Below are 57,671 nucleotides of genomic sequence, written 5' to 3' on the forward strand. Positions count from 1 at the left end.
GTGAAGACTTAGAAGAATATGCCAAAACAAACAAAGAGATTTTAGATAGTAACTTGACTGTCGGCATTGATATTCTGCCAGAATCCATGTTTTCAAAAATCAAAAATATATTCAAATAGCGATAAAAGACCCCATCAACTTATCAGTTTTGGTGGGGTTATATCATTATCAAAAATAATCACTAAAGTATGCTTCTTGATCAGGAATAATTCTCTCTAACGTTCTAAGTGTTTCTTTATCCGTTTTTAATCGCTCAATACGGTAAAGGTAAGATGGCCGTTTGTAGCTCATAAGTAATGCTGTCAGTGTTTGGATATCAATAAACACTGGATTGCCAATGGCTTCATTGGTTACCGTCAACTCATTGTCCTCATCCCACATTAAACTAAAGGTATTATTATTCCATTCAGCAATAGGATCTGTGACAACAAAATGGAAAGGTTTACCAGTTGTGATAAACGGATACTGCTTGATAAATTGTGCCACATCGACAATTCGTGCCATAAAATAAGGCTCAATCGATTCTTTGATTTCACTATCTTCAAATAAAAAAGCGATAGGTTCGTTTTTGTAGGTCGTACCATCGACATAATCAATCATCGAAAAATGGGCCGACACAAAATTCCAAAGACCTTTTCTAGCTTCTTGGTTTAAATAGAACATCTCTTTGATATGAAACACTTCTTCAGCTATCCAGTAAAAACACACCCCGCAAGGCTCACCATCTGCACTGTAATAGATTGCTGCTGTTCGTTCTTCTTCATTTTCCCAACGCCAATATTCTTCCCAGTTTAAGTCTGAGCGAATCATTGCCCCATGATTTTGCGCGGCAAAGGCTTCATAAACTTTAAACACATCTTCATGATCGATGTCTTCACGTTCGACATAGCCTGGTACATCAGCAGGTTTTGGTAATTGTGTATCTTTGATTTGAAACGAAATTTTATCAGACATAATCTCCCAACCCTTGCGACGATAGTAGGGAATATTATAGGGATAAAGGTAAGAAATCCATTGCTTGTTCTCACGCATTTTGTTTAAACCTAGTTTGATTAAGTCACTCATCAATCCCATATTAGTGTATTCTGGATACGTCCCAACACCCGTCAATCCAGCCATATCATACACTGTATCATGGATGTTAACTTCACAGGGATAGATGGCAAGTTGGCTGATCAGTTCGTCATCATCCGTAAACCACCCATAAACGTCAGCTTCCCTTAAAACAGGACGTTTCGCACGGATAATTTCTGACTCGTCTTCGTAACCACTTTCCTCAATATCCGAGTCAGTGACTTGAAACACATAGCGAAGAAGTTCATTAAATTGTTTCAGGTATTTTAGTTCCACTTTCTTTAATGTTAAATTCTTATGTGCATCTTTTGATTCCATATATCTTTCTCCTAATGTTTAATAATTTTTATTATATCAAACATATTTTGAAAATACTTTAAAAACACTCAAAAGATTGGTATAATTGAAAATGCTGATTAATAGAAAGTAGGAGATAACGATGAATTTTGATGAAATGAAAAAGAGACAAGAATCCATTCGAAATTTCTCCATCATAGCACATATTGACCATGGAAAATCAACACTGGCTGACCGAATTTTACAACAAACAGAAACCGTTTCTGATCGTGAGATGCAAGAGCAGTTACTTGATTCAATGGACTTAGAAAGAGAACGCGGTATTACCATTAAACTAAATGCCGTTGAGTTAACTTATAATGCGAAAGATGGAAAAGAATATATTTTTCACCTAATTGATACACCAGGACACGTCGATTTTACTTATGAGGTGTCACGTAGTTTAGCCGCTTGTGAGGGGGCTGTACTTGTGGTGGATGCTGCGCAAGGTATCGAAGCTCAAACGTTAGCAAACGTGTATTTAGCGGTTGATAATGATTTAGAAATTTTACCAGTTATTAATAAAATAGATTTACCAGCAGCCGATCCAGAACGTGTGAGAAACGAAATCGAAGACGTGATTGGGATTGACGCAAGTGAAGCCGTTTTAGCAAGTGCAAAAGCTGGAATTGGGATTGAAGATATTCTAGAACAAATCGTTGAATATGTTCCAGCGCCAGATGGTGATTTGAATGCACCACTAAAAGCACTGATTTTTGACTCCGTTTATGATTCATATCGTGGGGTTGTATTAAATATTCGTGTCTTTGATGGGGTCGTAAAACCTGGAGATACGATTCAATTAATGAATAACGGCGTACAATACGAAGTAAGTGAAGTGGGAATTTTCTCTCCAAAAGCTGTTCCAAGAGATTTCTTGATGGTAGGGGACGTTGGTTACTTAACGGCAAGTATCAAAAATATCCAAGACACACAAGTTGGGGATACGATTACGTTAGCGGATAATCCAGCGAGCGAGCCATTAGATGGTTACCGTAAAATGAATCCAATGGTTTATTGTGGGTTGTATCCAATTGATACATCAAAATATAATGACTTACGTGAAGCACTTGAACGTCTGCAATTAAATGACTCTGCTCTTGATTTTGAGCCAGAAACGTCTCAAGCATTAGGATTTGGTTTCCGTTGTGGGTTCTTAGGACTACTACATATGGACGTTATCCAAGAGCGTTTAGAACGTGAATTTAATTTAGACTTGATTACAACGGCACCGTCAGTTATTTATCATGTGAATATGACAGATGGCTCACAAATTATCGTCGACAACCCGGCAGAATTCCCAGAGCCAGGCGTGATTGATAGCGTGGAAGAGCCTTATGTTAAAGCACAAATCATGGTACCAAATGATTACGTTGGAGCGGTAATGGATATTTCTCAACGTAAACGTGGTGAATTTGTGACGATGGATTACTTGGATGATTATCGTGTGAACATTGTTTATAATATCCCACTATCTGAGATTGTTTTTGACTTCTTTGATAAATTAAAATCAGGGACAAAAGGCTATGCGTCACTTGATTACGAGTTAATTGGCTACCGCACAAGTAACCTAGTTAAAATGGATATCTTACTTAATGCTGAAAAAGTCGATGCATTGAGCTTTATCGTGCATAAAGACTTTGCGTACGAACGTGGGAAAGCCATCGTTGAAAAACTACGTAAATTAATTCCAAGACAACAATTTGAGGTGCCTATCCAAGCTGCAATTGGTGCGAAGATTGTTTCTCGTACCGATATTAAAGCTTTACGTAAAAACGTATTGGCAAAATGTTACGGTGGGGACGTCTCTCGTAAACGTAAATTACTGGAAAAACAAAAAGAAGGTAAGAAACGTATGAAACAAATCGGATCAGTCGAAGTACCACAAGAAGCCTTCATGGCCGTTCTTAAAATGGACGATGATGAGCCGAAGAAGAAATAGTAAACTTAAAAAAACCAGAAAGATATAAATTCTTTTTGGTTTTTTTTATATATAAACTCTTTTCCATTGATAAAATATCTCTATAGTGATATATTTGTATCATTAAGAGATAAATATATCACATTAGGAGGAGAAAGAAATGAAGAAAGAACTAACAAATAAAAGTTGGTTAATTGGTTTTTTAGGCTGTATAGGTGTATTAGGGGTTAAGGGAGAACCAAATTTTTTACTGTTCTTTTCATTTTTTGCAGGGTTTCAATATATTTGGCTATACAAATTAGGGACAATTTATGATGAAAGACTGATTGAGAATAAAAACAAAGCAGCAGTGATTGCTCTAAAAATAGCTTTAATCTTTGGATTAATTTCGAATTTAGCGATTAGTTTTTTATTTACTGAATACGAAATTCTATATAGATGGACTCTTGGAATCTTTTCATTAACCGTTGCTATTGGTCTAAATAGCTGGGCTTATCTCACTTATAAGTATGATAAGGAGGACTAATGATGGCATCTTTTAAGTCACATGTGAAAAAATACCGCTTATTAAAAGACATGACACAAGATGAGTTAGCAACGGCTGTAGGTATACGCCGAGAAACAATTGGTAGGCTAGAGAAAGCAAAGTACAATCCATCTCTTGAACTGGCTGTTAAAATTTCCAGAGTATTAGACGTCCCGATAGAGGAATTATTTGTATTTGATTTATAAATTAAAAAAGCATCTCTTTCGTAATTATTATGAAAGAGATGCTTTATTTTAACTCACATATATATAATCAGTTGGTGGTGTCCCATCATTGTAATCAATGATAATATGTTCCTTCGTGATGATATGTATTTGTGCTGCTTCACCATCAATTGAAACGTAAAGTGTATCGGTCATCGCATTGTATGAATCAACTTTAACATCCATAACCCTGACATCCCCAGGTCCAACTGGTAACGTGGACCAAGTGCCATCCTCATGTATAGTGAACATACTACCTGATTGTGGCACTCCCCATTTACCTTGCAAAGAAACCATTTTATTAAATGCGATTTCTTCCTGACTTAATGATGGTTCAGTCCTTTGTGATTCTTTCGTTGATTCCTTGATACTTGTTTGAGTTGAGCTTTCTAGTTGTTTCGTTGTAGAAGATACACTCGTTTTCATACTAGAAGTAGTTGAACTAACGTGTGGTGAGGCGTTTTTTGCTTTATTTTGTGTTCCTAAAAAGTAACCACCACCTGCAAAAATTACCACAATTAAAATAACAATTATAATATCTCGTTTGTCTCTCATATAATCCCCCAATAACTCGTCTTAGAACTTCATTATATCATGAAAGTAAATTAGTGTTATTTTATTTATTTGGGTAAGCAACCTTATAAAGGGTTCGTTGAATAAAAAAGTGGCAGTTTTTGTTATGACTACGTTCAGGTTTATTTTGCTAAAAAATGTTTTGATTCATTTTAGCTAGTTTAATTCCTATTAGCTTAAATAAAATAAACTATAGTATTTTATTTTTTTATGATACTATATAAAAAAAGGAGGTTATCAATAAATCAGTGTAAAGATTATTGTTGAACAATTTAATATTTTTAATAATCCTGATTTTGATAATTTCGAACTTATGCTAGATTCAAAAGTAAATCATAACTCACCAAAATTTCAACTAAAATTTTATGTAAAAGATACCTATGTTGCTGAAACTGTCGATGGTGACTTACAATTCATTCGAAAGTATCGTAGAAAATTCAATGAAGTTAAAGCTCTATTTTGTAAGGAATATGGGAAAGTCTATAATTATCCTGATACTATAGAGAATGATGATTCATTAGATTTAATGATAACTACTGTGAAGGCATTGCAATCACGACTTGAAAAATCTTTTTTAATACCTGGTAGTATTGAGTTGCATACTATAGAGTTGATAGGTAATTGGGAAGTATTTAACGGAAAAAATGATAGTGCCCTAGTCAAAGAATATGAGGAACAATTATTTAACAATTTCAAAAAATTTGGGCTTACTTAGCTACACATAAAAATGTTTGTGAAAGAAGGAGAAGTATCATGAAAAAGAGTGTCTATTTTATTTTACAGTTAATTGTCGGTGGTACCCTAGCTCTAACTTTCTTTAAACAATCACTAAATGTCCATCCTGATAAATTTAACTATCAATTAATATTGTATCTAGCTGGTATGTTTCTAATTTTAATTAGTTTACTCCTCATTACTAAACAACTAGCTAATGTTATTATTAAAAAAAATAAATCATCATACTCCTCTACTCTATGTTTTTTTCTTCTAGGTGTTATTATGATGGGCTTAACGTTTAATGGTATGATCCATGTGGAACGGTTAAACTTTTTAATTGAACCATATTTTATATTATTTGAATTTGGATTTTTTGTTTTTCTGATATCTGGCTGTCGATTAGTTATTCAGTTCATTTCATCATTTGCAAAACGCTAGACAAAAAGTTAAATTAATTAAAAATAATGGAGAGAGTCTTATTTAGTCAAATAGGAAATAACCTTTTATCAAAAGTCGAAGACAAGTGATTGTTTTCGACTTTTTATGATGGAATGACATAAACGATTTATCTTCTAAAAAATAAATTTTTTAGAATGTTCCATTATTAATTGTTTCCACCGAAGATTCTAATGATCTAACTTTTCAAATTGGCTGCCTTTTTAGACTCATGTGCTAAAAAAACATAATATTATACAAAAAAGTTTTTTTAGTTTTTTTGACAAAACAAATTGAAAAGAAAACGCTTACGTGATATTGTTATAATGCATAATATTTATGTTAAAAGGAGGAGTCTAGTTTGAAAAAGGTTCAAACGTTGGTAAATAAATTAGTAACACTGACATTAGTGAGTAGTTATCTAATTGGGGGAGTGGCAACTGTTGCCACAGCACAAGAATCGACAGTCAACTCAAATACTAGTGAGGTGGTTGAAAAAACCGAGACAACAACTAGTTCACAAGAGAGTACAATAGACAGTCAAAAAACAACTGAAGGGGAAAAGGCACCAACAGACAGTCAGACTCTTAAACAAACGCAAGGATCAAGTGAGCGTTCTGTCAACAAAGAAACAAAAGAAACACCGGAGACTAAAAAAACTGTTCCTGTCCAAATTTTAGGATTTAATGATTTTCATGGAGCCATTAATACAACAGGTTCAGCCTATCTTGATTCTAAAATTTCAAACGTTGGGAAAGCTGCTTTCCTATCAGCTGAATTAGATCAAGCAGAACAACAATTTAAACAAACGAATAAAAATGGGCAGTCTATTCGTGTACAAGCTGGAGATTTAGTTGGTGCTAGTCCGTCTAACTCTGCACTTCTACAAGATGAGCCGACGATAAAGATTATGAACCGACTTAATATCAAACTTGGTATTTTAGGAAACCATGAATTTGATGAAGGGTTACCAGAGTTTAATCGTATCATTGAAGGACAAGCACCAATTAAAGGAAGTGTCCAAGACACTGAAATCATCAATAACTACGCTCGCGAAAAATCAAACATGCAAATTTTATCGGCAAATGTGATTGATAAAAAAACACAAAAAAGTCCGTTTGGTTATGCACCATATGCAATCGAAACATTTGGTGATGTAAAAGTTGGGTTTATTGGGGTCGTGACAGATGAAATTCCAAACCTAGTTTTAGCACAGCACGTCAAAGATTATTCATTCATTGACCCAGCACAAGCTATTGTAGACAACGCTAAAGAGTTGAGAAATCAAGGTGTTAATGCAATTGTTGTCATTGGCCATACTGGGGCGTCTGGCGTGGATAGCTCACTTGGCGGGGAGACTACCGAAATCATTACTAAAATGAATCAGTTGGATCCTGAAAACAGTGTCGATGCTTTTTTTGCAGGACACAGCCATACGTATGCGAATGGTGTGTACAAAAATGTGCGTGTGATTCAAGGAACATCACAAGGTAAAGCTTTTTCCAATGTTTTGGGAGACATTGATGTTGAAACACAAGACTTTGTTGACACACCAAAAGGAGAAGTTTTACCAGTCTTAACAGATAAGTCTACTCCTACGTCAACACTGACACCAAACGCTGAGGTTCAAGCAATCGTTGCAGACGCTGATAAACGCATTTCAACGTTAGTTAATGAAGTGATTGGAAAAACAAGTGATGGAAAACTAATTTCACGTGATGTTAACAATGCCAACGAACAAGAATCAGCTTTAGGTAACTTGATTACTGATGGTCAGTTACAAATTGCTAGAGAAACCTTTAAAGATGACAATATCCCAATAGATTTTGCCATCACAAATAATGGTGGTATTCGAGCAGACTTACAAGTAACGGATAATGGCGATATAACTTGGGGAGCAGCTCAAGCAGTTCAACCATTTGGTAATGTCATGCAAGTGGTGTCAATTAAAGGCGCTGACTTGATTGAAGCGCTAAATCAACAATTCATTCAACATTATTTCTTACAAGTAGCTGGGATGGCTTATACCTTTACAGGTGAGGTATCAAAAAATGCTGATGGAACGAATCACGACACGAGAAAAATAAAAGACGTGACAGTTATTTCTGAAAAAGGGGATAAAACACCTCTTAAAGCAGATAAAACATATAACGTTGTTATCAATGATTTCTTATTTGGTGGTGGAGATGGGTTTTCAGCCTTTACAAAAGGGACACTGATTGGTGCACTTGACCCTGATACAAACATTTTTGTCAATTACATCAAATCACAAAAAACTGTGTCAGCCAAAGTAGAAGGACGCAAAAAACAAGCAGCCGCATCAAATGAAAAAGAAAAAAATCTAACTATTCTAGGGACAACAGATGTGCACGGAAACATTTGGAACTACTCTTATGAAGATAACAAAGAAGCAGGTAATGGTTTAGCAAAAGTATCAACTTACGCTAATACAGTTAGAGAAGAAAAAGGAAAAGACAACGTTGTTTTGGTTGATAACGGTGACATTATTCAAGGAACGATTTTAACTGACGACTTATATAATGTGAACCCTGACTTACTTAAATTAGAGCACCCAATCATTAAAGCAATGAATGTGATTGGCTATGATTCCATGACTTTAGGTAATCACGAATTCAATTTTGGACAAGACGTGATTAAAAAACTAGTCAAAGAAGCGACATTCCCAATCCTTTCAGCTAATACTTATATTAAAAAAGATGGCAAACATTTAGTTGAGCCATACACAGTGGTAGAAAAAAATGGCTTGAAAGTGGCTATTTTAGGAATGACTATTCCGGATATTCCATTATGGGATGGCCCAAGAGTTGAAAATCTAGAGTTTAAAGGCTTAGAAGAAGAAGCGAAGAAACAAGTGAAACTCATTGAAGAAAAAGAAAAACCAGACGTGATTATTGCGTCAATTCATGCAGGATTAGATAATTCACGTGCCGAAAGTGCCGCAATTAATGTGGTGAAACATGTGACGGAGATTGACGCGTTTATCGTAGGTCATGACCATAAAACAATCGCAACCAAAATTAAAGACGTTAACGGTGTAGAAAAACCTGTTGCTGGATCAAAAGATACTGGGTCAGAGATGAGCCGTATTGAGTTAGACATGGCTTATAATGATAAAACAAAAAAATGGGAAGTAAAAACGTCAACTGTCGCTGATGTTAATTTAACAAAAGTTGAAGCTGACAACGCGGTAAAAGAAGCAACGAAAGAAGCACATGAGGCAACCGCAAAATACATTCAAGAAGAAATCGGAAAAGCATCTGATAATTTCTTACCAGAGCAACAAGTACCTGGCATTCCTGAAGCACAAATGGGACCAACTGCTTTGATTTCACTGATTAATCATGTGCAATTAAAAGCAACCAAAGCAGATGTTGCAGCAGCATCATTATTTAAAGCAGATAGCCAGTTAAATAAAGGGCCAATTACGTATTCTAATATTTTTGATATTTACAAATACGCTAATACATTAGTTGGTGTCAACATCACTGGTAAGAACTTAAAAGAATACATGGAAGACAGTGCCAAATATTATAACCAATACAAAGACGGAGACTTAACTGTTAGCTTTGGTGGTAGTGGTGATTTAGATAGTAAAATCCGTGTGTATAATTATGACATGTTCGCTGGTGTTGACTATCAAATTGATGTGTCAAAACCTGTTGGAAAACGTATCATCAACCCAACAATCAATGGTAAACCTATTGATGATAATAAAGAATACAAATTAGCAGTAAATAACTATCGCTATGGCAATCTACAAAAAAATGGTTGGGTAACAAAAGAACCATACGTTGATACAGACCCAGATACATTGCGAGGATTAATTGCAAGCTACATTAAAGAAATGAAAGTGATCACACCTAAAGATGAATTAGTAACAAATTGGAAGATTGTCGGAGCAGACGGCTTAACTCACTTCTTACGTCCGGTGATGATTGACGCAGTGAAAAATGGTACATTAGCCATTGAAAGCACGCCGAATAATCGTACGCCAAACATCAATACGATTACGATTAGTGATTTAATTGAAAAAGATTTAGTCGGTAGAGTATCTGTTTCAACTCTTGAAAAAACCATTCAAACTGCTGAAAAATCAACTGACAAAAACTTAAAAGAGATGACTAAAAAAGCGAAAAAAGTCTTAGCTGAAGCAACTTCTTTGAACTCACAACTAGGTAGTGCAAGAGATGATAATGGCCAAGCTCAGGCTATTATTGATCAATACAACAAAGAGTTAGAAGACGCGATCAAAAAAGCTGATAATGGGACTCAACCAGAAGAGAGTAAGCCAGAAAAACCAGTTATTAAACTGGAAATAAACAAATTAGAAACGATTCTGAACACTGCAAGTAAAAAAGACCCAGCTCGCTATGACAAACAAGCATGGGATCAGTTTGCTAAACTAGTGAAAGAAGCAAATGACCTGTTAGAACAAGTGAAAAAAGGGCAAGCATCAAGTAACATTACGCAAAAACAAATTGATGAAATGACAAAACGAGTGACAGACCAACTGGCTGCACTTGAAAAACATTTGGTTAAAGATGAGCCAACAACTGAATCTACTGAAGAATCAAATGGTGCATCAAGTAAAGGTAACACACCATACATTGGTAGTCAGTCAAAACAAACCTCAACGAAAAACTTACCAAAAACAGGTGAGAAGAAACAAACATATCATTTGGTTGGTTTGACTCTGATAATGGGTGTTTCAACTATTGTTTATATCAAGAAAACGAAAAAAGCAGCATAATCCACTGAAACAAACTCTCCATTAACTTTGGAGGGTTTGTTTTTGACTTTAATCACAAAACATACTAGGATAGTACTATTACGTTTAAATAAACGCCGTATTAATAAAAAAGAAGCATTCTCACAGAAAAATGACGTTTGTGAAATAAAAATATCACACAATTAACATGGTTTCATAGAATATTTTGATATGATTTAGGAGTTAACATTACTAGGAGGGATATGCATGTGTACAAGTATCACATTTCAATCAGAAAATAAATTAAATTTCTTTGCTCGCACTATGGACTTTGGTTTTGAGCTCAATGGAATGCCCATTGCAATACCAAGAAACTATGAATCAACCTTTCATTTTGAAGGAACATTAAAAACAACTTATGCATTTGTAGGAACAGGACAAAAAATGGGAGAGTATATGTTTGCTGATGGAGTTAACGAAAAAGGTCTATCAATTGCAGAATTATATTATCTCAATGAAGCAAGCTATAAAAGTGAACCAGTTGATGGGAAAATCAATTTAACACAAGATGAGTTTCTAACATGGGTATTAGGTCATGTGGCCAGTATTGATGAGTTGAAAGAACTAAGTAAAAATATCGAATTAGTCGGTGTGAAAAATGACTTGGTGTCAGCAGTAACACCACTTCATTTCATCGTGTCTGATAAAACAGGGCGGTGTGTGGTCGTTGAAACAAATGATGCCACACTTACAGTAAAAGATAACCCAGTTGGTGTCATGACAAACAGCCCAAATCTTGAATGGCACTTAACAAACTTGAATAACTATTTGTCTATTCAACCAACAAACTTTGCGTCAAAAGAGCTTGATGGATATACATTAAAGCCATTTGGACAAGGTTCTGGAACTTATGGTTTACCAGGTGGTTTAACCTCTCCTGAGCGTTTTGTTCGTGCGACTTATATGAAGGCATATACTGAAAAAGGCCAAACAGAACTAGAAGCAGTGAATAGTATTTATCACATTTTAAATACTGTCACCATTCCTAAGGGTGTAAATGTTAAAGACGATGGGCACAATGATTATACACAATATCGTGCCGTATTTAATTTAACCGACTTAACTTACTATTTTAATCCTTACTACACACAAGAAGTGTACTCAGTAAAATTAACAGAAGAGTTATGTTCAAAAGATGATGTGACAGTTTTTGACGTACCACATACCTTTGAAATCAACAAATTAAATTAAAAACCAAAGAGCGTTGTTAAAAATAACGCTCTTTTTGTGTTATGATATAAGCAAAGAATCAGGAGGCGATAGGATGCAATTAGAACACGCGGCAATTTATGTAAACGATTTAGAAGGAATGAGAGTTTTTTACGAAACATATTTTGATTGTACAGCAAACGATAAATACGTTAACCCTAAAACAGGATTAGAAACATACTTTTTAACCTTTGAAACAGGAGCCAGACTTGAGCTGATGACTAGACCAGAAATAGTCGATGAAGACAAACCGTTATATCAGACTGGTTTCACTCATTTAGCTTTTAAAACAAATTCCAATGAGAAAGTCGATATGTTAACATCTCAATTAAAACAAGATGGCTTTGCTGTGTTAAGCGGGCCGCGAACAACAGGGGATGGTTATTACGAAAGTGTCATTTTAGATCCAGAAAATAATCAAATTGAAATTACATGTTAAAAGCCAACCATATAACGTTGGCTTTTTTATATTCCTAATCTGAAATCAGCCAACGTGTTCCCAATCTCATCTGTGGTGATCCCGATATATCGTTTCGTTACTTTTTCTGAACTATGATTAAAAATCTCCATTAGTGTGGCGATGTCTCGTGTTTTACGATAATAATGATAGCCAAATGTTTTTCTGAGTGAGTGAGTCCCAATATCTTTTCGCCCAAGATTATCGGCGATTTTTTGGTATTGCTTATAAACGGTATTCACTTTTATATGGCCATCTTGCTGACGACTAGGGAATAACCACTCATCATCCTCTTTTCCCTCGATGTATTCGGCAATAACATCTTGCAAATTATCTAAATACAATACTTTTCGTTTGCCAGTTTTCCGCTCAATGATAATCGGTCGTTTCTCATATTTTATATCTCGAACTTTTAATTTTACAATATCTGACATCCTCAGCCCATTGTTAATTCCAAAAATAAATAAAAAGGTATCGCGTTCTGGATAGTTTGTTCTTCTTAACCAGAATAAAAAATCATCTATCTCTGTTTGACTGCGTAACGGTTGAACATTGTACGACATATTATCCCTCTTTTCCGTAAATTTTACAGTTCACTATTTTTATTATATAATAACATAATAATGAACTTAATAATATAGAATTTTAAACCCTTGATAAATCAACTTTTAAGTTCATGATTTTACATAATATAGTGAACTCAATATTGGTGAAAAGAAAAAGATAATTTTTCTTAGGACGATTTTAAGCACTTTAAAATTATTTAAGAAGGTAATTATCCATTAAACGCCTTTAAATCACTTTAAAGAAAAATAGGGGATACAACTATGAGATTAATCAATTTAGAGGATGTTAGTATCGAAACGATCAAATCATTTAAAGATGCTTTTAAATACGAAAAAGAAACCATTCATGGATCGCATCAACTTCAACGGGCGAATAATTTGCATAAATGGATGAAGGAAATCAAACGATTAAAAGAAAAAGATTATCAGCAAGCAGTTCAAACTAGTCACTTTGCCTTAATGACAGATGATAATGTAATGATTGGCATATCTGATGTTAAGCATCATTTAACGCCTTACCTTCAAAAAGAGGGAGGACATATAAGCTATACCATTTTACCGAATTTCCAGGGACAGGGATTTGGCACAGTTCTTTTAAAAGAAACGCTAAAAGAAGCTCAAAAGATTGGACTAAACACCATTCATCTAACAGTCAAAGAAACAAATGAGGCTTCTCAAAAAATTATCGAAAAGAATAATGGAATAAAGATTAGGCAAATTAGAGTAAACCAGTATAATGTGTGGCATTATCAAATCAATATAGATTACAGTAATAATGTTATGTAAACCATATATTAAACAAGAGCTGACCCTAAAAAAATAATCCCACGATATTTTAATTATTTTATTGACATATTCTCATTTAGCGACTATACTTAATTCAATCTTACATCAGTTTGGAGCGGAAATCTTATGAACATAAAACATATTATTAAAAACCCACAACTGAATAATTACTACTTTAGCTATTTTAGATAGGTTTGTGTTCATCAATGTATGGATACAAACAACCCAAGTTTGTATCTATGATGGCTAAGGAAATTTAGATTGATTTCAAAACCCACATAGATCTTAAAAAATCTATAGTGGTGTTTTACATATACTGTATATTAAGTATAAGGATGTTCACTGTAGAGATTTTTAAGTCTACGTGAACATCTTTTTTATTTAGTTAGGAGGAATATGAACAAATGGAAATAAATGGTTATACACAGCTAGCAGGATTTTTTGCTAGCCCGGCTAAACATAGCTTATCTCCCACATTACATACGGCTTCTTTCCAAGCAGCAGGTATTAATGCCGTTTATCTAGCATTTGATATTGCACCGGATAAGTTAAAAGACGCTATCATATCTATTCGAACGTTTAATATGATGGGAGTTAACTTATCCATGCCACATAAGGTTAATGCTCTCCCGTTTATGGATGATTTGTCAGAATCAGCAACATTAATTGGTGCTATTAATACCATTGTTCAGGTAGATGGAAAACTAATTGGGCATAATACGGATGGATATGGTTTTATCGAAAGTTTACGTGTTAACCATATATCTATTAAAGGACAAACTATGACTCTACTAGGAGCAGGTGGCGCTGCAACTGCTATTTTAGTACAAGCAGCCCTTGATGGATTTAGTACCATTCATGTATTCAGTCGTCGTGGTAAACGATATGACGAGATGAAAAAAAAGATTGAGAAACTATCTGATAGTGTTTCTTGTAAGATAACTTTAACCGATTTATATCATACAGATGCTTTAAAAGAAGCAATTAATAAATCACACTTACTCGTTAACTCAACCAGTGTTGGCATGATTAATGATGAGTCCTTAATTGAGGATGAGTCACTATTACGAAAAGACTTGGTTGTCTATGACGTGATTTATAACCCAAGAAAAACCAAACTCTTAAAACAAGCAGAGAAAAAAGGATGTCAAATCATTAATGGGCTTGATATGTTATTGTATCAAGGAGCAAAGGCGTTTAATCTATGGACAAACCAAGATATGCCTATTGAAAAAGTAAAACACATAATAGAAAAAGCGTAAAGAAAGAAGGAAATCTCATGATCGTTATTATGAAATTAGGTGCAACAAGTGAACAAATTAATCAAGTCGTAAAAAGAATTGAAGAAAGTGATTTAGAAGTTCAAGTAAACACTGGTGAAGAACAAGTCGTTTTAGGAATTAAAGGTGATACACGAAATATTCAAGATATCGCGTTCAATAGTTATGAAGGGGTAGATAAAGCTGTTCGTATTACGAACACATATAAACTAAGTTCCCGTGAATTTCATCCGGATAACACAGTTGTAGACGTTGATGGGTTAAAAATTGGGGATGGTAGTTTCATCACAATGGCTGGTCCATGTTCAATCGAAGGATTAGACCAAATTCGTGAAACTGCTCGTATGGCAAAAGCTGGTGGAGCAAGTGTCTTACGTGGTGGAGCGTTCAAACCTCGTACTTCTCCATACGCTTTCCAAGGTTTGGAAGAAGAAGGATTAAAATACATTAGACAAGCAGCTGATGAGTTTGATATGAAAGTTATTACAGAAGTGATGGATGAAGCTCATATTGATATGGTCGCTGAATACTCTGATATTTTACAAATCGGTGCTAGAAACATGCAAAACTATAAATTACTTAGCGCTGTGGGACAAACTGGTAAACCAATCGGCTTGAAACGTGGGATTGCTGGAACGATTGATGAGTGGTTAAATGCTGCGGAGTACATCGCCGTTTCTGGAAAAAGTGATGTTATCTTTATCGAACGCGGCATTCGTACTTACGAAACAGCCACAAGGAACACATTTGATTTAAGTGCCATTCCTCTTATTAAAAAATTAAGCCACTTCCCTATTATTGCTGACCCTAGTCATGGTACTGGTGTATGGGACTTAGTCACACCAATGGCAAGAGCTAGTGTCGCTGCAGGAGCTGATGGCATGATCGTTGAAATTCATCCAGATCCAGCCAACGCTTGGTCAGACGGACAACAATCATTAAATGAAAAAACTTACTTACGAATGATGGACGAAGTAAATGTGTTAGTTAAAGCAATGGAAGAAATTAAATCACTATAAACTAAAGGAGTCTTTTGCATGATTGAAGTAAATTTACCAAATCACCATTATAAAATTGAGGTTCAACGAGGTCTTTTGAAGTCTTGTGGGCAATGGGTGGCGAATATATGGCGACCACAACGAGTAGCGATTATCACAGATGAAACTGTCGCAGAACTTTATGGTGATGATGTGGCTGATAATTTAGTTGATCACGGCTTTGACATTACCATGCTTGTTGTCCCACCAGGGGAAGAAAGTAAATCACTAGAAAAAGCAACATATTTATATGATGCGCTAGCTGATAACGGCTTTACACGTAGTGATGGAGTTATTGCCTTAGGTGGAGGTGTCATTGGAGATTTAGCAGGGTTTGTGGCCTCGACTTATATGAGAGGACTGCATTTTCTACAAATCCCAACCACTCTTTTAGCTCAAGTTGATTCTAGTATTGGTGGCAAGACTGCTGTTAATACTAAAAAAGCGAAAAACCTTGTCGGAACGTTCGCTCAACCTGATGGTGTCTTAATCGACCCAAATGTTTTAAAGACGTTGGAAATGAGACGTGTCAGAGAAGGTATCGCGGAAATAATCAAATCAGCTGCTATTGCAGATAAAGAGCTTTGGGATTACTTAGGAACACTAAAAAATGAAGAAGATTTACTCAATCATGCAGAAGAAGTCATTCATGCGTCACTAAATGTCAAACGTCGTGTCGTTGAAGAAGATGAATTTGATCATGGTAGTCGGCTAACACTTAACTTTGGTCATACAATTGGTCATGCGATTGAAAAAACATCTGGTTATGGTGTGATTAGTCATGGTGAAGGGGTTAGCTTAGGTATGGTCATGATTTCGACTCGTGCGGAAGCCTTTAACCAATCACCTAGAGGAATCACTGAAGAATTAATTACCATGTTGAAAAAATTTAATTTACCAACAAGTATTGCGTTAAATCGTGAGACGATTTTTGAAGCGATTACGCATGATAAAAAAGCACGTGGGAACACACTAAAAATAATATTATTAAAACAAATTGGCCAAGCCAAAATCGTAGATATACCGATTGAACAAATGAAAGATTACATTATTGAGGAGGAAGTATAGTGAGATATATTACAGCCGGTGAATCACATGGTCCTGAACTAACAGCAATCATTGAAGGACTTCCTGCAGGATTACCTTTAACTGCAGATGACATAAACAAAGAATTAATTAGACGTCAAACAGGATACGGTCGTGGTGGGCGTATGCTTATTGAAACAGACCGTGTTAGAATCACGTCAGGTTTACGTCACGGAAAAACATTAGGTTCTCCTATTACACTAGTCGTTGAAAACAAAGACTGGAAGAACTGGACAAAAGTTATGGGGATTGAAGACGTGCCTGAAAAACAAAAGAAAATCCGTCGTGTCGCTAGACCTAGACCAGGACATGCTGACTTAGTTGGTGGCATGAAATACCACTTCAATGATTTAAGAAACGTGTTAGAACGCTCGTCGGCACGAGAAACAACAATGCGAGTGGCAATCGGTGCAATCGCTAAAAAAATCCTTTCAGAATTAGACATTGACGTTGCTGGTCATGTTACCATGCTTGGTGGGATTAAAGCAACAGTGCCTGATGGCTTAACTGTCTCAGAAATTCGTGATATTTCAGAACAATCAGATGTGCGTGTGGTAGATGCCACGGTTGAACAAGAGATTCGTGACTTAATTGATGAAACAAAGAAAAAAGGTGACACAATTGGTGGCGTCGTTGAAGTATTAGTTGGTGGCGTTCCTGCAGGATTAGGAAGTTATGTCCAATGGGATCGAAAACTAGATGCCAAAATCGCACAAGCTGTCGTTAGTATTAACGCGTTTAAAGGTGCAGAGTTTGGCGTAGGCTTTGAAGCTGGTGTATTACCTGGTTCTCAAGTCATGGATGAAATTCTTTGGGATGAAAAAAATGGCTATACAAGACGTAGCAATAATTTAGGTGGTTTTGAAGGCGGTATGACAAACGGTGAGCCAATTGTTGTCCGTGGGGTGATGAAACCTATTCCGACTTTATACAAACCTCTGCAAAGTGTTGATATCGACACAAAAGAGCCATACAAAGCAAGTATCGAACGCTCTGATAGTACAGCAGTTCCGGCTGCAAGTGTGGTAGCTGAAAATGTCGTAGCAACTGTTGTAGCAAATGAAATTCTTGAAAAATTTGAGAGTGATTCATTTGAAGAACTTGTTCAATCAGTAAAAGAATACAGAGAGTACACTAAAAACTTTTAGTTGCTAGGAGGATGTGTATGACTGGGAAAACAATCATGATTGTTGGTCTAGGATTAATCGGTGCTTCCTTGGCTAAATGTATAAAAATTGACCATCCTGAAGCTAATGTTATTGGTTGGGATTATTCTGATAGCACAAAACTAATTGCTAAAAAAATTGGCATTGTAGACGAGATTCCTCATTCATTTGAAGAGGGTGCCAAAATGTCAGATGTCATTATTTTAGCCACACCTGTGTCAATTTCAATTGACTATTTAAATCAACTAGCATCACTTCAATTAAAAGAAAACCTCTTAGTGAGTGACACAGCTAGTACCAAAAAAGACATTATGCAACAAGCCAAAGAGATGCCGTTTGACTTTATTGGTGCTCACCCAATGGCAGGTTCACACAAGTCTGGTGTCACAGCCGCTGATGAGAACTTATTTGAAAATGCTTATTTTATTATAACGAACGATCGACACATAAACCGTGTGGAGGAGTTAACACAACTATACAGCGGAACTCATGCCAAATATGTGGAACTAACATCTGATGAGCACGATGAAATCACAGCGATGTTATCCCATTTGCCACATATTATCGCATCAGGTTTAGTCAATCAAGCCGATGACTTTAATCAAGAGCACCCACGAGCCAAACAATTAGCCGCTGGAGGATTTCGTGATATTACTAGGATTGCCTCATCAGACCCGAAAATGTGGACGGATATCTTAATGAGTAATCGCACCACACTTGTACAAGAGCTTGATGATTGGCAAAAGCAAATGAGTCAAGTGAAACAGTGGTTATTAAGTAAAGACTCTGATGCCATTTATGATTTTTTTGAACGGGCAAAAGAAACCCGTGATCAACTTCCAATCCACCAAAAAGGGTCAATCCCGGCATTTTACGATTTATTTGTGGACGTGCCGGATAAACCTGGGATTATTGCTGAAGTAACGGGGATTTTAGGAGAAGCCAATATCTCAATCATCAACTTAAAAATATTAGAAACACGAGAAGACATTATCGGTGTGCTGCAGGTTAGTTTTAAAAATGACCATGACTTATTGCAAGCAAAAGAATGCATTGAAACACACACAGATTATGTCTGTCGAACACAATAGGAGGAAATGACATTATGAAATTAATCTCAGCTAGTCCATTAAATGGAACCATTCACGTTCCTGCTGATAAATCTATTTCACATCGAAGCATTATGTTTGGTGCGATTTCAGAAGGTACCACAACCATCAAAAACTTCTTACGAGGAGAAGATTGTTTAAGTACACTTAACGCATTTAAAAGTTTAGGTGTGCCAATCACAGATGATGGTGAAACCATTCGTGTAACAGGTGTAGGCTTTGATGGTCTAAAAAAACCAGCTACATCACTTGATTTAGGTAATTCTGGTACCACCATTCGTTTGATGATGGGAATTTTGGCGAAACAGTCATTCGACACCGTTTTATTTGGTGACGAGTACTTAAACAAACGCCCAATGAATCGCGTCATGTTACCACTTAATCAAATGAATGCTAATCTATCTGGGCATGATAATAGTGAATATCCTCCTATTCATATTTCAGCTAATAATCAACTAACACCAATCACTTATCACATGCCAGTAGCAAGTGCTCAAGTGAAATCTGCTATCTTGTTTGCAGCCTTGCAAGCTGATGGTGAGACAACCATTATCGAAAAAGAACCGACTAGAAATCACACTGAAGAGATGATTCGTCAATTTGGTGGGACGATCACAACAGATGGAAAAGACATTCGTATGACAGGTCCACAACGATTAGTTGGACAAAACGTTACTGTGCCTGGTGATATTTCATCTGCAGCGTTCTTTTTAGTTGCCGGAGCTATTGTGCCAAATAGTGACATAGTGCTTAAAAACGTGGGGGTTAACCCAACGAGAACAGGGATTCTAGATGTTTTAGAAGAGATGAATGCCGATGTGGTGATTAGTGAAGAAGATCATGCTAACCAATCAGCCACCATCACTGTCAAAACAAGTAATTTAACTTCTACAATAGTTGGTGGGGATATTATTCCTCGTTTGATTGATGAAATTCCCATTATTGCGTTACTTGCAACACAAGCAAATGGTCAAACAATCATTAAAAATGCTGAAGAACTAAAAGTAAAAGAAACCAATCGTATTGACGCAACAGCTGAAGAATTAAGAAAACTTGGTGCAGATATCAAGCCAACAGAAGATGGGTTAATCATCAATGGCCCATGTCAATTGCACGGTGGAAAAGTATCTAGTCGAGGGGATCATCGTATAGGGATGATGCTTCAAATCGCTGCGTTACTAACTGATGAAGAAGTCATTATGGAAAAATCAGAAGCTGTCTCAGTATCGTATCCCAATTTTTTTGATGACGTCTATCAATTAAGAAAAACAAGGAGGGGCTAATATGACGATTGTCTTAATCGGTTTTATGGGTGCCGGAAAAACAACAGTAGGAAAAATTTTAGCTCAAAAAACAAGTAGTAAACAAGTTGATTTAGATAAATACATCGTTGATAAAATTAATATGCCAATATCTGAGTATTTTGATAAATATGGAGTAGAAGCATTTCGAACATTAGAAACACAAATTTTAAAAGAACATGTTAATTTCCCAGGTATTGTCTCGCCTGGCGGTGGCGTTATTTTAAAAGAGGAAAATCAAGCCATTTTAAGAAATATGCCATTAGTTGTTTATTTACAAACAAATTTAGATGAGTTGCTAAACCGTATCGAACATGACTATGAAAATTATCGTCCGCTGATTGATGATAAAACGGTTGACGAGATAAGAGAAATCTATTTGCCAAGAGTACCCCTTTACGAAGACATTGCACATCATACTATCAATACAACAGATAAAACGCCGGAACAAATTGCAGATATGATTTTAGCATTGGTAGGTGATTAAATGGAAGTTGGCTATTTAGGTCCTAAAAATTCATTTACTTATAAGGCAGCCTCTTATTATTTCGATGATAGCTCATTACAACCCTATTCGAGTATTACCAGCTGCCTAAACGCCTTAACACATATGCAAGTAGATTATGTGGTTGTTCCAATAGAAAATTCGTTGGAGGGTTCAGTGCATACTAGCATAGATGGGCTGTTTCACCACAAAGATATCAAAGTATATAAAGAAATTATTCTTCCTATAAAACAAAACTTATTAGTCAATGACTTGACGATAGTGCCTGAAAAAATACTCTCTCACCCTCAAGCTATCGCTCAATCACAACACTTTTTAGAAACATGTTATCCGAATGTATTGATTGAGCAAGTACCATCTACCACTTTTGCGGCCGAATACGTCGCTGGACATCCAGATGAATCAGTTGGAGCGATTGCCTCAAAAGAAGCAGCAGAAGAATATGGCTTAGAAATTTTATCAGAAAATATCCAAGATAATCGATTTAATCAAACGCGTTTTTGGTTATTAGGAAAACAACCATTCAAAATTGATGATTCTAATATACAGAAATTAAGTTTGTTTATCACGTTACCTAAGAATACACCTGGAATTTTACATAAAGTCCTTTCTGCGTTTGCTTGGCGTGAAATTGATTTAAGCAAAATAGAGTCAAGACCACTAAAGACAGAGTTAGGTGAATATTATTTTATTATTGACGTCATCATTCAGGATAATATCCCTCTAGTTGAACACGCATTAGAAGAAATCACGCTATTAGGTGTGACTTACCAGCATCTAGGCTGCTACTCAATTGTTATAAAGGAGTGAAGTAAGTGTTAATTAATTGCCAAAACGTGTCATTTATAAGAGAAAAAGAATGTATCTTACAAGAAATAAATTGGCAAATGAGTCCAGGGGAGAACTGGGTCATTTTAGGGTTAAATGGGTCTGGGAAAACAACGCTTTTAAAAATGATAACGGGATATAATTGGCCTTCAAATGGCGAATTAACAGTTCTTGGTGAAACGTTTGGAAAGACATCCATCCCTGATTTAAAGAAAAAAATAGGGTGGGTCAGCTCAGACTTAAAACATCGAATTAATTCTAATGATGTATCTGAAAACATTGTCTTAAGTGGCAAGTTTGCAAGTATTGGAATTTGGGAGAAAACAACCAAAGATGAGGAAGACCTAGCCAAACACATTCTAATTCGATGTGGTGGTAAAGCGTTGATTGGTAAGAAGTTCGGTATACTGTCACAAGGTCAACAGCAAATTGTGCTAATTGCTAGAGCGTTGATGGCTAAGCCTGAACTACTGATATTTGATGAACCTTGTAATGGACTTGATTTGTTTGCAAGACAATCCATGTTAGATAGAATTGATCACATCGCACAAGAAAAACAAACGAAAGGGTTAATCTTTGTTACTCATTATATAGAAGAAATTCCAGCAAGTTTTGACCATATATTATTACTTAAAGATGGAAAAATATTTGCAAAAGGATTAAAATCAGACGTCTTAACGCCTGATTTGTTAACACGATTTTATGACAATGCTGTTGAGGTCATTAAATTACCAGATAATCGACTAACCATTATACCAAAAAGTTCTAAGTGATTACTTCAGAGCTTTTTATTTTGTTGTCGTTAGGAAGAGTGGTGTATTATCTTGTCGATAGAAAATTATTTTAAGTTGGTTTACATAATATATATTAAACGAAGTTGGTTTTAAGAGCTTTAAATACTTAAAAGTGATTAACTATCAATGAAACTTACTTTAAAATCATTTGACACACATGCATTTAGTTATAACTTTTCATTAATTCATTTGATATGTGTTTCGATGACCAATCTAAATTCTTTAACCCAGTTACATATATAGATAATCATAATTAAAATATTCGCTACAAAAGTTTTAATTTATTCAAACTTAGACAAATCATTAATCAACTAATAATTTAAGTTCATACAATTCATATTTATAAATAAATTTACCAGATCAGTTTAATCATTTTATGAACTGGCTTAATAACATCATTACTTAAATATACTATGGCTTTGTTTTTACCTTTCTTGAAAGTATTATCTTTCCGGAAAACTAGACCTAATCAATAAAATAACAAAATAAATTATATTTTATTGACATTTTTATATTAAAAGTATATTATTAATACAAACATATGTTTGGAGGTTTAGTTATGTCACAAGAAAAAAATATTACACGATTGGAATATGAATTGAAATCTCTCCCCTTTTTTATTCAAGAATATATCGAAAAAAAGCGGATTGTGCCCTATTCTGTCACTACTTTATATGAATACGCAAAAGAATACCGACGTTTCTTTGAATGGTTAAAACAAGAAGCCATTATGTCAAACGACCTCTCTTCTATCTCGTTACAAGATTTACGAAACTTAACAGAGCGTGACGTTGAATTATATAAAGGATTTTTGTTAGCCTCTCCTCGTTTAGGGACGACGGCTGACGGTCAATTAAGAAGTCACGTCAGTATTCAACGTTCGATCACGGCATTAAAGTCACTCTTTCATTTTTTAGCAACGCAGACTGCTGATGAAAATGGTGCGACTTACCTATCTCATAATATTATGGATAAAGTTGATAATGTTAAAACTGGTCGAACCCTTCAAGATCGGTCACGATCGATTGAAAATAAACTATTTATTGGTGATGAGTCGCTTGATTTTATTGAATTTATTGATTCAACCTATGAAAAAACGCTACAAAGTCATCAAGCAAAAAGTGCATTTTATCGTAATAAAGACCGTGACATTGCGATTATCGCCTTATTCCTAGGAACTGGTATGCGTCTTTCTGAATTAGTGAACATGAAAGTATCTGATTTAGATGTTTTAAATATGGAAGCAACCGTGATTCGAAAAGGAGGTTTCAAAGATACAACCATGATTTCATCTATTTTTATGCCATACATCACGCAATATTTAGATAACAGAGAAAAATTATATCATCCTGAAAGCAGTGAAAAAAGTCTGTTTTTATCGTTTTACCGAGGATCAGCTCAACGAATTGATCAATCTACGGTAGAAAAACTGGTTGGAAAATACAGTAGTGTGTTTAAAACCCGTGTGACGCCACATAAACTTAGACACACTGTCGGCACACAGCTCTACAAAAAAACCAATAGTTTGCTAACTGTTTCCCACCAACTAGGACAAACAGGAACAAGTGCCACAGCGATTTATACGCACATCATCGATGAAGAAAAACGTGAAGCCATCAATGATTTATGGACGAATTAAGCCATTCAACTAAAAATGAATGGCTTTTATTTTTTATTTATCAAAAATTCGCCTATTTATTATATATGTTTGCTATACTTATTTTTATGACGTTATTAGTATAAAGGAGTTTTGATATGTCCAACAAAAAATATGAAATTGAAGTGCCTGCCCCTTTACTCGACTCTATAAAGGGATCGGATGATATGGTTCAAATTAGACGCGAATCGACTAAATTAATTATTGAAAAACCAACTAACTATAAGAATAATGAATCTGTGTCATTACGGTACTTTATTTACCCGTCGATTGTTGTGACAGTTATTTTTTTCTTATCCGTTATGACGAGAAAAATGTCGCAAGTTCCACTTACAGGTAATGTTTCGATAGCCAGTCACTTGATTTATCTTGGATTGATTAGTGGCATGTGCTCATTTACTTATTTTTTTATAAAAGGCAAAAAAAATCCTAAAAATAAATCAACACAAGATATTTACTGGCGTAATGTACCGACTATTATCTTTTCGTTTACTGTCACACTTGCGTTATTATTATCAGCGTTCTTTTGGATGATTAGTAAGTTATTTGTCGGGGCAAGTTTTGATGTATTAACAGCAGGGGCTGTGTTTTTCTTTTTTGCCTGTGTGATTAACTATTACATGATTTATTCAGCCAATATTTTCACCTCATCCATGATTGTCTCCTTACTTATCTCCGTTATTATGGGTGGTGTATTCTTTGCAATGCTAACTAACAGTCAGAGTAAGTGGTGGCAATACAATTTTAGCTATCTTGGTACAAATGATGTCGTTCGTAGTTGGCCGTTTAACCTAACGCTAATACTCGCTTCACTTCTCATGATTGCTTTAGTCGATTATTTGTTTGTTAGTCTCAATAACCATGGCTACAAAGGAAAAGGTATCGCAACCTTACGTATTCTAATGACGATGCTATCACTTTCGCTTGGTGGAGTTGGATTCTTCCCTAACAATAAAGGTGTGTGGCACGAGATGCACAATAGAGCAGCTAACTTGATGGTGCTGATCATTATCCTCTTAATTATCGGGATTAAATGGTTGCTACCAAAAGTAACCAAAGAGTTTTTAATTGTTTCCTATGCAATAGCAATTTGTTTAGTCGTCTCAAACTTTTTATTTGAAACAATTGGTTATCTATCACTCACAGTATTTGAGATTATAGCGTTTGGCTTAGCGTTTAGTTGGATACTTTTACTACTACAACAAATCAACCGCCTAACGTCTTACGATGATGATGTCATTTTGATTAATTTAAAGGATATAACACAAAAAGAAGTGGAGAAATAAATCCCCACTTCTTTTTTTATTGATTCTTTTTAAATGTTTGATAATAATCATTCAACAATTCAAGCATTTGTAAGCCAATTTGTTGGTAATCTTTCGTTGGCAAGTTGGCTTCAGATACTCTTAAATCACCAGGATTAGCACCAAATCCAACCCCATCCATCAATACAATCCCATTTTTCTGAGCGAGATTGACAAGGAAATCAATTTGTTCATAGTGTTCCATCAAATAGTTTTTAAAATCTATGCCATATCTTTCCTCAGCTAAGTGATAGATGTTGATCATTGAATAATATTTCGCATTTTTTTCGCTCTCATCTTTTTGATAGTTTAGCGCAGCATGAAGGTTTTCATAGCGTTCATTCACGAGTTTTTTTGATGCTTCTATATATGAATCTTCCTCATTTTTCACAACCAAATGAGTTAAACTAAACAAGGCTTCCATTATTTGAGATGGTGTAGACAAACCAGCAATATGATATAGCCCGATTGAGCGACTATCAGCTACCATACGATTGATAAAGCTCATTTCTTGAGTGTCCATCACAACTAAATTATAGCGTTTATTTAATTCCTCGTGCTCTTCATCAGATAAATTAGCAATTAGTTTATCAAACACGTTCTCTTTGTTTAATGCTATCACACCTAATCGCCAACCAGTTGCCCCAAATAGTTTTGAATAAGAGTAAACCAGCAATGTGTTAAATGGGCAAACTGAATACACCGTTTGAAAATCTTCTACAAAAGTACCATACACATCATCTGTAATAATCATCAAGTCTGGATTATTCTCAACTGCTTTTTTTATCTCTGCTAAACTGGTATCATTTAACGCTTTGGAACCAGGATTACTTGGATTTACTAAGAAAAATGCTTTTAATTCAGGATCATTTAACTTTTGGATAGTGTCGGCATCTATTTCCCAATTATTTTCTTCTTTTGAAGATAAATCCACTTCTACTAGTTCATAGTCATTTAAAACAGGGATTTGAAGATACGGCGTAAAAATTGGTGTGTTAATCGCAATTTTATCTCCAGGACGAATCAATTTATTTTCTCTTAATGATTGGAATGTGTAAACAATCGCGGCACTTCCTCCTTCAGTTGGAAAAAGAGTGGTATCATTAGCCAAATCAACCCCATTGTACAAAACACTTTGTAGATAGTGATTTAAAATAACTTCTGTATTGTTTAAAACGCGATTTGGTGAAGGATAGAGATTACCAAGTACACCATCTACAAATTCTTTCACTACCTCATCAAGGTTTAGTGATAAATCATTTTTTAGATAGTCTAAACACGTCATCAAAAAGTCATCCGTTTCGTTATTATTAGGATCTAAGAAAGAGATAAAACGATTAGAAATACCATCAAGTTCGGTGTACCCAACTAAATCGCCATCAGAAATCGTTCTTTCTGATTCTTCTATCCCAAATTCTAACAGTCTAGAAAAGGCTAAACGTGCTTTTTTATTTATCCAATTTGGGTTTCCTCGTCCAGCATTTAAATAAGGATTGCCTTTAGTATTTTCTTTTGCGAGTTCTACCATTTTTTCACTAATTTCAAACGCTCCAAGTTTTTCAATTTTCTTTTCGTCTGTTTTGTTTATCATGTTATCTCCTCCATTGATTAACTAAGTCGTTTATTAATGGTTGTTATTATATCACTATCAATAGTTAAAACTAGTTACTATCCAAATGATTCGATAAAAGGTCAATTCATTCATAAAATCATCACAGATAAATAGAAATAAAATAAGACTAATTAGAAAATAAATTCTAACTAGTCTTATTGGTTAACATAATAAAATTATCGTTATTCGTTTATTGTACGTTCTGCAATCGTGAAATCTCCCGCATAAGCAACATCTTCTCCTGCAATTTTTTGATAAAGATCTCTCCCTTTACCTGCGAGAATAACAGTATCTTGACTTGTCGCCATGCTTAGAGCTTTTTTTATAGCTGCTTCACGGTCAAGTTCGATGTGCTGCTCAACTGAGTCATTTACAATATAGCGACTAATTTCTTTTGCAATATCATGTGGTTTTTCATTTCCCGGATCATCAGACGTTAAAATGGCAACATCAGTGTAATCATTTAACACTTCGCCAAAGTCTTTTCTTCGTGAAATAGCCTTATCTCCCGTACTACCTATCACCGTAATAATTCGCCCATCGTGATGCTCTTGTTTTGCAAAGCTAAGTAAACTTGTTAAGCTCACCTTATTATGAGCATAGTCAATATAGACTTTTGAGCCATTTTTCTGTGTTAATTGTTCCATTCTTCCAGGTACCATCGCTTTTTTTAGTCCTTCTTGGCACGTTTCAATTGGAACATCTAATAATCTGGCAGCCATAATACTTGCCAAAGCATTGTCTTTATTGAAATCCCCCATTAAGCCGAGTTCATAAGTAGCACATAGGTTTAATAAATCTTGTTTACTTTTTACCTCAAAACTTGTTGATGTACTACCTTTTTCCCAATGATAATCAGCTTCCTTATTAGTGGCACTGTATGTCACTGTTGGAATTTGGCTATTCTGTGCTTCTTCTAAAATCAGTTGGACATTTGTTGTATCTAAATTCACGATAAATTGTTTTGAATGATGAATCAACTGACGTTTACAATAGTAATAATCGTCAAACGTTGGGTGTTCGATTGGACTAATATGATCAGGTGAAATATTTAGAAAAATCCCAATATCAAACGTAAGTTGATACACTCTATTCAATTTATATGCTTGAGATGAGACTTCCATCACTAAGTGTGTCATGCCATTAGTTACCGCTTCATTCATCATACGATACAAGTCTAGGGACTCAGGAGTCGTTAAGTGTGATTTGAAATACGTTTGACCATCTAATGTTGAGTTCATCGTAGAAAACATGGCTGTCTTTTGATTATTGTATTCATCTAACATGTATTTTAAAAAGTAAGCAGACGTTGTTTTACCTTTTGTTCCGGTAAAGGCAACGAGTTTGAGTTTACTTTGTGGATAATCATAAAATGCCATACTTAAAATAGCCATTGCCTTACGTATATCCGTGACAATAATTCCTAAATGTGCGTCAACGTCAAATGGTGTTTCAGATACATATATCTGCAATCCTTCAGCCAAAGAAGACATAAGATATTCTTCTTTAAAGCTTGCCCCTTTACAAAAAAATAACGTCTCACTTGTCACGTTTCGTGAGTCATAGGATAAATGGGTTAATGTTTTATTTTCTACAGGCAAATCATAATGCCAGCTGTTTTTATGTATAAATTCTTTTAATAACTTATTTTCTTTTAATAGTTGTTCAATCTGTTGCAATGATATTGTCAAAAAAACCACGCCTTACTAATATAATTTAGTGCTATTATATCATACAATGTCAAGAATCAAGTTACTAAGCTTATTTAAATTAAACAATCATTGTTTTTTTATGGTGTGTTTTTATAACTTTGTTCAAAGGGAACACTTACTTATATCCGTTTCTATGGACTATATGGTATAGTTAGTATAAGTAAGTTGTTTTTTAATGATAAAAACAGTTATTTGGAGGAATCATTATGAAATCTATTAAATTATTTGTTGTACTTCTTATTGCGAGCGTTTCCTTAGTTGCATGCACGCCTCATTCTTTTCAACAAGAGTTGACCAAACACGATTGGGTATTGATTACGGAGTCTGAAGAGCAACTGCCTCCTTTGAATGTGAGATTTGATCATGATAAATTAATCTCAACTATTGATACAAAGGCCTTTAATAAAAAAGACAAAGACTATGTTGGCGATGAATTGTATAATAAATTTGCTAAACAATTATCAAACAATACCGAACAAGTTTCACGTTATTCAATTGAAGATGACGAAATCACGTTAAAAACAGATCAACTAGACATTAGTGGGATTTTTAAAATGGAACGAGATGGAAAAGATATTATTTTAACCCCAATCGACAGTGTTGATAATACAGATGTGATTATCAAACTAACCCCAAAAAAATAATTTAAGAAAAGTTAGTTAAGGTCTTACATGACTTTAACTAACTTTTTTAGTGGTTCTACGCCAAAATGCTTGGCTTGATAAAGTACAATCTTGGCACAAGCTAAACTATCATCCAAAGCATTATGATGGTTATCTAGCGTAATACCTAATTTTTCACTGACAGTATTTAATTTATGATTGTCAAATTCTGGAAAAAGTTTTCGACTGGTTCTTACCGTACATAATGACAAATAATGAGGTTGCTCCAATCCGTAATAATCAAGGCAACCTTTTAAAATAGCACAATCAAAACTAGCATTATGTGCCACAATCAAGCGATTTTCTTTAAAATATGGTTTAATCTGCTCCCAAACTTCAGGAAATTTTGGTGCATTCATCACATCTTCAGGATGAATGCCATGAATTTGTCTATTTTTCCAATGAAAATCTGTCTCAGGTTGAATAAGCGAATAATAACTCCCTACAATTTCATCATTTTTCACCATAACAAGAGCAATGGAGCAGGCACTATGTTTTTGAAAATTGGCTGTTTCAAAGTCAAACGCAATAAAATTCATATATAAAAGACTCCTTATCAGTAGAATATTAGATATATTATACATCAATTACAGTTAATTTTTGTCTGTTTTTATTTTCTTTTTTCTTAAAAAAGGATTATTATTTGTTTATAATACCTAACATTGGAGGGAACAAGAATGAGTATTCAACCTAACAAAGCACAAGACGTATGGAAAGATGCTGGTGAGCACGTTCAGTTTACTTTATTGTCATTTAAACGTGAGAATAAAGAACTAGAAAAAAATAAAATTGCGGAGTTCGTGGACAGATCACAAGCGATTATCCGCTCATTACGTATTCGTGATGCTAGTTTAACGGCTGAGTCTGGTTTAAAAGTGTCGATTGGCTTTAGTAATTCTGCATGGGATTATTTATTTGATGGGAAACACAAACCTAAAGAGTTGGAAACTTATCAAACGTTATCAAGTGATAAATATACTATGCCTGCAATTGATGCTGATTTATTTTTCCATATTCGTGGTGAAAATGAAGCCGTCGTCTATGAAGCTCAAACCCAATTCATGCGTTTTTTAAAAGATATTGTGACTGTTGTTGATGAAACAAAGGGATTTCGTTACTTCGAAGGAAGAGCAATTATTGGTTTCATCGACGGGACAGAAGCTCCGACTGTGGAAGATGCGGCTGATTATGCGTTGATTGGCGACGAGGATAAAGACTTTATTAATGGCTCTTACGCTTTTGCACAAAAATGGCTTCACAACATGGATTTTTGGAATCATCTACAAACAGAAGAACAAGAAAAAGCAGTTGGTCGTGAAAAGTTTACTGATCTTGAATTAGAAGAACAGGATAAATTTGCTAACGCACATAATATTGCATCAAAATTTAATCAAGATGGAGAAGAACAAAAAATCATCCGAATGAACGTCCCATTTTCAAATCCAGCATCAGGTCAGACTGGCACTTATTTTATTGGTTATGCTAGACATTGGACGATTACAAAAGGTATGCTAACCAATATGTTAAAAAACTCGGATTATTTACTTAGTTTTTCAGATATTTTATTCGGGCAATTATTCTTTATCCCTTCAAAAGACACGTTATCTCAAATCGTTGATGGCACACTAAATTAGAGACATAAAAAAGCGAACAAGTTGTTCGCTTTTTTCATAGATTAAAGAACGTTAATAAATCCGGTAAATCAAGTTGACTTTTTTCTTCTTTATTAAAGTCTTTTTTTATTTGGCCAGAATCAAGGACAATCAGTCGATTGCCAAAGTTCAACGCGTCCTCCATACGATGGGTAATCATTAAACAAGTTAATTCATTTTCTTCAATCGTTTTCTCGGTTAATGCCATCAGTTGTTTACTCGTTTTAGGATCAAGTGCAGCAGTATGTTCATCCAGTAGTAACAAGTCAGGCTTTTGAATCGTTGCCATAAGTAAACTCAATGCCTGTCTTTGTCCTCCTGAAAGGTTACCAGTTGGGGTGTCGAGATGATTTTCCAGTCCATTACCAATTTTTTGGCATTGCTCAAAGAAAAACTCTTTTTGTTGATTAAGCTGTCTCTTTTTTAACCCTCTCTTCTTTCCACGTAATTCTGCTAATAATAGATTTTCAGCAACTGTCATTCTTGGTGCGGTGCCAAGTTTTGGGTCTTGAAAGACGCGTGCGATATATTTCGCTCGGTATTCTTCACTTTTCGTTGTCACGTCTTCTCCATTTAGCTGAACACTGCCACTTGTTAACGTCAATTGTCCTGATATTGCATTAAACAAAGTCGATTTCCCTGCACCATTTCCACCTAAAATCGTAACAAAATCTCCAGGAGACACGCTAAAATTAAGATGGTCCATAATATGTCGTCCACTAGCAATCGTTTTGACACCATTTTTTATTTCAAGTGCTTTAGTCATTTGTCGCTCCTCCTTTTGTCTTACCAAATTTTCGACTTAACTCTGGAATGATTAAACAAATTCCAAGAATCACAGAAGAATAAAATTTCAAGTATGTGGTATCAAAACTTAGTTTGATAACAGCTAGTATGAGTAACTGATAAATAATACTCCCAACGACAATCGCGATAAAACGCTCTATCATGGTCAACTCACCAAATAATAATTCTCCTAAAATAATTGATGCTAAACCTATGACAATCACACCAATCCCTTTATTAATATCAGCATAGCCATCACTTTGTGCAATCAGAGCACCAGATAGACCAATCAGTCCATTAGACACGACTAAACCTAAAATTTTCATTTTATCGGTGTGAATGCCAAGGGATTTTGCCATCACTTCATTATCTCCTGTGGCGATATAGGCTTGTCCTAAGTCAGTATTCAAGAAACCAAGTAAACAGGCAATGACAATCGCAATAATAATCAGACCGATTAAAACCACATCAAAGTTTGCAGGTAACTTGGCAAACTTTAATAGAGAAAACAGTTTTGGTTGATTTAGTAAAGAGAGATTAGGTGATTTCATAACAAACAACATCACAGAGTTCAATGCACTCATGACTAGTATTCCCGATAAAATCACTGGAATTTTTCCTTTTGTATAGAGTAAGCCTGTTGTAAGTCCAGCTAACATGCCACCAATCATTCCTAAAAGTGTGGCGACAATGGGTGACACACCATTCGTAATGGCAGTCACACAAATTGCCCCACCTAGAGGAAAACTTCCTTCTGTTGTTAAATCTGGAAAGTCTAAAATTCGATAAGTTAAATAAATGCCTAATCCTAATACTGACCATAATATGCCTTGTCCTATAGTTGATACAATCATTTTTTTGCCTCCTCTTTTATTGTCTCTGGTATCGTGATACCTAATTTTTGTGCTTTTTCTTCATTTATAATTAAGTCGCCTTCTGTAAAAGTATAAACTGGCGTATCACTTGGATCTGAGTTACCTTCTAATACATCAACAGTCATTTGAGCTGTTTTGACACCTAATTGATACTGGTTGATACCAACCGTAGCAAGCCCACCATCTGTAACCATGGTATCAACTGATGGAAAAAGAGGTATAGATGCTTTATCAGCAATATCGACTAACGTTTGGTAACCATTAGCAATAATATTATCTGTCGGAATATACACTGCATCAACTTCACTCACCATAACGTGTGACATTTGGGCGATTTCATTGGTTGATGGAACCACATATGTTTTAATGTCAAATTGGTCGCCAACTTCTTTTTTGAATTGCTCAACTTGAAAAATAGAGTTATCTTCTGCTGAACAATAAATCACTCCAACGGTTTTAACTTCAGGTAATATATCTTTAATAAGTTTTATTTGTTGTTTAACTGGAGCTTGATGACTCACTCCAGTAATATTTCCCCCAGGATGCTCTCGTGATGCTACTAATCCTGCTCCAACTGGATCGCTAATGGCTCCTAACATAATCGGAATGGACGTTGTTTGATTGGCTAATGCTTGTGCAGCAGGAGTAGCGATCCCCACTAGAATATCAGGTTCTCGACTGAGTAATTGTTGACTCATACTAGATAGTTTACTCTGATCTCCTTGGGCATTTTGATACATGATATGAGCTGTTTGGTTATCTTTATATCCTTGTTTGGCCATCTCATCAATAAAGCCTTCCCGAATTAAATCAAGAGAGGGGTGACTAACAAACTGTAACACACCAATCGTTGGCAATTCTTTAGAAGTATGTTGCTGTTGGGTATAATGACTGTATCCAATTCCACATATTACCATCACACATAGCCCTATCATGATATACATTAATCGTTTGTTCATTCTCATCAAACCCCCTTTTTATTTCTTCATTTCTTTTTTCAATTCATCTGGAATCTCAATTCCCAATTTCTGTGCTTTTTCTTCATTTATTACCAGATCTCCTGTTTGAAATGTATATATTGGTGTATCACTTGGAGATTTTTTCTTAGTAATGACGTCTACCACCATTTTTGCTGTCTGAACACCTAAATCGTATTGATTGATGCCGATTGTGGCAATACCTCCTTCTTCCACCATCGTATCGACTGATGGAAATATTGGAATATTTGCGTCATCTGCTATAGAGACAATTGTTTGGAAGCCATTTGCAATGGTATTGTCAGTTGGTGTGTAGATGGCATCTACTTCTCCTGTCATAACGTGAGTCATTTGAGAGATTTCATTTGTCGAAGGAACAGCATACGTTTTAACCGTAAGTCCCTCTTTTTGAGCTACTGTTTTAAAACGATCCACTTGCGATTGTGAATTATCTTCTGCTGATGAGTAAATCACCCCAATAGTTTTCAGTGTTGGCAATAATTCTTTCATCAATTTAACTTGAGCTTCAACTGGCGACTGATCACTGACTCCAGTGATATTTCCTCCAGGATGATTATTATCTTTCACTAATCCAGCAGCTTTGGGATCACTAATGGCGCCAAGAATGATTGGAATATCTGTTGTTTGGTTTGCTAATGCTTGTGCTGCAGGAGTAGCAATGCCAACAAGAGCATCAGGCTTTTTACTCATTAATTGTTGGCTCATACTAGAGAGTTTACTTTGATCTGCTTGTCCGTTTTGAAAATCAATATGGATCGTTTCCTTATCTTTATACCCTTCTCTTTCTAATTCTTCGATAAATCCTTTGTAAATCAAATCAAGAGATGGGTGGCTGACAAATTGTAATACCCCAATAGTTGGCACTTTTTTATGTTGTGTCGTTGATCCTGTTTTACTTTTATCAAATCCTGTTATAAAAGAGATGAATAGTATTCCTGAAATGATTGCTACTGCATACTTTAATCGTTTGTTTGTCATCGTCATATCCTCCTAAAAATAAAAAGACGATAAACCGTTTTGTCTATTAACACAACGGTTTATCGTCTTTGTTTAGTCACAAAAAAACCGCATAGATAGGGTGTCTATGCGGTAGAATATCTGTTATCCCTAAGCATAGATACTTCTTTAGAAAAAGTTCTAAAAGTTGTATCTATACCAAAAAATGTATACATACAACTATCTACGCCAAGTTTGCCATGTCGAAATAATTAAATGATGTGATTGTCTGTTTATTTGTCGTTTCATGGCAAGTTCCTCATTTCGTTTTTAATTTGTTATAATAATAACCCGTTACTCATTTACTGTCAATCATTTATTCAAAAATAATTTCTTTGGTCTTTTTTTTCTTTTTATCACTTGATGATGAACTTGATAAGGTTTCATCCATTTTTTTTGCAACTTTAATGCGTTTAGGTTCTTTGCGTGCTATTCTTGGCTGAATGATGGCAACTAATTTCTCATCCAACGTTTGTAACCCACCCTTTAGGTTATTAAACGAATATCGTCCTTTTTCTTTGCCGTTTTCCATCACGATAAACGTATTTTTGGCAGTTAGTTTGTATTTTGTTTCAATATCAGAAAAATTATAGATAGGTTGGATGTAATCAATTTTCCAATCAACAGTTTCAAGTGGTTCATGTTTATCTAATAAAGTTTCAACCTGATTCAAACTAGGATTTTGTTTTGTATCTATTACTGCCACGATATGAGGCTCTTTATCGGAAAATACGCTGCTGATATCTGTTTCTTTTATTGGTTTTACCTGCTTATTGTTCGATTTCAATTCTGAAATAGCATGTAACTGCTTGTCTCTTATGGATGGCCTAACAGCTGACACAAACACAGACATCACTAAAAAGACTATAGTCACCGAGCATATGATGATGACAAAATGTTTGTTTGTTTTGATCATATCTAACCAATTCACTTTTTTTAGGGAATGAAAAAGTTGCTTTAATCGCTCTTTAAGTTCCGTCATTTACTCCCCACCTTATGTATTCTAGACACATTATAACGTAAAACCATGTCTTTGAGAATACCACATCACCATATTAAACAAATTGATTATAGTTTTTGACTACTAATTTTACCTGCGATGGTTTATAATATATAGGTTAATATCATTATTTAAAATAATAAGGAGCGATTTCTTTTGACCAGTAATGAAAAAAAATGTCCAAATTGTGGTCATGTCTTTAAACCAGGAGAAACTTATTGTCCAAACTGTGATTTGTTTGTTCCATTTGATGAACAAAAAAATCTACCAAATGATACAATTACTAATTCAAACGAACCAACGAGCTATAAAAATGACACACCTTCTGAGCCAAGTCCTTCTATTCCAACCTTTAAGCATCGTAACCGTACTAGTGTAGAAGAGACACCTGCGACTGAAGAAGAAATAGTTGAAACGCAAAGTGACATGGAAGAGGCAACTGAAAAGCCAATCATTGAGGAGCTTAGCGAAATAGAAACTATTTCCCCTGTAGAAGTCGAAACTTTCAAGGAAAGTGATGAGCCGGTTGAAGAACAACCACAAACAAGAGTGACTGACTCACCTACTCCACCGAGTAATGAACCACCTAAAAAGAGTAACAAAAATAAAATTTTGGTTGGTATCATTGTTCTATTGATTGTATTTGGTGGTGGTTATGTTTATAACTCACAAAAGAAACAAAATGAATTAGAAACCACATTAAAATTAACAACGAGTGCCGAAGATGCCATTCAGAACTTGTATATGAAAAATCAAGGTGAGGTATTTTTGAAAAAGGGAATTTCTCAATCAGACATCACCTCAGCTGAAGATAAAGTAAAAGAACTAAAAGGCACAGAACAATATGATAAATTAAACGAGCGTATGCAACAGGCAGTGAAAACATTTACTCGTTTAACAGCTATCAATGAAGCATTTAAAAAACCTGTGATTGAAGGCAATCAATTAATCAATGATGCGTATGTCAAAGACGATACTAAATTAACTTTAGAGGCCATTGATCCTGAAGAAAATGGTTTTGACAAACTTTACAATGACACCATCAAAGAAGCAACAGAGCAAAAAACAGCGATTAAAACCTTTAAAACAACACTTGAAAAACTCTATCGTGACGATAAAGTTGTGAGTGAACCAAGTAAACAAGTCTATAATGAGGCAGTGAAACAACTTGCAGATATTAAAGACCCTGAATTAAAAGCTGAATTCCAAAAAATTCTTGATGATGTAAGTAAAATCATTGATGAGCAAGAGAAAAAAGCTGAAGCTGCACGTAAAGAGGAAGAAGAAAAACAAGCCGCTGCTGCAAAAGCTGAAGCAGAAAAAAATACACAACAATCACAAAATAATAACAACACCAACACAGCACAGAATGGTAGCTCATTCACTCCTTCTACTAATGGTGGACGTTGGGGTACCAGACAAGACGCCACAATTGACTTATCAGATCCTGCATGGGCTTGGAATCCTGGTGTTCAAGAAAAAGTCATTTCAGAAGTCATTAAACGTGGTTATGTTGTAGACGGTGGTTATACACTTGTTCCGAAATTTATCGAAAATGGTGTTGGTTTCTATGACCTTTATGCCACAAAAAATTCGAAACTATTCCCAAATAGTAAACCTGAAGAATTTCCAATTTACGTTGTCACAATTAACGATAAAACAGGTTGGTTTAAAGGAAACGGACCAAATTAAAAACAAGGAGAAATAACAGATTGATTGTTGTTTCTCCTTATTTATTTCTACTTTAAAAAGGAGGTTTTACCATGTCATTTGACGGTATTTTCACCCACTTGATGGTAAACGAATTATCGAATACATTAACCAATGGACGTTTGTCAAAAGTCCATCAACCATATGATAATGAATTGATGTTAGTTTTTAGAAACAACTCGAAAAATCACACGCTTTTATTATCTGCTAATCCAAATTATGCTCGTATTCAACTAACGAATATCAAGTATAAAAATCCTGCTACTCCGCCCAACTTTTGTATGACGCTTAGAAAGTATCTTGAGGGAAGTATCTTACAAGAAATCAAACAAACTAATAATGACCGTATCATTTCGTTTTCATTTGAAAGTCGCAATGATTTAGGTGACTTAGAAAGCATTGTGTTAATTGTTGAATTAATGGGCCGACATAGTAACATCATTTTATTAAATAAAGACACAAAAAAAATCATTGATACAATCAAACATGTGGGTATGAGCCAAAATAGCTATCGTCTTCTTTTACCAGGTGCTGATTACATCACACCGCCACTAAAAGACACACAAAACCCTTGGACAGTTGACAAGGAGGCTTTGTTTAAAGAATTAAACAGTTTAGCCGAGCTATCACCACAAGCCATTCAACAGCAATTTGAAGGATTTTCTAAAGATACGGCAAATGAATTAGTTTACCGCCTAAAACATGAAGATACAGATAAAGTAACGACTTGGACTAACTTCTTCAATGAAATGACAAATCAGTTACATCCAACTATTGGATTGATTAAGGATAAAGAACGCTTTGCTCCTATCCCCTATCAAACCTTTGATGAAGAATTATCACAGTTTGATACACTGAGTGACTTGCTAGATGCTTTTTATGAAGGCAAAGCCGAGAAAGATCGGGTAAAACAACAAGCTGGTGAGCTAATCAAAAAAGTGACAAACGATATGAATAAATTAAAAAAGAAAACCAAAATTCTAGAAAAACAACTTGTGGATGCTGATAATGCAGAGATTTATCGTGTCAAAGGAGAGCTTCTCACAACATTCTTACATGAAGTAAAACGTGGCACTACAAGTGTTGAGCTGCCAAATTATTATAATAATGATGAACCAATTAAGATTAGTTTAAATGAAACCCTTACACCCAACCAAAATGCACAAAAGTATTTCCAACGTTATCAAAAACTGAAAAATGGTGTGGCTGTAGTTAAAGAGCAACTAAATATTACAAAATATGAACTACTCTACTTAGAATCAGTATTAGCCCAATTAGATATCGCATCACCGAGCGATGTGCAACTGATTAGGGAAGAATTAATCGCTGAGAAATACATCAAAATAAAAACCAAAGATAAGAAAAAACAAAAAAATAAACCATCGAAACCAATTCAGTTTGTTTCTAGTGATGGGGACATCATTTTTGTTGGAAAAAATAATATCCAAAATGACCAACTCACTTTAAAAACGGCTAATAAAAACGATATTTGGTTGCATACTAAAGATATCCCTGGTTCTCATGTCATTATTAAAAATAGTGATCCTAGTGATCAGACGTTACTAGAAGCAGCCTTGCTTGCGGCTTATTATTCAAAATACCGTTTATCAGCATCAGTCCCTGTTGATTATGTTGCAGTGAAGCACGTTAAAAAACCAAATGGTGCCAAACCGGGATTTGTTATTTATGAAAATCAAAAAACATTGTTTGTCACGCCAGAAATAAATGAGATTAAAAAGATAAAGGAGTGTTGATATATGTTACGTTTTAGAACTGTTTTACTTGGGATTGTTGGAATTGGGCTATTAGTGTTTGCTCTTTCATATTTTGTTTATCGATTTATCTTTAAAAAAAATCTTAAAAATATAAAAATAAACATCTTGATGATACTACTAGCTGTTATTGGTGGTACTCTTTTTTATAGTCCTGCTAGGCAATATATTCAATTAAAAAAAGGAACCATCGACCATAGTAATGTCGTGACATATAATGGACAAAAGATAAGAACAGAAGCCAATGCGACTGAACGTCTTACTTTACCTTCTGTTTATGGAAGTATTGAAGCTACACACCCTTCTGTTGTAGCACTTGATAAACCGTTAGATGGATACAAATACTGGATGGCTGTAACACCTTATCCAAAAGGAAAAGCCGTTTACGAAAATCCACATGTATTTAAGTCAAACGATTTAGTTTCATGGATTCCAAATGAAGCAAATCCACTAGATGAACCAAAAAGCGAAAAATTTAATGATAATAACACACCGATGCAGTATGACTCTGATACGCATATTATTTATAATAAAGAAAAGAATCAATTAGAAGTATTTTGGCGTTATGTTGATGATATCAATAAGAAATCAATCATTTACAAACGAACATCGGTGGATGGAAAAAATTGGACACCTAAAGAAATAGTCTTTGATGGAACAAAACCAGGTGAAGATTGGATATCTCCTGTATTTATTAAAGACAATAAGGGATATAAAGTATGGTATGTTGCTCATGGATATAAAATTTGGACTAGAGATAGCCAAGATGGAAAGAAATGGAGCAATCCTGTAGAAGTCAAGGTTCCCTATGAAGAAAAAAATATGCATCATTGGCATTTAGATGTCCAAAAAACTGATTTGGGCTATGAGATGGTGGTTGTTGGGTTTAAATCAAATGGTGAATACAAATTATCTGATCGACATGTAATGAATGTGTATTATTCAAAATCAGAAGATAATAAAAAGTGGGACACTCTTAAACCAATCATCTTCCCTTCTGGTAAACGAGTTGGATTTGATGGAAAAGGGTTATATCGTAGTGCTATGTTGAAAGAAGGAAAGGACTATTATATCTTTTATAGTGGCATTGGGTATGATGATACTCGTGGTGTCGGTGTATCAACTGGAACAGATATCAATCACTTGAAAGGATTAAATCTATCTGATTACGAAGGAAAAATAAAATTAGATAACAAAACCGAGTAGTTTTTCTACTCGGTTTTATATACGCTTTTTCGTCCGCTTATACTTTTCTTTATGTCCATCATACTCAATTTGTAAACGCAACAATTCAGAATAAACCCAGTCCATTGATTTGCTTGTAGCAAGTGATAAGGAATAAATAAATGATACAGGGAGCGATTCGATGCGTCGTTCTCTACTTACCCATGTGGCAATAGTTGATTGCGGGTATTGAAATTGTTCGCAAAATTCTAGTACAGTATAGTTTAAATGCTTAATAATAAATGTATTGATAGGGTGAGGATAAACAAAAGTATTGGTAGTCATGGTGGGAAAACTCCTTTTTATTTTAATTTCATTTGCGATAATAGTTATCTCTTTCTTATAGTATAATAAAAAACGACTAATTATTATTAGGATAATTAGTCGTTTGCTCTATAAATATTGATTTATCTGCAAAATAAATTCTTCTTTACCATAAAATGACTTATCCAAGAGTTCTGGAAAGATTTCTGCAAAAAAGTAAGTCACGGACGGTCGATGTTTGTATTCTTGTATCGTTTGAACGGCTTCTAAAAACATTTCTTTATAAACAATTTCTGGATTATTTTTCACAATCTCTTCAAATGACTCATACAGTAAGTCAACTTTGTCAGCAATGGATAAAATCTCACCTTCGACAGTGTCGTCTTTGCCTTCAAATAATCGTCTGCGATAAATGTCTTGAAACTCTTCTGGAATTTCTTGTGATATGAACTCATCCGTCATCTTTTCTTCAACTGTTTGCAACATGCCTCTTAGCTCTTTATTGGCATACTTTACAGGTGTCTTAATATCACCGATAAATCGCTCAGTATAGTCATGATTTAATGCTTTTTCATAAAGACTCTTCCAATCAATCTCTACCCCATGATGCTCTTCAATATCTCCTAAAACTTGTGCAATAGACGTAACACGATATGAATGAGCCGCTACTGTATGCTCTGTAAATTTAAAAAAACCAGGTGCACGCGTAATAGTTTCCAAATTGTTAAGACCTAAAATAAAATCATTTAACCCCATCATGTCACCTACTTTCAATATTATTTATTTTTTCTAATTTTTTCTTTTGCTTTAATTAATTCAAGCAAGTAAAGCGTTAATGTCAATGTTAAAATAGCAATCGTTAATAATAACGTTTGCCCCCCATTATTATGAACCACAAGTAATTGTCTTAAAATCGCCGTAATACTAATTAAAACAAGGTATTTTATCGGAACATTGTGTGCGTCTTCAATGTACTTAAGTGTCATGATAATAAACTCAAATAACATAAAGAAACCAAGAATATAATCAGCAATCGTATCTATAGAACCCATCTTATTTTGGATAAAAATTAATTTAAAGATATTCACTAAATCTAGTCCCATATATATTAAAATGAGTATAGCTAAAATAGAAAGAAAGACATTCATCACAATACTAAGAAGCATTTTAAATTTTTCTTCCATAAACCCTCCTAAATCAAATAGTATATCTATTAAATAATAAAGTATCTAATAATGCAACTATAAAACTCTGTAAAAACGTCCTTTTAATACCTTTCCATAATTAATCACAAAAAAAGAGCCACGTTTTTGTGACTCTTCATCTTATCAAAGAAATCTTTCCACGAATTTTCGTTAAAAAAACCATGTTATTTTTCTTACTTTAAATGTTTTCAAGATTACCTTTTTTATCTTTACCTATTAAATAATAAGTGCATGCTGCTATAGACCATGCCCAAACAATATGCCCAAAGAATTCAGAAAAATGTTCATCAAATGGTTGATTCCAAGGTGCTGGCATGCCTCCTATTGCAGGTATCAATAAAATATGAAAAACAATCCACACAATAATTCCATAGGCGGCTCCTTGCCAAAGAGCAATTTTTTTCCAATACTGTGCAACAAAAATAAATAAAGCAGAAAACACAATTGAAAAACTGAAATGTAAGCACAAAGAAAACCAAAAAACTTTTTGATCCTCAGAATACAATACATAGGCATGAGTCAATGACTCAGGTACTCCAAATAATTCCATAACTTGCTGAGGAGGGTTGGTTAAATTTCTTGCAATAGTTCTAGGTGGTAAAATTGCTTCCCATCCAATTTTTACCATGCCTGAAACCATGCCTGAAATCATACCTGAAATTATTCCAAACCAAATACTTTTAACAAATATCTCCTTAAATGAGGCACGAGGCTTATTCAATTCAAACATTTAATCCTTCCCTTCAAAAAATAATTAAATTATTCGAAACAACAATATAATACTAATAATAACTCCTTTAAAAATAAAAAAACTTTGTTTATTTTTTTACTATCGCATATAATTATTTTTTTGTGATTAATATCACTTTAAATTGTAACGAATAACTTTATAATATACGGTATAATTTTGAACATTTCAACTATAAATTTACCTTTTTTATAATACTTATTTAGTATATTGTAGCTTTTTGTTTTATTAGTAACTTTATGAATATCGTTTTGTGGAGATATTTTTGTTATGTTAATAGCTATAAATTGTCCTTGTAATAATGTTTATTCATATGGGGAACAATTCTAAGTATAAAGAAGTAAGATACTAATAAAAAGTCTTTGAGTATCTTATTTCTTTATACTATGTGCGTTTATAATTGATCTCTTTATTTCAACCAAGAAGCTGGGTCTTTTTTCCATTCTTGTAGTAATAGACGATCATCTTGTGAGATGTAATCATTTTCTATCGCAACGTCGATTAATTCATCATAGTTCGTTAATGTATCAAATGGAATGCCTGCTGCTTTGAAGTTTTCTACACCACTTGGTAATTGATACGTAAAAATGGCAGCAACTCCCAGAACATCTGCTCCTTCACGTTTAGCTGCTTGAGCCGCATCAATCACGCTACCACCTGTTGAAATCAAATCCTCAATAATAACCATTTTAGCACCATTATCAATACGACCTTCGATTTGATTTTTCTTGCCGTGATCTTTAGATTTTCCACGGATATAAACCATTGGTAAGTCAAGTTCTTCGGCAACCCATGCTGCATGTGGAATCCCTGCAGTGGCTGTTCCAGCGATCACTTCAACACTTGGGTAGTTTTCTTTAATTAAGTTGGCTAATCCTTTAGCGACCAATCTACGCACATCAGGATAGCTCATCGTTAAACGATTGTCACAATAGATTGGACTTTTAATCCCACTCGCCCATGTAAACGGCTCATTTGGACTTAAAGATACTGCTTTGATTGATAATAATTCTTTTGCGATTTGTTTCATTACTCATTCTCTCCATTCCATTGTTCTTTTATTTCTAAATAAGCAGCATAAGGGTTCTCTGCTTGTGTAATTGGTCTTCCCACAACGATATAAGTCGAACCGTTTTCTCTTGCTTTACTTGGTGTCATCACACGCTTTTGGTCACCAACGTCATTGCTGGCTAAACGAATGCCTGGTGTTAAACACACAAAGTCTTCACTTGTATGTTCTTTGATATCTCTTGCTTCATGGGCTGAACACACCACACCATCCAGTCCTGCTTCTCGAGTTAATGTGGCATAATGACGCACACTTTCATTTAGGCCAACAGAAATGAGTTGCTCTTCTTTCACTTGTTCATCACTAGTAGAGGTTAATTGAGTCACAGCAATTAATTTGGGCACTGACTGACCAGTAGGGGTTCCTTCTTTCAATCCTCTATAAGCTGCCTCCATCATCTCTTTACCACCAGCAGCATGGACATTAGTTAATGCCACACCAAGCTTAGCGATACCTTTCATAGCAGAATAAACAGTATTTGGAATATCATGTAACTTTAAATCCAAAAATACATCATGTCCATTATCAATCAACCACGTTACGATACTTGGCCCTTCTTGATAAAAAATTTCCATGCCTACTTTCAGATAAAGTGATTCTTCTTTTGGAAAATGACTTAAAAATAATTCCATGTCTTTTTTACTCGGTAAATCTAATGCAATGACTGGTCTTTTTTCTCTCATTGTCTAGCCTCTTTCACTTCTCTTATTAATTGTTCGATCGACTCAATCCCTAATTCGTCCATCTTGCTTGGTAATTCATCAATTAACTTCGGACAAATATATGGGTCAGTGAAATTCATTGTTCCAACAGCTACAGCACTTGCTCCAGCTAAGTACATTTCAATCACATCATCTACTGTGGACACACCACCCATTCCAATAATCGGAATGTCGACTGCGTGAGATACTTCATGAATCATGCGAATCGCCACTGGTTTAATACCTGGACCTGATAATCCACCCGTTCCATTTGCTAATACAGATTTTCTTGTTTTTAAGTCTATACGCATACCAACTAATGTATTAATCATCGTAATTCCATCTGCTCCAGCCTCTTCAACTGCTTTTGCAATGGGTACAATACTTGTCACGTTTGGTGATAATTTGATGTAAACTGGCACATTAGCTACTGATTTTGCTGCTGCCGTTAATTCTGCGGCTACTTGCGCACTTGTTCCAAACGCAATCCCACCATCTTTTACATTAGGACACGAAATGTTAAGCTCGATCGCTTTAACGTTTGGCGCATCCCCAATTCTTTCGCATACTCGTTTGTAATCATCTACCGTTGAGCCAGCGACGTTTGCGATAATTGGAACATCGTATTTTTCAAGAGAAGGTAATTGATTTGCCATAACGGTTTCTAATCCCGGATTTTGCAATCCAATAGCATTTAACATTCCACTAGGTGTTTCAGCCACACGCGGAGTTGGATTACCATAACGCATGTCAGCGGTTGTGGCTTTTACCATAATGGCACCAAGTTTACTTAAATCATAATACTTAGCATATTCATCACCAAAACCAAAACACCCACTTGCTGGCATAATTGGATTTTTTAATTCTAACCCTGGGATACTCACACTCAAACGACTCATATTATCACGTCTCCTGCTTTAAATATTGGCCCTTCATCACAGACTTTTTTATTAACCTTAGGATCTTTCTTAGATTGGCAAACACACGCATAGCATGCTCCCACACCACAAGCCATTCTCTCTTCCATAGATAGATACACATGGGGATGATCTATAAAAGTCGTTTCAACTGCTCTTAGTAACCCTGGTGCACCACAAGCAAAAATTGCTTTAGGTTCTCCCGTTACAGGTTTAACTTTATCAATCAACATCCCAACATGACCTTTTACACCATATGAGCCATCATCTGTTGCAATATGTAACTGACCTAATGCACTGAATTCTTCTTCATAATACATCACATCTTTTGACGCAAAACCATTTAAGAAATAGATAGTTGCCCCTTTTTCTTTTAGTCTACGTCCTAACTCATAAAGAGGAGGAACACCAATTCCTCCACCTATTACATAAACAACATCATCTTTTTCTACCATCTCTATATCAAATCCATTACCTAAAGGTCCTAAACAATCGAGTTTATCTCCAATTTGACACTCGCTAAAAACTTTTGTGCCATCACCTTCAACACGGTAAATGATTTTGCACGTTTTATCGCCATGATTTACTTCTGCCAAACTGATTGGGCGTCTTAATAGTAAATCTTCTCTCGGAACACGAATATGAATAAATTGACCTGGTGTTACCATCTCTTGCGTTAAGTCTCCTCTTAACGTCATTTCGAATATACGTGGTGCTAATTCAACTTGATTGACAATCTCCATCATCTCTTGTTTCATATTCAATCTCCTTTTTTATAATGATAATGCTGTAAAGCTTCTAGCTTCTAATACTTTAAGAATTGCTTTTGTTGTATCAAGGGACGTCATAAGTGGCACACCATTTTCAACAGAAAAACGTCTTATTCTAAAGCCATCTGATGCTTCTTTCGCACTATTCCCTGTCGTGTTAATGACTAAGTTCACTCGTCCTGTTTTAATGCAGTCAATCACGTTATAATTTTTAGTATCTGCTATTTTTGCGACTGTTTCGACAATTAATCCATACTCCGTTAAGAATTTGCTTGTTCCTTCAGTTGCTAAGATACCATACCCAATATCTGAGAATCGTTTGGCTAATGCTAAAGCTTCTTCTTTGCAATCATCTGATATGGTAAACAACACATTACCATAGTCAGGTAAATGCATGCCACTTGCTTCAAATGCTTTGTAAAGAGCTTTTTCCATTGTACGATCTGTTCCCATAACTTCACCAGTGGATTTCATTTCTGGCCCTAATTGTGTATCCACTTCATGAAGTTTCGCAAATGAGAATACTGGTGCTTTCACATGAACCATTGGGCTTTCTTTATATAAACCTGGTTCATAACCAAACTCTGTTAATGTATGACCTAAAATTAATTGTGTCGCCAGTTTGGCCATTGGGATATCTGTTACTTTACTTAAGAAAGGAACTGTTCGGCTAGCACGAGGATTGACTTCAATCACGAAGACGTCTTCTCCTTGAGCGATAAACTGGATATTCATGATGCCTTTACAGTTCAACCCTTTAGCTAATTTTTGTGTGTAATCAACAATTTTATCAATCACTGGTTGACTTATTGTTTGAGGTGGATAGACTGCCATCGAATCTCCTGAATGAACACCCGCACGCTCGATATGTTCCATTATACCAGGTATTAATACATCTTCTCCATCACAAATCGCATCAACTTCACACTCTGTTCCAACAACATATCGGTCGATTAAAATTGGATGCTCTGGTGATGCTTTTACGGCTTCAACCATGTAACGTTTTAAGTCTTTTGTGCTCCAGACAATCTCCATCGCACGACCGCCTAAAACATAACTTGGTCTAACTAATACAGGATAGCCAATTCTTTCCGCAATTTTTATCGCGTCCGCTTCATTAGTCGCCGTTGCTCCTTCAGGTTGTGGAATACCTAATTCTTGTAACGCCTGTTCAAACTTGTCACGATTTTCTGCTCGATCTAAATCTTCTAAGGTTGTTCCAATAATTGGAATACCGTGTTTTGTTAATCCTTCTGCTAAGTTAATCGCTGTTTGACCACCAAACTGAACGATAACGCCCTTAGGTTGTTCTAACTCTACGATGTTAAGCACATCTTCTAATGTTAATGGCTCAAAGTATAATTTATCTGAAATTGAGAAGTCAGTTGAGACGGTTTCTGGATTGCTATTGATAATAATCGCTTCATAGCCTTGTTCTTGAATGGCTTTAACTGAGTGAACTGTCGCATAATCAAATTCTACCCCTTGACCGATACGGATTGGACCAGAACCAAGGACAATCACTGATTCTTTATCTGTTCTTACACTTTCGTTTTCTTCTTCATAAGTACTATAGAAATATGGTGTTTCAGAAGCAAATTCTCCAGCACATGTGTCCACCATTTTGTAAACTGGTAATATCTTGTTCTCAGTTCGGATATGTTTTACGTCTTCTACCGTCATATTCCATAATCTAGCAATCACAACATCTGCAATACCATAACGTTTCGCTTCTTTTAATACCTCGATATCGTTTGGATTGTTGGATAATGCATCTTCTAATTCGATGATGCGTTTGATTTTATCTAAGAAGAAGATATCAATTTTAGTAAACTGAGCAATGTCTTGAATCGTCATGCCTCGTCTAATACCTTCAGCTACTCTGAATAAACGGTCATCTTTTGCTTCCACCATTTGTTTGATTAACTCATCATCTGACAGGTCTTTTGATTCTTCTGAGTCAATATGATGTAACCCAATCTCTAAAGATCTCACTGCTTTTAGTAATGATTCTTCTATCGTACGACCTAACGCCATCACTTCTCCGGTTGCTTTCATTTGGGTACTTAATAATCTATCTCCGTGTTCAAACTTATCAAATGCCCAACGTGGAATTTTTGATACCACGTAATCTAATGCTGGTTCAAACATTGCATACGTTGTTTGTGTCACTGGATTTTTCATTTCATCAAGTGTTAAACCGACCGCTATTTTCGCTGCAATTTTTGCAATCGGGAATCCTGTTGCTTTACTTGCTAATGCTGACGAGCGACTCACTCGAGGATTTACCTCAATGACATAATAGTCATAACTATCTGGGTTTAAGGCTAACTGAACGTTACATCCCCCTTCAATTTCAAGGGCTTTAATAATTTTTAGTGACGCATCTCTTAATAGCTGAACTTCAACATCAGATAATGTTTGGCAAGGGGCAAACACGATGGAGTCACCAGTATGAATTCCAACAGGGTCGAAGTTTTCCATGTGACACACCACAATCGCTTGATTCTTTTTATCTCGCATCACTTCAAATTCGATTTCTTTGTAGCCAGCAATACTTTTTTCGATTAAACATTGGTCAACGGGAGAAAGGCTGATACCATTTTTTGTAATCGCAATTAATGACTCTTCATCATCACACATTCCCCCACCTGTTCCACCTAACGTAAACGCTGGACGAACAATAAGAGGATAGCCAATTTTCTTACCAAACTCTACCGCTTCTTCTACTGTATGAACAATCACACTTTCTGGAATTGGCTCATTTAACTCTTCCATTAACTGTTTAAATAAATCTCTATCTTCTGCTTGGTCAATGGCACTGATTTTAGTTCCTAGGAGTTCAATCCCTAATTCCTCTAAAATTCCTTTGTCATTTAATTCGATGGCCATGTTTAACCCTGTTTGTCCACCAAGTGTTGGAAGGATGGCATCTGGGCGTTCTTTTCTTAATACCTTTGTGACAAATTCTAACGTGATAGGCTCGATATAAACTTTATCAGCAATGTCTTTGTCTGTCATAATTGTCGCTGGGTTTGAGTTGATTAACACCACCTCATAACCTTCTTCTTTTAAGGCTAAACATGCTTGTGTACCGGCATAGTCAAATTCAGCTGCTTGTCCGATGATAATTGGTCCTGAACCAATCACTAATATTTTTTTTATATCGTCTCTTTTAGGCATGTTTATTCCCCCAGTTTTCCATTAATTCGATAAACTCGTCAAAAATTGATTCAGCATCATGTGGCCCAGGTGCAGCATCTGGATGGAATTGCACTGAAAAGGCTGGATGATTTTTATGTTTAACCCCTTCAACTGATCCGTCATTAATATCAACGTGAGTTAACATTAATTCTGTTGTATCTAAACTATCAAGCGACACAGCATACCCGTGATTTTGAGAGGTGAAGTACACCGAGTCAGAGGCAATCTCTCTGACAGCATGATTGCCACCGCGATGTCCAAAACGCATTTTATACGTATCTGCTCCATTAGCTAAACTTAATAACTGATGTCCTAGACAAATACCAAAAATTGGGACAACCCCTTGAATTTTTAAAATCGTTTTTAACACAAGTGGTAAATCTTTTGGATTTCCTGGTCCGTTTGATAGCATCACGCCATCAGGTCGATAAGATAAAATCTCTTTTGCACTTGTGTCATAGGGAACAACTGTAATATGACAATCACGTTTGATTAATTCTCTTAATATACTTTGCTTCATACCAAAATCAATCATCACCACGTTTGCGCCAGTTCCTGGAATGCTATAAGGTTTAGTAGTTGAAACAGCTTGGACTTGTGTTGATGGTAAAACCGTCGCTCTTAATTGGTCGTAAGCATGGTTTATGTCAGACACAACATCTATAATGCTTGCCTTCATTGCTCCTTTTTCACGAATTTTTTTCGTTAACGCACGAGTGTCAATCCCGCTGATTCCTGGAACACCTTTTTCTTTAAGGAATTCATCTAGCGTTGCTTGTGAGCGCCAGTTTGATGCCACTCTAGCGACATCTCTGACCACAACAGCAGAACAAGCTGGAGACATGGATTCAAAATCATCACGATTTATTCCATAATTTCCAATTGTTGGATAAGTGAATAATAATATTTGCCCTTTAAAACTTGGATCCGTCATCATTTCTTGGTATCCACTCATTCCTGTTGTAAATACTAACTCACCAGTAGCTGAACTTGGCGCACCAAATCCTTCTCCTTCATAACATGTTCCATCTTCTAAGATTAACAGTCGTTTCATATGACTTACGCCTCCTTTTTATTCCAAACCAATTTCCCTTTTACAAAGGTATATAATGTGTCTCCAACAACTTTTTCTCCACTAAATGGCGTATTATGTGATTTTGAAACAAACGCTTCAGGTATGACCACTTCTTCATCTAAGTCAAAGATGGCAATATCCGCATCTGCTCCAATGTTTAATGATCCTGTTTCTAAATTAAATAGTTTTGATGGTGCTTCTGTCATCCAATACACCACTTGCTCGAGTGTAAAACGATTCGTTTTTACAAAGTGTGTGTACATTAAAGCAAAGGCTGTTTCACTTCCCACGATTCCAAATGGTGAATCAATCATGCTTTGATTTTTTTCTTCGTGTCCATGTGGTGCGTGATCTGTAGCGATACAATCAATCGTTCCATCCAGTAATCCGTCAATTAATGCTTGTTGATCATCAGTTGCTCTTAGTGGCGGATTCATTTTAAAGTAACCATGATCATGTGTAATATCACAATCTGTCATGATTAAATGATGTGGACACACTTCACAGGTAACATGGATGCCATTTTTTTTCGCTTGTCTGATGACTTCAACGCTTTCTTTGGTTGAAACATGACAGACATGATAATGAACGCCTGTTTCTTTTGCTAATAACACGTCTCTAGCAATTTGTGATGATTCAGTCGCGCTCATAATACCAGGTAAGCCTAACTCTTTTGATTTCTCACCTAAATGCATCACGCCACCAAATAATAAACTCTCATCTTCAGTGTGGGCTACAATCGCCATGTCAAGCGCTGCTGCTTCTTTCATTGCTTCATACATGACTCCAGCAGTTTGCACACCCACACCATCATTTGTAAAAGCAAATGCACCAGCTTTTTTTAATCCAGCAAAGTCAACTAACTTTTCTGTGTTTAATTCTTTTGTAATAGGTGCATATTGCAAGATGTTTACCACGCTATCTTTTTCGATTCGTTGATACATGTCTGTCAAACGCTCTGGTGTATCTGGCACTGGATTAAGGTTTGGCATGGCACACACTGTGGTAAATCCACCTTTAGCCGCTGAACGACTACCTGTTTCGATTGTTTCTTTGTATTCAAATCCAGGCTCTCTAAAATGCACATGAACATCAACTAATCCTGGTGTTATCAATCCGTTTTTTGCATCAATAACTTGTTCAAAACTCTCTGCTGTTTCAGTAAACTGACCAATCCCTTTGATTTTCCCTTCTTCAATCCAAACATCGACAGGAATTAACTGATTTCTACTTGTAACCACTCGGCCATTTTTAATTAATGTTTTCATGTTCATCCTCCTAAGATTTTCCTTGTAAAATGGCTTCTAATATTGCCATTCTCATAAATACACCATTGGTCATCTGTTGCGTGATGCGTGATTGGTAACTTTCGACTAAGTCATCAGCTAGCTCGACATCACGATTGACCGGAGCAGGGTGCATGATAATCGCTTTTTCTTTCATTTTTGTTGCACGTTCGCTGGTTAAACCATGTTGTTGGTGATATTCTTCTTTTGAAAAACTTTCCCCTTCATCGTGACGCTCGTGCTGCACACGTAACATCATCATCACGTCTACTTTATCTAATACGTCATCTATTGGTAAGTAAGTCCCGTATGCTTCATATTTCTTGTTGTACCATTCTTCTGGTCCACAGAAATAAAGATTGGCTCCAAGACGTTTTAACATCTTCATGTTTGAGTTTGCCACACGAGAATGGGTTAAATCGCCACAGATTGCAATATTTAAATTGTCAAAATGTCCGAATTCTTCATAAATTGTTAACAGATCAAGTAAACATTGCGTTGGGTGATTACCACTCCCATCGCCACCGTTGATGATGGATGTCGTGATTGTTTTACTTTGAATTAATTCATTGTAATAATCTTCTTCCCAGTGACGAATCACACACGCATGCACACCGATTGCTGACATCGTCAACACAGTGTCATATAACGATTCGCCTTTTGATACTGAACTTGTTTTTGCATCAAATTCTATTACATCGATGCCCATTTTTTTCTCTGCGACTTCAAAACTTTTATGTGTCCTTGTGCTGTTTTCAAAGAATAGATTAGCAACAAAATATTGTTGATTTGGTAATTGAGATTTTTCTCCGTGTTTAAACTGCTGTGCACGTTTAATTAATCCCATCACTTCTTGGTCACTTAATGATTCTGCAGTTAGTAAATGTTTTAAACTAATTTTCTCCGATGTAATAATCATTTGAGCCTCTCCTTTTTATTCTAATTCGCTTTTCGCTTTTTCAGGTAAAATCAAGTTCAGTATAATCCCAAACAATGTTGCTAGAGCCATACCAGAAACTGCTACTGCTCCAACTTGGAAGGTTAATCCGCCGATTCCCACTACTAAGATAACTGAGGCAATCAACAAGTTACGTTTTAAGTTAAAATCAATTTTATTATCAATCAAGATTTTCAATCCGCTTGAAGCAATCACTCCGAATAGGATAAAACTAATTCCCGCAATAACTGGGTTAGGAATACTTTGAATAATCGCGGTTAGTTTTCCGACAAAACTTAATCCCATTGCTAGGGCTGCCGCTCCACCGATGACAAACACACTGTGTACGCGAGTAATCGCTAGTACGCCGATATTCTCACCATAACTTGTAACAGGAGGACCGCCAACTAAACCAGCGACGATTTGTGCTAATCCGTCACCTTTAAGTGTTTTATCTAATCCTGGCTCTTTGAAGAAATCTCGTTTTGTTAATTTGTTTAATACCATTAAGTGACCAATGTGTTCTGTCATCGTCACAAACGCGATAGGTGCCATGGTCACAATCGCGGTTAAGTAAAATTTTGGTGTGTAAGTCACAAATGGTGCTTGAAAGTCAGGTAAAGCAAACCATGCTGCTTGTCTAATTGGCTCAACATCGACAATTCCAACTGCTAATGCGATAAAGTAACCACACACAATTCCTAGTAATATTGGGATAAGTCCCATAAACCCTTTAAGATACATATTAAAGAAAATCGTTAGTGACATCGTAATCAAGGCAACTGCAATGTATTTCACACTGTAAACTTGTTCGCCATTTGCTCCAACTGCATACATCGCTTGACTTGCTGCATTTCCAGCTAACCCAAGTCCGATTACCATGACAACTGGTCCAACCACAATCGCTGGAAGCAATTTATCTAACCAAGCTGATCCTGCTCGCTTCACAATCGCTGAAACAATTAAGTAGACAATCCCCGTTGTGATAGCTCCCAAGGCAACTGCCGGATACCCATCATCTTTCATTAACATTTGCATCGCTGCAATAAACGCAAAACTACTTCCTAAGTAAGCAGGGATTTTTCCTTTTGTTACGATGAGATAGACAATCGTTCCAAGTCCTGAACTAAACAGGGCAATTCCTGGGTTAATGCCGACTAATATTGGTACTAGTACTGTGGCACCAAACATCGTAAACAAATGTTGTAAGCTAAGTCCTAGCCACTTAATTCCTTTCGGCTTATCATGTATATCCAATACAACATCTGGGTTTCTATAGTTTTCTTTCATTTGACAGTCTCCTTTATAATAAAAAATCCTCGTTTCATTTTTAGAAACGAGGTGCACGAAAACAAATTGGTGTTTGACTTTTTCCACCAATTGTTACTGCTTTTCCTAGTCTCTCTGTACTCGATTAAAAAGCTTATTTAATTAAGTTGTTTAATTTTGATTTCATCTTTACCATCATATTCTTCCACAGATACAATAATTTGTTCTGTTTTTGATGTTGGAATATTTTTACCTACGTAATCAGCACGAATTGGTAACTCTCTATGTCCTCTATCAACTAATACGGCTAATGAAATCTTTTCAGGACGACCAATATCCATGATCGCATCTAGTGCTGCACGAATCGTTCTACCTGTAAAAATAACGTCATCGACTAAAATGACTTCTTTATCTTCTATTGAAAAGGGAATATTTGAAGCATGAACTTCAGGTGTGTCGTGTTCATTGACATGATTATCATCTCTGTATAATGTAATATCTAGCTCGCCGACAGGAATGTCTTTTCCTTCTAATTGTTTTAATCTCTCAGCAATTCGATTAGCTAGATAAATGCCGCGTGTTTTGATCCCAATCAACACGATATCGTCAATGCCTTTATGTCGTTCAATAATTTCATAAGTAATACGTGTCAATGCTCGTTTCATTGTCATGTCATCCACTACTACTTTTTCAGTCATTAAAGTTCCCCCTAAATTTTTTAAACAAAAAACCCTCTCATCCATCAAAGAATAAGAGGGTTGTGTTTTGCCATAGTGATATAAGGATACACTGATCCTTATCAATACATATTACACGCTCCTTCTTAGCCTCTCTGGACTACTCTTAAAGGACTGTTCTGTTTTATTGTACTGAGTATAACGCACTCATTTGTAAATATCAATCATTATTTTCGATTTCCTTTAATGTTTGTTTAAATATTTCTGGTAACTCAGAATCAAAGGTCATCAGCTCTCCTGTTGTTGGATGAGTAAAGGCTAATGTTTTAGCGTGTAAGAACTGCCCATTTCCTTTTATCGTTTTCTTCGGTCCATATAATGGATCTCCTACGATTGGGTAGCCAATGTAATCCATGTGAACACGAATTTGATGTGTTCGTCCTGTTTCAAGTACACACTCAATTAACGTGTAATCTAAAAATCTTTCTAATACAGTGAAATGCGTCACCGCTTCTTTACCATCAGAAATAATCGCTTGTTTTTGACGATTATCTTTACTTCGTCCAATCGGTGCATCTATTTTTCCTTTTTCATGTGGAATTACACCATGAACTAACGCCACATATTTTCTCAATGTTTTTCTTTCTCTTAGTTCATCTTGCAACGCAACATGCGCTGCATCATTTTTTGCGACCATTAACAACCCAGACGTATCTTTATCAATACGGTGTACAATCCCTGGACGAATCACGTCGTTTATACTTGAAAGTGAGTCAGCATGAAATAATAACGCATTAACAAGCGTTCCACTTGGATGCCCCATAGATGGATGCACGACCATGCCTTGAGGTTTATTCACGACTATCACATCGTCATCTTCATAGACAATCTCAAGCGGAATATCTTGTGCTTCTAACGTTAATTCTTTAGGTTCAGGTACTTGAATATCAATATTATCTTGGTTCTTCACTTTATAATTTGCTTTGACGATCTCACCATTTACACTGACTGCTTCTTCTTTTAACCAGCTTTGGATTTGTGAACGAGAATAGTCTGGATAGATTTCTGCCAAGACTTTATCGATTCTCCCCTTTTTATCTTCTACTACATAATGTAATTGTGTCATTTATTATCTCCTTCATTCAACTTGCTCACTTAGTTTATCATAAAACTTTAAGTGATTCACTAATTCCATGACGAATTTAGGTAAAACAAAAAAAGAGACGACATTCGCCTCTTCTTTTTATTCTTCATTAATTTCAGTTGTTGTTCCTGGTGTATTGAATTTATCTTTATCAAACGTGCCTTCCCATTTATCGACAACTACCGCAGATACCATACTTCCGGCAACGTTTAACATGGTACGTCCCATATCAACAATTGGGTCAATACCAAATACAGCACCAATACTAGAAATAGCTGATCCGTATCCTAAACCATTTAATGTGACCGTTGCGGCAACAGTAGCCGTTCCTGGTACACCGGCAATCCCGATAGATCCAACTGTAACGACAACAACTACTAAGACAAAGAATGAAAAGTCCATTGTCGCACCCGCTGCAGCAGCGACAAGTGTTCCTAACATCGCAGGGAATACACCCGCACAACCGTTCATCCCAATTGTTGTTCCCAGTGTCGCAACAAAGTTAGATGTTTCACCTGATACACCCATATCTTTTTCAAGTGTTTGTAAGGTATAAGGTAGCGTCCCGACACTTGAACGAGATGAAAAGGCAAACAATAACGTTGTAAATGCTTTTTTATAAAATGTTACTGGATTAACACCCATGAATATTAGGATTACAACATACACAAGTAACATAATAATAACACCTGTATAAAGAGCGGCGATAAATCCTAACATGCTAATAACAGATTGCACACCATTTGTAATGATTGTATTACTTACAAGAGCCACAACACCATATGGCATTAACTTAATCACATTAGTTAAAACAGAATTTACTGTCACACGTAATGAATCTAAAAAAGTAATAAACGGTGCCACTTCAGTCGGTTTTTTAACCTTCAAAAAGCGAATAGCTGTGGCAAACATCGCCGCAATAATCACGACTGATACAATACTGCCATTATCTCCCATAACACTTGTGATGTTATTTGGAATTAACTTTAAGAAAAATTCTGGAAAACTTTGAGCGGCAATATTATTAATAAATTCAGATTTTTGTTCAGTTAAATCTCCGGCAAAACTAACAGCATTAAGATTGAACAACTTCACCACTAAAATCCCAACAATAGCCGAAATCGCTGTAGTACTTAATAATGTAATAAACGTTCTAGTAGTCAAACTTTTAATCCGGTCTCCTTGCACATCCACTACCACTTTAATAATAGATAAAAACACAACAGGAACGGCAAGTAATTGAACAAGTTTTAAAAATCCAGATCCTATTAACCCATACCATACTGAGATTTCTCCTCTGGCATGATCAATATAAATCCCATTTTTACTACTCACTGCATCAAACCCAATCCCTAACACAAGACCGATGATCAAAGCGATAATCATGCGTTTTGAAAAACTAACTTTCTTGTCCTTGAGTATTCTTAAGCACATGATTGCCGCACCTAACAATACAATAGCAATCAACGTATAAAAATTACTCACTTTTAAAAACTGTGAAAAAAATGGAACATCTATCATGAATATCATCTCCTTTTTATCAGTCTGTACTGATATCATCTGTTAAAACTCTATAAATAAGTCCTACTATTTGTTACTTATGGATAATAAACTCTACTTCTAATAAAGCACCTTTTGGTAGTTTTGCAACTTGAAAAGCTGATCTTGCAGGTGTTTTGTCTGTAAAATAACTCCCATAAATATCATTAAATGTATTGAAATGCTC

The 57,671-nt window shown here is 35.4% G+C and carries 54 protein-coding genes (2 of these 54 only partly in view); 26 read left to right on the forward strand and 28 right to left on the reverse strand.

The features are described from left to right. On the forward strand, positions 1-119 hold the 3' end of the coding sequence (locus BW731_RS11700; protein ID WP_079348389.1) for a hypothetical protein. The gene continues 1,882 nt to the left of window position 1, outside the view; only the last 119 of its 2,001 coding nucleotides appear in the window; its start codon lies off the left edge, out of view; the stop codon is at positions 117-119. Between the two features lie 49 nt (positions 120-168). Here BW731_RS11700 and BW731_RS11705 read toward each other — a convergent pair whose 3' ends face one another. After that, entirely contained in the window at positions 169-1,392 is a 1,224-nt protein-coding gene (locus tag BW731_RS11705; RefSeq protein WP_079348391.1) for a GNAT family N-acetyltransferase, read from the reverse strand. Between the two features lie 121 nt (positions 1,393-1,513). Between BW731_RS11705 and lepA the strand changes: the two genes are divergently transcribed. The 3 genes from lepA to BW731_RS11720 all read left to right on the forward strand — a co-directional run bounded on the left by lepA (position 1,514) and on the right by BW731_RS11720 (position 4,063). Further along, a complete protein-coding gene (gene lepA, locus BW731_RS11710) occupies positions 1,514-3,352 on the forward strand; it encodes a translation elongation factor 4 (RefSeq protein ID WP_079348393.1) in 1,839 nt (612 codons plus the stop codon). A gap of 139 nt (positions 3,353-3,491) precedes the next feature. After that, positions 3,492-3,857 carry a DUF3796 domain-containing protein gene (locus BW731_RS11715; RefSeq protein WP_079348395.1) on the forward strand — a complete coding sequence of 122 codons (366 nt, stop codon included), beginning with the start codon at positions 3,492-3,494 and terminating at the stop codon, positions 3,855-3,857. A gap of 2 nt (positions 3,858-3,859) precedes the next feature. After that, positions 3,860-4,063, forward strand: coding sequence for a helix-turn-helix transcriptional regulator (locus tag BW731_RS11720; protein ID WP_079348397.1), 204 nt, complete (start codon positions 3,860-3,862; stop codon positions 4,061-4,063). A 48-nt stretch (positions 4,064-4,111) separates the two neighbouring features. Here the strand turns inward: BW731_RS11720 and BW731_RS11725 are convergent, their stop codons facing one another. Next, positions 4,112-4,636: a DUF4950 domain-containing protein gene (locus BW731_RS11725; protein ID WP_079348399.1), complete on the reverse strand. Its 525-nt coding sequence runs from the start codon at positions 4,634-4,636 to the stop codon at positions 4,112-4,114. Between the two features lie 331 nt (positions 4,637-4,967). Between BW731_RS11725 and BW731_RS11730 the strand changes: the two genes are divergently transcribed. The 5 genes from BW731_RS11730 to BW731_RS11750 all read left to right on the forward strand — a co-directional run bounded on the left by BW731_RS11730 (position 4,968) and on the right by BW731_RS11750 (position 12,243). Then, positions 4,968-5,369 carry a hypothetical protein gene (locus BW731_RS11730; RefSeq protein ID WP_079348401.1) on the forward strand — a complete coding sequence of 134 codons (402 nt, stop codon included), beginning with the start codon at positions 4,968-4,970 and terminating at the stop codon, positions 5,367-5,369. Between the two features lie 38 nt (positions 5,370-5,407). Further along, positions 5,408-5,809 carry a hypothetical protein gene (locus BW731_RS11735; RefSeq protein ID WP_079348402.1) on the forward strand — a complete coding sequence of 134 codons (402 nt, stop codon included), beginning with the start codon at positions 5,408-5,410 and terminating at the stop codon, positions 5,807-5,809. A gap of 358 nt (positions 5,810-6,167) precedes the next feature. Then, on the forward strand, positions 6,168-10,577 hold the full coding sequence (locus BW731_RS11740) for a bifunctional metallophosphatase/5'-nucleotidase (RefSeq protein ID WP_079348404.1): 4,410 nt from the start codon (positions 6,168-6,170) through the stop codon (positions 10,575-10,577). 225 nt (positions 10,578-10,802) lie between these two features. Continuing rightward, on the forward strand, positions 10,803-11,786 hold the full coding sequence (locus BW731_RS11745) for a choloylglycine hydrolase family protein (protein ID WP_079348415.1): 984 nt from the start codon (positions 10,803-10,805) through the stop codon (positions 11,784-11,786). Between the two features lie 73 nt (positions 11,787-11,859). Next, positions 11,860-12,243 carry a VOC family protein gene (locus BW731_RS11750; RefSeq protein WP_079348417.1) on the forward strand — a complete coding sequence of 128 codons (384 nt, stop codon included), beginning with the start codon at positions 11,860-11,862 and terminating at the stop codon, positions 12,241-12,243. A gap of 26 nt (positions 12,244-12,269) precedes the next feature. Here BW731_RS11750 and BW731_RS11755 read toward each other — a convergent pair whose 3' ends face one another. After that, entirely contained in the window at positions 12,270-12,824 is a 555-nt protein-coding gene (locus BW731_RS11755; RefSeq protein WP_079348419.1) for a tyrosine-type recombinase/integrase, read from the reverse strand. Between the two features lie 264 nt (positions 12,825-13,088). Between BW731_RS11755 and BW731_RS11760 the strand changes: the two genes are divergently transcribed. The 12 genes from BW731_RS11760 (at position 13,089) to BW731_RS11815 (ending at position 25,662) form a co-directional block, all read left to right on the forward strand. Then, positions 13,089-13,613: a GNAT family N-acetyltransferase gene (locus tag BW731_RS11760; RefSeq protein WP_079348421.1), complete on the forward strand. Its 525-nt coding sequence runs from the start codon at positions 13,089-13,091 to the stop codon at positions 13,611-13,613. Between the two features lie 404 nt (positions 13,614-14,017). Next, entirely contained in the window at positions 14,018-14,875 is an 858-nt protein-coding gene (locus BW731_RS11765) for a shikimate dehydrogenase (protein WP_079348423.1), read from the forward strand. A 17-nt stretch (positions 14,876-14,892) separates the two neighbouring features. Then, positions 14,893-15,912: a 3-deoxy-7-phosphoheptulonate synthase gene (gene aroF, locus BW731_RS11770; RefSeq protein WP_079348425.1), complete on the forward strand. Its 1,020-nt coding sequence runs from the start codon at positions 14,893-14,895 to the stop codon at positions 15,910-15,912. 18 nt (positions 15,913-15,930) lie between these two features. Next, positions 15,931-16,998: a 3-dehydroquinate synthase gene (aroB, locus tag BW731_RS11775; protein WP_079348427.1), complete on the forward strand. Its 1,068-nt coding sequence runs from the start codon at positions 15,931-15,933 to the stop codon at positions 16,996-16,998. Then, positions 16,998-18,164, forward strand: a complete 1,167-nt coding sequence (gene aroC, locus BW731_RS11780; protein WP_079348429.1) for a chorismate synthase — start codon at positions 16,998-17,000, stop codon at positions 18,162-18,164. Before aroB ends, aroC begins: the two co-directional genes overlap by 1 nt. A gap of 17 nt (positions 18,165-18,181) precedes the next feature. Next, positions 18,182-19,273, forward strand: a complete 1,092-nt coding sequence (locus BW731_RS11785) for a prephenate dehydrogenase (protein ID WP_079348431.1) — start codon at positions 18,182-18,184, stop codon at positions 19,271-19,273. Between the two features lie 14 nt (positions 19,274-19,287). Then, the gene (aroA, locus tag BW731_RS11790; RefSeq protein WP_079348433.1) at positions 19,288-20,574 is read left to right on the forward strand and encodes a 3-phosphoshikimate 1-carboxyvinyltransferase; all 1,287 of its coding nucleotides are present in this window, start codon (positions 19,288-19,290) and stop codon (positions 20,572-20,574) included. Between the two features lies 1 nt (position 20,575). After that, positions 20,576-21,079 (forward strand): shikimate kinase, encoded by a 504-nt coding sequence (locus BW731_RS11795; RefSeq protein ID WP_079348435.1) that lies wholly within the window; start codon positions 20,576-20,578, stop codon positions 21,077-21,079. Then, complete coding sequence (pheA, locus tag BW731_RS11800) at positions 21,080-21,907, forward strand: prephenate dehydratase (RefSeq protein ID WP_079348437.1); 828 nt, start codon at positions 21,080-21,082, stop codon at positions 21,905-21,907. It begins immediately after the preceding gene. Positions 21,908-21,912: 5 nt separating this feature from the next. Then, positions 21,913-22,698 carry an ABC transporter ATP-binding protein gene (locus tag BW731_RS11805; RefSeq protein WP_198931949.1) on the forward strand — a complete coding sequence of 262 codons (786 nt, stop codon included), beginning with the start codon at positions 21,913-21,915 and terminating at the stop codon, positions 22,696-22,698. Positions 22,699-23,278: 580 nt separating this feature from the next. Next, a complete protein-coding gene (gene xerS / locus BW731_RS11810; protein WP_079348439.1) occupies positions 23,279-24,358 on the forward strand; it encodes a tyrosine recombinase XerS in 1,080 nt (359 codons plus the stop codon). Positions 24,359-24,474: 116 nt separating this feature from the next. Then, positions 24,475-25,662: a DUF998 domain-containing protein gene (locus tag BW731_RS11815; protein ID WP_079348441.1), complete on the forward strand. Its 1,188-nt coding sequence runs from the start codon at positions 24,475-24,477 to the stop codon at positions 25,660-25,662. Positions 25,663-25,678: 16 nt separating this feature from the next. Here BW731_RS11815 and BW731_RS11820 read toward each other — a convergent pair whose 3' ends face one another. Together BW731_RS11820 and BW731_RS11825 are read right to left on the reverse strand one after the other, a co-directional pair. Continuing rightward, positions 25,679-27,271 (reverse strand): bifunctional aspartate transaminase/aspartate 4-decarboxylase, encoded by a 1,593-nt coding sequence (locus tag BW731_RS11820; protein ID WP_079348443.1) that lies wholly within the window; start codon positions 27,269-27,271, stop codon positions 25,679-25,681. A 203-nt stretch (positions 27,272-27,474) separates the two neighbouring features. Next, positions 27,475-28,983, reverse strand: coding sequence for a UDP-N-acetylmuramoyl-L-alanyl-D-glutamate--L-lysine ligase (locus tag BW731_RS11825; RefSeq protein WP_079348444.1), 1,509 nt, complete (start codon positions 28,981-28,983; stop codon positions 27,475-27,477). A gap of 227 nt (positions 28,984-29,210) precedes the next feature. Between BW731_RS11825 and BW731_RS11830 the strand changes: the two genes are divergently transcribed. Continuing rightward, a complete protein-coding gene (locus tag BW731_RS11830) occupies positions 29,211-29,648 on the forward strand; it encodes a hypothetical protein (RefSeq protein ID WP_079348446.1) in 438 nt (145 codons plus the stop codon). A gap of 23 nt (positions 29,649-29,671) precedes the next feature. Here the strand turns inward: BW731_RS11830 and BW731_RS11835 are convergent, their stop codons facing one another. Next, a complete protein-coding gene (locus BW731_RS11835) occupies positions 29,672-30,205 on the reverse strand; it encodes a 3'-5' exonuclease (RefSeq protein WP_079348447.1) in 534 nt (177 codons plus the stop codon). A 138-nt stretch (positions 30,206-30,343) separates the two neighbouring features. Between BW731_RS11835 and BW731_RS11840 the strand changes: the two genes are divergently transcribed. Further along, entirely contained in the window at positions 30,344-31,300 is a 957-nt protein-coding gene (locus BW731_RS11840) for a Dyp-type peroxidase (protein ID WP_079348449.1), read from the forward strand. Between the two features lie 34 nt (positions 31,301-31,334). Here BW731_RS11840 and BW731_RS11845 read toward each other — a convergent pair whose 3' ends face one another. The 5 genes from BW731_RS11845 to BW731_RS11865 form a co-directional block, all read right to left on the reverse strand. Next, a complete protein-coding gene (locus BW731_RS11845) occupies positions 31,335-32,084 on the reverse strand; it encodes an ABC transporter ATP-binding protein (RefSeq protein ID WP_079348451.1) in 750 nt (249 codons plus the stop codon). Then, entirely contained in the window at positions 32,077-32,958 is an 882-nt protein-coding gene (locus tag BW731_RS11850; protein ID WP_079348453.1) for an ABC transporter permease, read from the reverse strand. Before BW731_RS11850 ends, BW731_RS11845 begins: the two co-directional genes overlap by 8 nt. Further along, positions 32,955-33,944 (reverse strand): tryptophan ABC transporter substrate-binding protein, encoded by a 990-nt coding sequence (gene trpX, locus BW731_RS11855; RefSeq protein ID WP_408645954.1) that lies wholly within the window; start codon positions 33,942-33,944, stop codon positions 32,955-32,957. Before trpX (BW731_RS11855) ends, BW731_RS11850 begins: the two co-directional genes overlap by 4 nt. 12 nt (positions 33,945-33,956) lie before the next feature. Further along, entirely contained in the window at positions 33,957-34,955 is a 999-nt protein-coding gene (gene trpX, locus BW731_RS11860) for a tryptophan ABC transporter substrate-binding protein (protein ID WP_079348457.1), read from the reverse strand. A 334-nt stretch (positions 34,956-35,289) separates the two neighbouring features. After that, positions 35,290-35,955 carry a hypothetical protein gene (locus BW731_RS11865; protein ID WP_079348459.1) on the reverse strand — a complete coding sequence of 222 codons (666 nt, stop codon included), beginning with the start codon at positions 35,953-35,955 and terminating at the stop codon, positions 35,290-35,292. A 174-nt stretch (positions 35,956-36,129) separates the two neighbouring features. Between BW731_RS11865 and BW731_RS11870 the strand changes: the two genes are divergently transcribed. From BW731_RS11870 to BW731_RS11880, 3 genes are all read left to right on the forward strand, one after another. Then, a complete protein-coding gene (locus tag BW731_RS11870) occupies positions 36,130-37,665 on the forward strand; it encodes a cell division site-positioning protein MapZ family protein (RefSeq protein WP_079348461.1) in 1,536 nt (511 codons plus the stop codon). Positions 37,666-37,736: 71 nt separating this feature from the next. Beyond that, the gene (locus BW731_RS11875; RefSeq protein ID WP_079348463.1) at positions 37,737-39,437 is read left to right on the forward strand and encodes an NFACT RNA binding domain-containing protein; all 1,701 of its coding nucleotides are present in this window, start codon (positions 37,737-37,739) and stop codon (positions 39,435-39,437) included. A gap of 3 nt (positions 39,438-39,440) precedes the next feature. After that, entirely contained in the window at positions 39,441-40,661 is a 1,221-nt protein-coding gene (locus BW731_RS11880; RefSeq protein ID WP_079348465.1) for a hypothetical protein, read from the forward strand. Positions 40,662-40,676: 15 nt separating this feature from the next. Here the strand turns inward: BW731_RS11880 and BW731_RS11885 are convergent, their stop codons facing one another. The 17 genes from BW731_RS11885 to BW731_RS11965 form a co-directional block, all read right to left on the reverse strand. Beyond that, on the reverse strand, positions 40,677-40,964 hold the full coding sequence (locus tag BW731_RS11885; protein WP_079348466.1) for a type III secretion system protein PrgN: 288 nt from the start codon (positions 40,962-40,964) through the stop codon (positions 40,677-40,679). A gap of 108 nt (positions 40,965-41,072) precedes the next feature. Then, on the reverse strand, positions 41,073-41,699 hold the full coding sequence (locus BW731_RS11890) for a YfbR-like 5'-deoxynucleotidase (protein WP_079348468.1): 627 nt from the start codon (positions 41,697-41,699) through the stop codon (positions 41,073-41,075). A 20-nt stretch (positions 41,700-41,719) separates the two neighbouring features. Further along, positions 41,720-42,127, reverse strand: coding sequence for a phosphate-starvation-inducible PsiE family protein (locus BW731_RS11895; RefSeq protein ID WP_079348470.1), 408 nt, complete (start codon positions 42,125-42,127; stop codon positions 41,720-41,722). Positions 42,128-42,326: 199 nt separating this feature from the next. Then, entirely contained in the window at positions 42,327-42,878 is a 552-nt protein-coding gene (locus BW731_RS11900; RefSeq protein ID WP_079348472.1) for a YagU family protein, read from the reverse strand. 427 nt (positions 42,879-43,305) lie between these two features. After that, positions 43,306-43,926 (reverse strand): orotate phosphoribosyltransferase, encoded by a 621-nt coding sequence (gene pyrE, locus BW731_RS11905; RefSeq protein WP_079348474.1) that lies wholly within the window; start codon positions 43,924-43,926, stop codon positions 43,306-43,308. Further along, positions 43,926-44,648, reverse strand: a complete 723-nt coding sequence (gene pyrF / locus BW731_RS11910; RefSeq protein ID WP_079348476.1) for an orotidine-5'-phosphate decarboxylase — start codon at positions 44,646-44,648, stop codon at positions 43,926-43,928. Before pyrF ends, pyrE begins: the two co-directional genes overlap by 1 nt. After that, complete coding sequence (locus BW731_RS11915) at positions 44,645-45,565, reverse strand: dihydroorotate dehydrogenase (protein WP_079348478.1); 921 nt, start codon at positions 45,563-45,565, stop codon at positions 44,645-44,647. The genes pyrF and BW731_RS11915 overlap by 4 nt, the downstream gene beginning before the upstream one ends. Continuing rightward, positions 45,562-46,341, reverse strand: coding sequence for a dihydroorotate dehydrogenase electron transfer subunit (locus BW731_RS11920; RefSeq protein ID WP_079348480.1), 780 nt, complete (start codon positions 46,339-46,341; stop codon positions 45,562-45,564). Before BW731_RS11920 ends, BW731_RS11915 begins: the two co-directional genes overlap by 4 nt. Before the next feature lie 15 nt (positions 46,342-46,356). Further along, positions 46,357-49,536 carry a carbamoyl-phosphate synthase large subunit gene (gene carB, locus BW731_RS11925; protein ID WP_079348482.1) on the reverse strand — a complete coding sequence of 1,060 codons (3,180 nt, stop codon included), beginning with the start codon at positions 49,534-49,536 and terminating at the stop codon, positions 46,357-46,359. After that, positions 49,529-50,611, reverse strand: a complete 1,083-nt coding sequence (locus tag BW731_RS11930; RefSeq protein ID WP_079348484.1) for a carbamoyl phosphate synthase small subunit — start codon at positions 50,609-50,611, stop codon at positions 49,529-49,531. Before BW731_RS11930 ends, carB begins: the two co-directional genes overlap by 8 nt. Before the next feature lie 5 nt (positions 50,612-50,616). Continuing rightward, the gene (locus tag BW731_RS11935; protein ID WP_079348486.1) at positions 50,617-51,900 is read right to left on the reverse strand and encodes a dihydroorotase; all 1,284 of its coding nucleotides are present in this window, start codon (positions 51,898-51,900) and stop codon (positions 50,617-50,619) included. Positions 51,901-51,910: 10 nt separating this feature from the next. Then, positions 51,911-52,837: an aspartate carbamoyltransferase catalytic subunit gene (locus tag BW731_RS11940; protein WP_079348488.1), complete on the reverse strand. Its 927-nt coding sequence runs from the start codon at positions 52,835-52,837 to the stop codon at positions 51,911-51,913. 15 nt (positions 52,838-52,852) lie between these two features. Further along, complete coding sequence (locus tag BW731_RS11945) at positions 52,853-54,145, reverse strand: solute carrier family 23 protein (RefSeq protein ID WP_079348490.1); 1,293 nt, start codon at positions 54,143-54,145, stop codon at positions 52,853-52,855. A gap of 137 nt (positions 54,146-54,282) precedes the next feature. Then, the gene (gene pyrR / locus BW731_RS11950) at positions 54,283-54,822 is read right to left on the reverse strand and encodes a bifunctional pyr operon transcriptional regulator/uracil phosphoribosyltransferase PyrR (RefSeq protein ID WP_071456897.1); all 540 of its coding nucleotides are present in this window, start codon (positions 54,820-54,822) and stop codon (positions 54,283-54,285) included. Between the two features lie 199 nt (positions 54,823-55,021). After that, positions 55,022-55,927, reverse strand: coding sequence for an RluA family pseudouridine synthase (locus BW731_RS11955; protein ID WP_079348492.1), 906 nt, complete (start codon positions 55,925-55,927; stop codon positions 55,022-55,024). 117 nt (positions 55,928-56,044) lie between these two features. Further along, positions 56,045-57,466 (reverse strand): cation:dicarboxylate symporter family transporter, encoded by a 1,422-nt coding sequence (locus BW731_RS11960; RefSeq protein WP_079348494.1) that lies wholly within the window; start codon positions 57,464-57,466, stop codon positions 56,045-56,047. A gap of 73 nt (positions 57,467-57,539) precedes the next feature. Further along, positions 57,540-57,671: the 3' portion of a Rid family detoxifying hydrolase gene (locus BW731_RS11965; RefSeq protein ID WP_079348496.1), read on the reverse strand. Its footprint extends 228 nt past the window's final position; the window shows 132 of its 360 coding nt (coding positions 229-360); its start codon lies off the right edge, out of view; the stop codon is at positions 57,540-57,542.

It is taken from the genome of Vagococcus martis, from assembly GCF_002026305.1.
GTDB classification, from domain to species: domain Bacteria; phylum Bacillota; class Bacilli; order Lactobacillales; family Vagococcaceae; genus Vagococcus; species Vagococcus martis.

What these genes read in the sequence shown, in the direction of transcription:
- BW731_RS11940 (WP_079348488.1), bottom strand. Translation starts at nt 52,837, where the DNA reads ATGATTATTACATCGGAGAAAATTAGTTTAAAACATTTACTAACTGCA.
- aroB (WP_079348427.1), top strand. Translation starts at nt 15,931, where the DNA reads ATGATTGAAGTAAATTTACCAAATCACCATTATAAAATTGAGGTTCAA.
- BW731_RS11865 (WP_079348459.1), bottom strand. Translation starts at nt 35,955, where the DNA reads ATGACGGAACTTAAAGAGCGATTAAAGCAACTTTTTCATTCCCTAAAA.
- BW731_RS11880 (WP_079348465.1), top strand. Translation starts at nt 39,441, where the DNA reads ATGTTACGTTTTAGAACTGTTTTACTTGGGATTGTTGGAATTGGGCTA.
- BW731_RS11725 (WP_079348399.1), bottom strand. Translation starts at nt 4,636, where the DNA reads ATGAGAGACAAACGAGATATTATAATTGTTATTTTAATTGTGGTAATT.
- BW731_RS11840 (WP_079348449.1), top strand. Translation starts at nt 30,344, where the DNA reads ATGAGTATTCAACCTAACAAAGCACAAGACGTATGGAAAGATGCTGGT.
- carB (WP_079348482.1), bottom strand. Translation starts at nt 49,536, where the DNA reads ATGCCTAAAAGAGACGATATAAAAAAAATATTAGTGATTGGTTCAGGA.
- BW731_RS11920 (WP_079348480.1), bottom strand. Translation starts at nt 46,341, where the DNA reads ATGAAACAAGAGATGATGGAGATTGTCAATCAAGTTGAATTAGCACCA.
- BW731_RS11835 (WP_079348447.1), bottom strand. Translation starts at nt 30,205, where the DNA reads ATGAATTTTATTGCGTTTGACTTTGAAACAGCCAATTTTCAAAAACAT.
- BW731_RS11830 (WP_079348446.1), top strand. Translation starts at nt 29,211, where the DNA reads ATGAAATCTATTAAATTATTTGTTGTACTTCTTATTGCGAGCGTTTCC.
- BW731_RS11820 (WP_079348443.1), bottom strand. Translation starts at nt 27,271, where the DNA reads ATGATAAACAAAACAGACGAAAAGAAAATTGAAAAACTTGGAGCGTTT.
- BW731_RS11755 (WP_079348419.1), bottom strand. Translation starts at nt 12,824, where the DNA reads ATGTCGTACAATGTTCAACCGTTACGCAGTCAAACAGAGATAGATGAT.
- BW731_RS11815 (WP_079348441.1), top strand. Translation starts at nt 24,475, where the DNA reads ATGTCCAACAAAAAATATGAAATTGAAGTGCCTGCCCCTTTACTCGAC.
- BW731_RS11795 (WP_079348435.1), top strand. Translation starts at nt 20,576, where the DNA reads ATGACGATTGTCTTAATCGGTTTTATGGGTGCCGGAAAAACAACAGTA.
- BW731_RS11765 (WP_079348423.1), top strand. Translation starts at nt 14,018, where the DNA reads ATGGAAATAAATGGTTATACACAGCTAGCAGGATTTTTTGCTAGCCCG.
- trpX (WP_408645954.1), bottom strand. Translation starts at nt 33,944, where the DNA reads ATGAGAATGAACAAACGATTAATGTATATCATGATAGGGCTATGTGTG.
- aroA (WP_079348433.1), top strand. Translation starts at nt 19,288, where the DNA reads ATGAAATTAATCTCAGCTAGTCCATTAAATGGAACCATTCACGTTCCT.
- lepA (WP_079348393.1), top strand. Translation starts at nt 1,514, where the DNA reads ATGAATTTTGATGAAATGAAAAAGAGACAAGAATCCATTCGAAATTTC.
- BW731_RS11845 (WP_079348451.1), bottom strand. Translation starts at nt 32,084, where the DNA reads ATGACTAAAGCACTTGAAATAAAAAATGGTGTCAAAACGATTGCTAGT.
- BW731_RS11955 (WP_079348492.1), bottom strand. Translation starts at nt 55,927, where the DNA reads ATGACACAATTACATTATGTAGTAGAAGATAAAAAGGGGAGAATCGAT.
- BW731_RS11900 (WP_079348472.1), bottom strand. Translation starts at nt 42,878, where the DNA reads ATGTTTGAATTGAATAAGCCTCGTGCCTCATTTAAGGAGATATTTGTT.
- pyrR (WP_071456897.1), bottom strand. Translation starts at nt 54,822, where the DNA reads ATGACTGAAAAAGTAGTAGTGGATGACATGACAATGAAACGAGCATTG.
- pyrF (WP_079348476.1), bottom strand. Translation starts at nt 44,648, where the DNA reads ATGAGAGAAAAAAGACCAGTCATTGCATTAGATTTACCGAGTAAAAAA.
- BW731_RS11715 (WP_079348395.1), top strand. Translation starts at nt 3,492, where the DNA reads ATGAAGAAAGAACTAACAAATAAAAGTTGGTTAATTGGTTTTTTAGGC.
- BW731_RS11720 (WP_079348397.1), top strand. Translation starts at nt 3,860, where the DNA reads ATGGCATCTTTTAAGTCACATGTGAAAAAATACCGCTTATTAAAAGAC.
- BW731_RS11885 (WP_079348466.1), bottom strand. Translation starts at nt 40,964, where the DNA reads ATGACTACCAATACTTTTGTTTATCCTCACCCTATCAATACATTTATT.
- pheA (WP_079348437.1), top strand. Translation starts at nt 21,080, where the DNA reads ATGGAAGTTGGCTATTTAGGTCCTAAAAATTCATTTACTTATAAGGCA.
- BW731_RS11730 (WP_079348401.1), top strand. Translation starts at nt 4,968, where the DNA reads ATGCTAGATTCAAAAGTAAATCATAACTCACCAAAATTTCAACTAAAA.
- BW731_RS11735 (WP_079348402.1), top strand. Translation starts at nt 5,408, where the DNA reads ATGAAAAAGAGTGTCTATTTTATTTTACAGTTAATTGTCGGTGGTACC.
- BW731_RS11915 (WP_079348478.1), bottom strand. Translation starts at nt 45,565, where the DNA reads ATGAGTCGTTTGAGTGTGAGTATCCCAGGGTTAGAATTAAAAAATCCA.
- pyrE (WP_079348474.1), bottom strand. Translation starts at nt 43,926, where the DNA reads ATGAAACAAATCGCAAAAGAATTATTATCAATCAAAGCAGTATCTTTA.
- trpX (WP_079348457.1), bottom strand. Translation starts at nt 34,955, where the DNA reads ATGACAAACAAACGATTAAAGTATGCAGTAGCAATCATTTCAGGAATA.
- BW731_RS11785 (WP_079348431.1), top strand. Translation starts at nt 18,182, where the DNA reads ATGACTGGGAAAACAATCATGATTGTTGGTCTAGGATTAATCGGTGCT.
- BW731_RS11935 (WP_079348486.1), bottom strand. Translation starts at nt 51,900, where the DNA reads ATGAAAACATTAATTAAAAATGGCCGAGTGGTTACAAGTAGAAATCAG.
- aroF (WP_079348425.1), top strand. Translation starts at nt 14,893, where the DNA reads ATGATCGTTATTATGAAATTAGGTGCAACAAGTGAACAAATTAATCAA.
- BW731_RS11850 (WP_079348453.1), bottom strand. Translation starts at nt 32,958, where the DNA reads ATGATTGTATCAACTATAGGACAAGGCATATTATGGTCAGTATTAGGA.
- BW731_RS11745 (WP_079348415.1), top strand. Translation starts at nt 10,803, where the DNA reads ATGTGTACAAGTATCACATTTCAATCAGAAAATAAATTAAATTTCTTT.
- xerS (WP_079348439.1), top strand. Translation starts at nt 23,279, where the DNA reads ATGTCACAAGAAAAAAATATTACACGATTGGAATATGAATTGAAATCT.
- BW731_RS11760 (WP_079348421.1), top strand. Translation starts at nt 13,089, where the DNA reads ATGAGATTAATCAATTTAGAGGATGTTAGTATCGAAACGATCAAATCA.
- BW731_RS11945 (WP_079348490.1), bottom strand. Translation starts at nt 54,145, where the DNA reads ATGAAAGAAAACTATAGAAACCCAGATGTTGTATTGGATATACATGAT.
- BW731_RS11960 (WP_079348494.1), bottom strand. Translation starts at nt 57,466, where the DNA reads ATGATAGATGTTCCATTTTTTTCACAGTTTTTAAAAGTGAGTAATTTT.
- BW731_RS11890 (WP_079348468.1), bottom strand. Translation starts at nt 41,699, where the DNA reads ATGGGGTTAAATGATTTTATTTTAGGTCTTAACAATTTGGAAACTATT.
- BW731_RS11750 (WP_079348417.1), top strand. Translation starts at nt 11,860, where the DNA reads ATGCAATTAGAACACGCGGCAATTTATGTAAACGATTTAGAAGGAATG.
- BW731_RS11875 (WP_079348463.1), top strand. Translation starts at nt 37,737, where the DNA reads ATGTCATTTGACGGTATTTTCACCCACTTGATGGTAAACGAATTATCG.
- BW731_RS11705 (WP_079348391.1), bottom strand. Translation starts at nt 1,392, where the DNA reads ATGGAATCAAAAGATGCACATAAGAATTTAACATTAAAGAAAGTGGAA.
- BW731_RS11930 (WP_079348484.1), bottom strand. Translation starts at nt 50,611, where the DNA reads ATGAAACGACTGTTAATCTTAGAAGATGGAACATGTTATGAAGGAGAA.
- BW731_RS11895 (WP_079348470.1), bottom strand. Translation starts at nt 42,127, where the DNA reads ATGGAAGAAAAATTTAAAATGCTTCTTAGTATTGTGATGAATGTCTTT.